Genomic DNA, 57,671 nt, shown 5'->3' on the forward strand with positions numbered 1-57,671 from the left:
CGCATGGGGGCCCCGGGGGGGCCCCCCGGCCCACGGGGGGGGGGGGGGCCCCCCCGGGGGGGGGGGGGCCCCCCGGGGGGGGGGGGCCCGGGGGCCGCGGGCCCCGGGGCCTCCCGTCCGTCAGGGGGTCGCGACTAGATCGCGAACCCGAGCGCGCGCATCATCTCGCGTCCGTCGTCGGTGATCCGCTCCGGACCCCACGGCGGCATCCAGACCCAGTTGATGCGGAAGGCGTCCACGATGCCGTCGAGGGCGTTCGCGGTGTCGCCCTCGATGACGTCGGTGAGCGGGCAGCCGGCGCTGGTCAGCGTCATGCTGATCACGAGCGCCGAGGCCTCGTCGTCCCAGGCGAGGTCGTAGATCAGACCGAGGTCGACGATGTTGACGCCGAGCTCCGGGTCCTGGACCTCCTTCAGCCCCTCGACGACCTCGTCGAACTTGTCCGGGGCGAGTGCCGCGATCATCAGGCCTGCGCCTCTGCGGCGGACGCCGCGGCGGCCTGCACGTAGCGGTCGTAGCCCTCGTTCTCGAGCCGGTCGGCGAGCTCCGGGCCACCCTGCTCGGCGACCTTGCCGGCCACGAACACGTGCACGAAGTCCGGCTTGATGTAGCGGAGGATGCGCGTGTAGTGCGTGATGAGCAGCACGCCCAGGCCGGTCGCGGCCTTGGCGCGGTTCACGCCCTCGGACACGATCTTCAGCGCGTCGACGTCGAGGCCGGAGTCGGTCTCGTCGAGGACGGCGAAGCGGGGCTTGAGGAGCTCGAGCTGCATGATCTCGTGGCGCTTCTTCTCGCCACCGGAGAAGCCCTCGTTGACGTTGCGCTCGGCGAACGACGAGTCCATCTTGAGGTCGGCCATCGACTGGCGGAGCTCCTTGATCCAGCCGCGCAGGGCCGGGGCCTCGCCGTCGATCGCCGTCTTGGCGGTGCGGAGGAAGTTCGACACCGTCACGCCGGGGATCTCGACCGGGTACTGCATCGCCAGGAACATGCCGGCACGGGCGCGCTCGTCGACGCTCATCGCGAGGACGTCCTCGCCGTCGAGGGTGATCGAGCCGCCGACGACGTTGTACCGGGGGTGCCCGGCGATCGTGTACGCCAGCGTGGACTTGCCGGAGCCGTTCGGCCCCATGATCGCGTGGATCTCGCCCTCGTTGATCGTGAGGTCGACACCCTTGAGGATCTCCTTGGTGCCCTGATCGGTGTCGATCGAGACCTGGAGGTCGCGGATTTCCAGAGTGGACATTGCGTGGGTTCCTTCGGTTTTCTGTCGTGTCGCGGACGGGCCGCGGAAAGTGTGGGGGCCGGGAGGCGGTGTCAGTCGACCGGGACGGGATCGTGCACGTCGACGTAGACGTCGCCCTCGCGCACCTCGACCCGGAACACCGGGACGGGCTCGTACGCCGGGAAGTTCTGCGGCTTCCCCGTGGCGAGCGAGAAGCGGGAGCCGTGCGCCCAGCACTCGAGCGTGTCGCCCTCGATGAACCCCTCGGCCAGCGAGATGTCCCCGTGGGTGCAGGTGTCGCCGATGGCGTGCACGGTGCCGGACGAGTCCTTCACGATGGCCACCGCGGTTCCGTCGACGACGGCACGCATCGGGCTGTCCACCGCGATCTCGGACTCCGCGCAGACCTTCGTGGGCATCAGGCGTCGGCCTCCGCCGGGGCGACGGTCACCGAACGCCCCTCGGCGAGCTCCTGCTCGACTGCGGCGATGAGTCGTTCCTCGAGCTCGGGCGCACCGATCTTCTGGATGACCTCGACCAGGAAGCCGAGCACGACGAGACGACGCGCTTCCTCTTCGGGGATGCCGCGGGCCTGCAGGTAGAACAGCTGCTCGTCGTCGAAGCGACCGGTCGCGCTCGCGTGGCCGGCGCCCTCGATGTTGCCCGTCTCGATCTCGAGGTTCGGGATGCTGTCGGCACGGGTGCCGTCGGTCAGCACGAGGTTGCGGTTCTGCTCGTACGAGTCGGTCCCGTCACCCGCGCGGCCGATGAGCACGTCACCGATCCACACGGTGTGCGCGCCCTTGCCCTGCAGCGCGCCCTTGTAGTTGACCCGACCGCGCGTGTTCGGCGCGTCGTGGTTCACGTAGACCTGCTGCTCGATGTACTGGCCGGCGTCGGCGAAGTACACGCCGTACATCTCGGTGTCGGCGCCCTGCGCACCGAGGTGCGTCGAGGGGTTGACCCGGATGACGTCGCCGCCGAGCGAGACCACGACGTGCTTCAGGAAGGCGTCGCGGCCGACCTCGGCGAAGTGCGTCGAGACGTGCACCGCGTCGTCGTCCCAGTCCTGCAGGCTGACGACCGTCAGGCGTGCGCCGTCCTGCACGACGATCTCGATGTTCTCGCTGAGCAGTGCGCTGCCGCGGTTGTCGAGCACGACGATGCCCTGGGCGTGCGGCTCAGCGGTGATGACCGTGTGCGCCGCGCGGGGCTGCGTCCCGAAGTCGGAGCGCGTGATGGTGATGAACTCGTGCGCCTCGGTCGCCTTCACGGTGACGGCGAGGACCGCGTCACGCGCGGTCCAGGCCGCGGCTGCCGCGCGGTCCTCCGGCAGACCGGCGGTGCCGACGCGGGGGTCGTCGCTGCGACCCCACTCGACGTCGGCACCGTCGGACTGCCGGGCGAGGAACCGGTAGGCGGATCCGTCGAGACCGCCGTCGAGCAGCGGCTGGAGCTTCGCCAGGGGCGCGAACTTCCAGTTCACCTCGCGCCCGGTGACGGTCGGGAACGCCCCGAGGTCGCCGGACTGGAACCGCTCGGAGCGGGTCTGGACCGGAATCTTCTTGTCGGGGGCGTCCCAGCCGCCGTCGGAATGGGCTCCGGCGCCGTGCTGGTCGGCACCCTGGGCGGCTGCCGCGGGCTCGATCGGCTGGTCGATGTGGGGAGGGGTGGTGCTGGACATCTAGCCGACGGATCCTTCCATGCTCATCTCGATGAGCTTGTTGAGTTCGAGCGCGTACTCCATCGGGAGCTCGCGGGCGATCGGCTCGATGAAGCCACGGACGATCATCGCCATCGCTTCGTCCTCGGCCATGCCGCGGGACATCAGGTAGAAGAGCTGCTCCTCGCTCACGCGCGAGACCGTGGCCTCGTGCCCGAGCTGGACGTCGTCGACGCGGATGTCGATCGCCGGGTACGTGTCGCTCCGGCTGATCGTGTCGACGAGCAACGCGTCGCAGCGGACGGTGTTCGCCGCGTGGTGCGCGGCCGGGTCGACCCGGACCTCGCCGCGGTAGCCCGCACGACCGCCACCGCGGGCGATCGACTTCGAGACGATCGACGACGTCGTGTACGGCGCCATGTGGATCATCTTCGCGCCGGCGTCCTGGTGCTGGCCGGGGCCGGCGAAGGCGACGGACAGGGTCTCGCCCTTGGCGTGCTCACCGGCGAGGTAGATCGACGGGTACTTCATCGTCACCTTGGAGCCGATGTTGCCGTCGATCCACTCCATCGTGGCGCCCTCGTGCGCGATCGCACGCTTGGTCACGAGGTTGTAGACGTTGTTCGACCAGTTCTGGATCGTCGTGTAGCGCACGCGGGCGTTCTTCTTCACGATGATCTCTACGACGGCCGAGTGCAGCGAGTCCGACTTGTAGATCGGGGCGGTGCAGCCCTCGATGTAGTGGACGTAGGAGTCCTCGTCCGCGATGATCAGCGTCCGCTCGAACTGGCCCATGTTCTCGGTGTTGATCCGGAAGTAGGCCTGCAGCGGGATCTCGACGTGGACGCCCTTGGGGACGTAGACGAACGAGCCGCCGGACCAGACGGCAGTGTTCAGCGCGGCGAACTTGTTGTCGCCGGCCGGGATCACGGTGCCGAAGTACTCCTGGAAGAGCTCGGGGTGCTCACGGAGCGCCGTGTCGGTGTCCATGAAGATGACGCCCTGCTGCTCCAGGTCCTCGCGGATCTGGTGGTACACGACCTCGGACTCGTACTGCGCGGCGACGCCGGCGACGAGGCGCTGGCGCTCTGCCTCGGGGATGCCGAGCTTCTCGTAGGTCGCGCGGATGTCCTCGGGGAGGTCCTCCCACGACTGCGCCTGCTTCTCGGTGGAGCGCACGAAGTACTTGATGTTGTCGAAGTCGATGCCCGTCAGGTCGGCACCCCACGTCGGCATCGGCTTGCGGCCGAAGAGCTGCAGGCCCTTGAGCCGGTTCTTGAGCATCCACTCGGGCTCGTGCTTGAGGTTCGAGATGTCGGTGACGACCTCGTCCGAGACCCCACGGCGGGCCGAGGCCCCGGCGGAGTCGGAGTCGGACCAGCCGAACTCGTATTGCCCGAGCCCTTCGAGCTCGGGACGGTCGATGAGCACGTCGGACATGGTCTCCTCGTTTCCTTCTCGCGGGACAGCGTCTTCAGGTGTGAACCCGTGGCGTCTGGACGCCATTCCACCGCAGACCGCTGACAAGCGGTCACGGTGCTGCTCCCTCGCAACGACAATGGTTCCACGCAGTCCGTGGAGTGATCGGCGATCTCGGCCCATTCGGAGCCGGCGCCTGCCTAGACTTGACTGCTGCTGAACCCTCGAATCCTACAGGTTCGCTGCACGGAACAACAGGAAGGCACCACCCTCGTGACTCGCGTCGGACCCCCCGTCGACCAGGATCTCCGGACCGCACGGTGGTGGTCGCTCCCCCGGGTCGTCGACCGCCGGGTCATCGCGCTGGCGTGGGCCTCGTTCGTGGTCGAGGTCGTGTTGATCGGGACCGGCGGCCTCGTCCGGCTGACCGCGTCGGGCCTCGGATGCCCCACCTGGCCCAAGTGCACGGCGGATTCGCTCGTGTCGACGCCCGAGATGGGCGTCCACGGGATCATCGAGTTCGGCAACCGACTGCTCACCTTCGTGCTCGTGATCGTGGCGATCGCGATGTTCCTGGCGGTCGTCCGGATGCTCCGCACGCGCCCCGAACTGTTCTGGCTCGCGTTCGCTCAGGGCGTCGCGATCCCCGTGCAGGCCGTCATCGGCGGGCTCAGCGTGCTCACGAACCTCAACCCCTTCGTCGTCGGGCTGCACTTCGTCGTGTCCGCCGCCCTGACCTCGGTCACCGCGGCCCTGGTCTACCGGACGATGCACGGCCCCCGCACCAGCCGTCGCGTGGTGCCCGGCTGGTACACCGGTGTCGTCCGCGGCACGGTCGCCGCGGTCGTGGTCACCGTCCTGGTCGGCATCCTCACCACCGGCAGCGGTCCGCACGCCGGCGCCGACGAGGCCGTGGACGGCGGCATGCTGCACCGAACGGGCTTCGATCCCGCGGTCATGGAACACCTGCACGCCTGGCCCGCCTACACGCTGTTCGCGCTGACGCTCGTCCTCGTGGTCGGTGCCGTCCGCCTCCGGATCTCGAGCAAGTGGGCGCTCCTGCTGCTCATCGTCGAGTTCCTGCAGATCGCCGTCGGCCTGACGCAGGCGCGCACGGGGCTGCCGGTCGGGCTGGTCGGTACGCACATGGTGCTCGCCGGGCTGCTCGTCGGCGCCACCACGGCGGTCGTGCTCGCGACCCGGGCCAGCGCCGGTCGCGCGGCCGTGCGCGAACCACTCGACGCCTGACGCCCGGGCGCGTCGCGCCCTCGCCGCCCGTCCGACACCCGTTCTGCGACACCCCACGAGTCGATCGACTCGTGGGGTGTCGTTCGTTGCAGACGCATCGCACCACGCGTGCGCCCTGCGCCCAGCGCACGCACACGGCCGACGGGAGGCCCGTGGCGGCCCCGCCCCGCGCCTCCCGGCCGTCCCGTGCGCACGTCGAGAGCCCCACCCGGTCGCGCGCGCAGCGGCCGACCCGGAACGACGAAGGCGACGTCGCACGACATCGAGTTCGTCGTACGACGTCGCCCAGTGGCGGCGCGCAGTGCCTAGAAGGTGAAGACCTGCGGCAGCAGCGGGTCGATGCCCACGGCGATGAAGAGCAGCGTCAGGTACGTGATCGAGCTGTGGAAGACGCGCATCGGTTGCACGTGCTCGACGTGCTGGATCGCCCGCGAGTACAGCCGGTGCGACTCGACGACGAACCAGATGCCGCCGGCCAGTGCGACCACCGTGTAGAGCGGTCCCATGTGCGCAACGGGGATGAGCAGGAGCGAGCAGACCAGGGTGGCCCACGCGTACAGCACGACCTGCAGGCCGACGACGGTGCGACCGCGGACCACGGCGAGCATCGGGACGTCGGCGGCGTCGTAGTCGTCGCGGTACTTCATCGACAGCGGCCAGTAGTGCGGCGGCGTCCAGAGGAAGATGACCATGAACAGGATGACCGGGGCCCAGGTGAGCGACCCGGTGACGCCCGCCCAGCCGATGAGCACGGGCATGCAGCCGGCCGAGCCGCCCCACACGATGTTCTGCGGGGTGCGGCGCTTGAGCCAGAGCGTGTAGACGAACACGTAGATGAGGATGGCGATGACGCTCAGGGCGGCCGCGAGCCAGTTCACCAGGAACCCGAGGACCGCCGTCGACAGGACGCCCAGGATCCACGAGAACACCAGGGCTTCGCGGTCGGAGAGCTCGCCGGTCACCAGCGGCCGCGTGCTGGTCCGCTTCATCAGGCGGTCGATGTCGCGGTCGATGTAGCAGTTGAACGCCGACGCCGAACCGGCGGACATCGCGCCGCCCAGCATCGTCCAGAACACGAGCCACAGGTCCGGCACGCCGCGCTCGGCCAGGAACATGGTCGGCGCCGTGGTCACGAGCAGCAGCTCCATGACCCGCGGCTTGGTCAACGAGACGTACGCACGGACCTTGCGGGACAGCGGCGATCGGGGTCGATCGGTGTCGGGCCTGGTCACGGTGGCAGTCGGCAAGGGAACCTCAGTCTGTTCGCATCAGCTCGCACACTCGGTGGACGACTGCGGCGGCGTCCGGGCATGCGCTGACCCGGAATGTCCACGGGTCTCGATCAGTTTACGGGATGGAAGCGCCGCGACGATGCCCCGCTCGCCCATCCCGCGCGGAACGACGGGCCACGGAGCACGACACGCCCGGCAGACGGGGCCTCGACCGACTCGAGTCATGAACATCGGGCGTCACCTGAACCCCTTCTGAGTGGCTGGTCACTATGCTGGACCTGCCCTCCCGCAGTGCGCGCCCCGATGACGTCGGCCGCGATGAGCCGGTCGGCCGCCGCTAGACGGCGACACGACTCGGCCCCGGGATGGCCACATGTCCGTGCGATGGCACGAGCCCTCGCACATGTCGCATCAAGAAGGGTCAACATCCAAGTGGCTGAATTCACCTGGGACGCCATCGACCGGAAGGCCGTCGACACGGCCCGCGTTCTCGCCGCCGACTCGGTCGAGGCCGCCGGCAACGGTCACCCCGGCACCGCGATGAGCCTCGCGCCGCTCGCACACCTGCTCTTCCAGAAGGTGATGCGTCGCGACCCGAGCGACTCCACCTGGATCGGCCGCGACCGCTTCATCCTCTCCGCCGGTCACGCCTCGATCCTGCAGTACGTGCAGTTCTACCTGCACGGCTACGGCCTCGAGCTCGAAGACCTCCAGCACCTGCGCAAGTGGGGCTCGAAGACCCCGGGTCACCCGGAGTACGGCCACACCGACGGTGTCGAGATCACCACCGGCCCGCTCGGCCAGGGCCTCGCGTCCTCGGTCGGCTTCGCCTACGCCCAGCGCTTCGAGCGCGGCCTGTTCGACCCGGAGACCCCGGCCGGCCAGTCGCCCTTCGACCACTTCACCTACGTGATCGCCGGTGACGGCGACATGCAGGAGGGCGTGACGAACGAGGCGGGCTCGCTCGCCGGTCGTCAGCAGCTCGGCAACCTGATCGCGTTCTACGACTCGAACCAGATCTCGATCGAGGACAACACCGACATCGCCTTCTCGGAGAGCGTCCCCGAGCGCTACGAGGCACTCGGCTGGCACGTCCAGATCGTCGACTGGAAGAAGACTGGCGAGTACTCCGAGGACGCCGTGGAGCTCCACGCCGCGATCGAGGCCGCCCAGCAGGTCACCGACAAGCCGTCGCTCATCGTCCTCAAGACGATCATCGGCTGGCCGTCGCCGACCAAGCAGAACTCCGGCAAGATCCACGGTTCGGCGCTCGGCGCCGACGAGATCAAGGGCCTCAAGGAGGTCCTCGGCTTCGACACCGCGAAGACCTTCGAGGTCGCCCCCGAGGTCCTCGAGTACACCCGCGGCGCCGTCGCCAAGGGCCAGGCGCAGCACGCCGAGTGGCAGAAGACCTTCGACGCGTGGGCTGCCGCCAACGCCGACAAGAAGGCGCTGTTCGACCGCGTCAACGCCAAGGAGCTCCCCGAGGGCCTCGAGGCAGCACTGCCGGTCTTCCCGACCGACAAGGCCGTCTCGACCCGTGCCGCCTCCGGCAAGGTCATCAACGCCATCGCGCCGCTGATGCCCGAGTTCTGGGGTGGCTCGGCCGACCTCGCCGAGTCGAACCTCACCACGATCGAGGGCGCCAAGTCCTTCGGTCCGACCGAGGCCTCGACGTCGACGTGGAGCACCGACCCGTACGGCCGCGTGCTGCACTTCGGCATCCGCGAGCACGCGATGGGCTCGATCCTCAACGGCATCGTCCTGCACGGGAACACCCGCCCCTTCGGTGGCACGTTCCTGATCTTCAGCGACTACATGCGTCCGGCGGTCCGTCTCGCCGCGCTCATGGGCGCACCGGCGATCTACGTCTGGACCCACGACTCCATCGCCCTCGGCGAGGACGGCCCGACGCACCAGCCGATCGAGCAGGTCTCGTCGCTCCGTGCGATCCCGGGTCTCGACGTGGTCCGCCCCGCCGACGCCAACGAGGTCGCGTACGCCTGGCTCGAGATGCTCAAGCACACCGACCGTCCGGCCGGCATCGCACTGAGCCGTCAGAACCTGCCGGTCTTCGAGCGTGGCGAGGGCGACGCCTCGGGTGAGGTCTTCGCCTCGGCGAAGAACGTCGCCAAGGGCGCGTACATCCTGGCCGAGGCGCCGAACGGCACCCCGGACGTGATCCTCATCGCGACCGGTTCCGAGGTCCAGATCGCCGTCGAGGCCCGCGAGCAGCTCAAGGGCGAGGGCATCAACGCCCGCGTCGTCAGCGCCCCGTCCATCGAGTGGTTCCGCGCCCAGTCCGAGAACTACCAGGACCAGGTGCTCCCGAAGGACGTCACCGCTCGCGTGTCGGTCGAGGCCGGCATCGCCATGAGCTGGCGCGACATCATCGGCGACAAGGGCCGCAGCGTCTCGATCGAGCACTTCGGTGCCTCGGCCGACTACCAGACGCTCTTCAAGGAGTTCGGCTTCACGACGGAGCACGTCGTGGCCGCCGCGAAGGAATCGATCGCGGCTTCCTGACCCGCAGGGGCCGGGTCCGGTTCGCCGGATCCGGCCCTTCTGCCGGGAGGCGCGGTTCGGCCCCGCCACGCGCCCCCGGTCCCCCAGACCCCGGCCACCAGGCCGATGAAGGAAAGAAGAGAAACACATGGCTGAGAACACCCCCACTGCCGCCCTCTCCGCGGTCGGCGTGAGCATCTGGCTCGACGACCTGTCCCGCGAGCTCCTCGAGACCGGCAAGCTCACCGAGCTCATCGAGCAGAAGAACGTCGTCGGCGTGACCACGAACCCGACCATCTTCGCCTCGGCCCTCGCCAAGGGCGAGCGCTACGACGCCCAGGTCAAGGAGCTGGCCGCTGCCGGCACCGAGCTCACCGACGCGATCTTCGAGATCACCACGCAGGACGTCGCCAACGCGTCCGACCTGTTCAAGCCGATCTACGACTCGACGAAGGGCTTCGACGGCCGCGTGTCGATCGAGGTCGAGCCGGGCCTCGCACACGAGACCGCGAAGACCATCGAGCAGGCCAAGTTCCTGTTCGAGAAGGTCGGTCGCGAGAACGTCCTCATCAAGATCCCGGCGACGGTCGAGGGCCTCGAGGCCATCACCGAGGTCATCGGCGCCGGCATCTCGGTGAACGTCACCCTGATCTTCTCGCTCGAGCGCTACCGCGCCGTCATCGACGCCTACCTCGGTGGGCTCGAGAAGGCCAAGGCCGCCGGGCACGACCTGTCGAAGATCCACTCGGTCGCCTCGTTCTTCGTGTCGCGCGTCGACTCCGAGATCGACAAGCGCCTGGACGCCGTCGGCACCGACGAGGCCAAGGCCCTGAAGTCGAAGGCCGGCATCGCCAACGCGCAGCTCGCCTACCAGGTCTGGACCGAGGCGTTCGCCTCCGAGCGCGCCCTCGGCCTGCTCGAGGCCGGCGCGAACACGCAGCGTCCGCTCTGGGCCTCGACCGGCGTCAAGGACCCGTCGCTGCCGGACACGCTCTACGTGACCGAGCTCGCCGCCCCGAACACCGTCAACACGATGCCGGGCAAGACGCTCGACGCCACGTTCGACCACGGTGAGATCCACGGCGACGCGATCGCCGGCACCTTCGACGCCGCACAGCAGGTCCTCGACCAGCTCGCAGCGCAGGGCATCGACTACGACGACGTCGTGGCGCTGCTCGAGAAGGAAGGCGTGGACAAGTTCAACGTCTCGTGGGGCGAGCTCGTCGACACCGTGAAGACCGCGCTCGAGGGCGCCAAGTAGTGACGGTTTCCATCGCTGCCAGCGGCGATGCCGCGCGGGCCATCGACTCGGTGGTCCCGCGGCTCGTCGCTGACCTGGTGGCCTCGGGCATCACCGCCCAGGACCCCGAGCTGTGGGGACCGGACGCCGAGGCCGAGGCGTCGAAGCGCCTCGGCTGGGTGGAGGCCGTCTCGGTCTCCCGCCCGCTCGTCGCCCAGATCACCGCGCTGCGCGAGTCGCTCCGTGCCGAAGGGGTCGACCACGTCGTCCTCGCCGGCATGGGCGGCTCGTCGCTCGCTCCCGAGGTGATCACGCGCACCGCCGGTGTGCCGCTGACGGTCCTCGACTCGACCGACCCCGCGCAGGTCCGCGCCGCCGTCTCGACCGACCTCGAGCGCACCGTGCTCGTCGTCTCGTCGAAGTCCGGTTCCACGCTCGAGACCGACTCGCAGCGTCGGGTCTACGAGCAGGCGTTCCGCGACGCCGGCATCGACCCCGCCCGCCGCATCGTCGTCGTCACCGACCCGGGCTCCGCGCTCGAGGCCGCCGCGACCGACGCCGGCTACCGTGTCTTCACCGCCGACCCGACCGTCGGCGGCCGCTACTCGGCCCTCACCGCGTTCGGGCTCGTCCCCTCCGGTCTCGCCGGGGCGGACATCGCCGAACTGCTGGACGAGGCCGACGCCATCTCCGCGCTGCTGTCGGTCGACCTCGACGAGAACCCCGGGCTCGTGCTCGGCGCGGTGCTCGCGGGGACCGACCCGCTGCGCGACAAGATCGCGATCGTCCCGGACGGCACCCACATCGTCGGGTTCGGCGACTGGGTGGAGCAGCTGATCGCGGAGTCGACGGGCAAGAGCGGACGTGGCCTGCTGCCCGTCGTGCTGCACGCCGACTCCCCCGAGGTCTCCGCCGCGCTGCCCGACGTCCAGGTCGTCCGCCTGGTCGGTTCGCGCGAGGACGAGCGCCACGTCGCCGAGGGCGAGGTCGAGATCACCGGGACGCTCGGTGGCCAGATCCTCGTCTGGGAGTACGCCGTCGCGGTCGCCGGGCGCCTGCTCGGCATCGACCCGTTCGACCAGCCCGACGTCGAGGCCGCCAAGGTCGCGACCCGTGCGCTGCTCGACGACCGTCCCACGGCTGCCGAGCCCGCGTTCACCGAGGACGGCATCGCCGTCTCCGCGACGCCGGGACTGCCGGTCGGGACGACGCTCGCAGAAGCCGTGACGGGCCTCCTGTCCGAACTGGGCGCCACCGGCTACGTGGCGGTGCAGGCGTACGTCGACCGCACCACGAACCGTGACCTCGAGACGCTCCGCGACGCCCTGGCGGCGCGCACGCGCCGTCCGGTCACCTTCGGGTACGGCCCGCGGTTCCTGCACTCGACCGGGCAGTACCACAAGGGCGGCCCCGCCACCGGAGTGTTCCTCCAGATCGTGGCCGACGAACCGGACGACCTGGCGATCCCGGGCCGGCCGTTCACGTTCGGGCAGCTCCTCCGGGCCCAGGCAGCCGGTGACGCGAGTGTCCTCGCGCAGCACGGCCGCCCGGTCCTCACCCTCACGACGTCGGACGTGCGCGCCGCCACCGCGGCCATCGCCTCCGCCGTCTCCCACTGACTCGTAAGGAGTTCACCGACTCATGTCACCGGTGGCAATCACCCCGGAGCACAACCCGCTCCGGCTGCCGACGGATCGTCGACTGAACCGGATCGCGGGACCGAGCACGCTCATCATCTTCGGCGTGACGGGCGACCTGTCACGCAAGAAGCTGATGCCGGCGGTCTACGACCTGGCCAACCGGGGGCTGCTGCCCCCGGGGTTCGCGCTCGTCGGCTTCGCCCGGCGCGACTGGGAGGACCAAGACTTCTCCCAGCTCGTGCACGACGCCGTCAAGGAACACTCCCGCACCCCGTTCGACGAGGACGTCTGGCGTCAGCTCGAACAGGGCATCCGCTTCGTCCAGGGCTCGTTCGACGACCCCGAGGCGTTCCTGCAGCTCAAGCAGACCGTCGACGAGCTGGACGCCGAGCGCGGGACGCTCGGCAACCACGCGTTCTACCTGTCCATCCCGCCGAAGATGTTCCCGGTGGTGACCGAGCAGCTGAAGCTGTCCGGGCTCACCGAGAAGCGTGAGGGCTCGTGGAGCCGCGTGGTCGTCGAGAAGCCGTTCGGTTCCGACCTCCGCACGGCACGCGAACTGAACGCGATCGTCGAGAGCGTCTTCGCGCCCGACGACGTGTTCCGCATCGACCACTACCTCGGCAAGGAGACCGTCCAGAACCTGCTGACGCTCCGGTTCGCGAACCAGATGTACGAACCCATCTGGAACTCGAACTACGTCGACCACGTACAGATCACGATGGCCGAGGACATCGGCGTCGCCGGACGTGCCGCGTACTACGACGGCATCGGCGCGGCGCGCGACGTCATCCAGAACCACCTGCTGCAGCTCCTCGCGCTCACCGCGATGGAGGAACCCGTCTCGTTCAAGGCCGCAGACCTGCGTGCCGAGAAGGAGAAGGTGCTCTCCGCCGTGCGCCTGCCCGAGGACCTGTCGACCGCCACCGCGCGCGGACAGTACGCCGGCGGCTGGCAGGGCGGCGAGAAGGTGCTCGGGTTCCTCGACGAGGCCGGGATGAACCCCGAGTCCGGCACCGAGACGTACGCGGCGATCAAGCTCGACATCGCGACCCGTCGCTGGCAGGGCGTCCCGTTCTACCTGCGTGCCGGCAAGCGGCTCGGCCGTCGCGTCACCGAGATCGCGATCGTCTTCAAGCGTGTCCCCGAGGACGTCTACGGCAACTCGCAGTCGCCCCTCGGCCAGAACGCGCTCGTCATCCGTGTGCAGCCGGACGAGGGCGTCACGCTCCGGTTCGGCTCGAAGGTCCCCGGCGTCGGCACCCAGGTGCGCGACGTGACGATGGACTTCGGATACGGCCACGCCTTCACCGAGGCGTCCCCCGAGGCGTACGAGCGACTCATCCTCGACGTGCTCCTCGGGGACCCGCCGCTGTTCCCGCGGCACCAGGAGGTCGAGCTGTCCTGGAAGATCCTCGACCCGATCGAGGAGTTCTGGGCCACGCAGGGCCAGCCCGAGCAGTACCGTCCCGGCACGTGGGGCCCGGCGTCCGCCGATGCCCTGCTCGCCCGCGACGGCCGGACCTGGAGGCGTCCATGAAGATCGACATGCCGAACACCACGGTCTCGAAGATCCAGAAGAAGCTCGTCCACATCCGAGAAGAGGGCGGTGCCGTCGCCCTCGGACGCGTCCTGACGCTGATCATCTCGACGGCCCTCGGCCACGAGGAAGAAGCGATCGAGGCGGCGAACGAGGCGTCCCGCGAGCACCCGATGCGCGTGATCATCGTGTCGAAGAACGACGGTGACACGAAGTCGCCGGGTCGTCTCGACGCGCAGATCCGCGTGGGCAGCGACGCGGGCGCGAGCGAGGTCATCGTCCTCCGCGCCTACGGCGAGACCGCGACCGACGAGGAGAGCCTGGTCACGGGCCTGCTCCTGCCGGACGCCCCCGTCGTGGCCTGGTGGCCGCAGACCGCGCCGTCGCAGCCGTCGGCCTCCGCACTGGGCCGCATCGCCCAGCGCCGGATCACCGACGCCGCCGCGCAGAAGGACCCGAACGGCGCGATCGAGGCCCTCGGTGCCTCGTACGTGCCGGGCGACACCGACTTCGCGTGGACGCGCCTGACCCTGTGGCGGAACCAGCTCGCCGCGGCACTCGACCAGCCGCCGTACGAGCCCATCACGAGCGTCGAGGTGACGGGCGCGTCGGACAGCCCGTCGACGATCCTGCTCGCCGCCTGGCTGCAGCTCCAGCTCGAGGTGCCGGTCACGGTCACCACGTCGCCGCGTGCGACCGGGTCGAGCGGCATCCACGGCGTCAAGCTCGTGCGCGAGTCGGGCACCATCGACCTCGAGCGTTCCCTGGTGGACGTCGCGACGCTCTCGATGCCCGGTCAGCCCACGCACGACCTGTCGCTGCCACGCCGCAACCTGCGTGACTGCCTGGCCGAGGAACTCCGTAGACTCGACCCGGACGTCCTCTTCGGAGACGTCGTCAAGCACGGGGTACCCCAGCTGCGCGAGACCATCGCCCGCTGAGCACCCCACAACGGTCGGGCCGCCTGTCTGGTGCAGGCGGCCCGACCGGACCGAAGGCGGTCGTACGACCGGTCGGCCGCCACGAACACGGGAGTCACGTGACCAACGAACGGCGGGTGCTCGTGCACCCGGACAAGCAGGCCCTCGGCGCTTCGGTCGCCGCACGCTTCATCACGAAGATCATCGACGTGCTCGACGAGCAGGAGCGTGCCGACATCGCGATCAGCGGTGGCTCGGTGTCGTCCCTCGTCCTCGCCGCGATCGGCCAGTCCCCGGCGCGCGAGAGCGTCGACTGGTCGAAGGTCCACGTCTGGTGGGTCGACGAGCGTTGGGTGCCGGCCGGTGACGCCGACCGCAACACCACGGGGACGCAGACCGACTTCTTCGACCACGTCGACATCCCGGAGTCGAACATCCACCCGATGCCCGCGTCCGACGCCGGCATCGACATCGAGGAAGCCGCGCTGCAGTACGAGCGCGAGCTGCAGGACGCCGCGTACGAAGGCGCCGTCGCTCCCCGCTTCGACATCACGCTGCTCGGTGTCGGCCCCGACGGGCACACCGCCTCGCTCTTCCCGGAGTTCCCGCAGCTCACGGTCACCGACCGCGCCGTCGTGTCGGTCGACGACTCCCCCAAGCCGCCGCCGCAGCGTCTGACGGTCACCTACCCGGTGATCAACGCCTCGCAGCGCGTGTGGGTCATCCTGTCCGGTGCGGAGAAGGCGTCGGTCCTCGGGCTCGCCCTGGCCGGCGCCTCCGTCGAGGACGTCCCGGTCGGTGGCGTGCAGGGCCGCAAGCGCACCGTGTTCTTCGTGGACCAGGACGCCGCGCGCGACGTCCCCGAGAACCTCATCGCGTCGACGTACTAGACGCGCGTCCTGACGGGAGGCCCGGTGCCGGTTGGCACCGGGCCTCCCGTCTGTCTGCCCCCTCGCCCACCGCCGCTCCCCGCCCCGCTCCAGGTTCCGAAATCTCGGCATCTGGGCGCGCGCGTCGGCCGTCCGTGGAACCTCGGCGAACCGTACGCGGCATGTCGTGGAACCTCGCCGAACCCCACGTGGCGTGTCGTAGAACCTCGGCGGGACGCACGCCCTCCGCGACACACGAAGGCCCCCACACCATCTCGGTGCGGGGGCCTTCGTCAGTGTGCGTGCGTTACGCCTTCTTGGCGGCGGTTCCGCGACGCTCGCGAAGCTGCTGGAGCGCGTCCTCGAGGAGCTGCGCTGCCTCTTCCTCGGTGCGACGTTCCTTCACGTACGCGAGGTGCGTCTTGTAGGGCTCCGTCTTGGAGACCACGGGCGGGTTCTCCTTGTCGCGCCCGGCGGGGAGCCCGCTCGACGGCGAATCGACCGTCTCAGGGATCTCTTCGTCCGGGAGGTTCGCGGCGAAGTACCGCACGACCTCGTTGCCGAGGGCGTCCCAGTAGGAGATCGCCACACGCTCGGCCTGGACCCCACGGTCCTGTTCGCCCATTGGTCCCGCGCCGACGCGAGACCCTCGGATTGCACTGCCTCCGCTAGCCATGGATCAGACCCCCGCCGTGAACTTGTTGATGAGACCGAGCACGATGATGGAGACGATCCAGACCAGACCGAGGATCACCGTGATGCGGTTGAGGTTGCGCTCGGCGACGCCGGACGCCCCGAGGTTGCTCGTCACGCCGCCACCGAACATGTCGGAGAGGCCGCCACCGCGGCCCTTGTGCAGGAGGATGAGGAGCGTGAGCAGGAGGCTCGTGATTGCGAGCAGGACCTGCAGCACGACGGAGAGTATCGCCACGACGTACCTTTCGTGTCAGTCAGCCGTACCAGTGTACCGGCCGCGCGGAGCACGGCCGGTACCTGGACGGGAGTGGTGCGGACGAGAGCCCGCTTCGACGGCAGCGTGTGACGGCTACAGCCCGACGTGCTGGCGGAACCGGGCGATCGCCGCGAACTCCTGCACGTCGAGGGATGCGCCGCCGACGAGGGCGCCGTCGATGTCGGGCTCGCGGAGGAACCCGGCGATGTTGCCGGACTTGACCGAGCCGCCGTACAGGACATGGGTGTCGGCAGCGGCCTGATCGCCCCAGGCTGCGGCGATGCCACGTCGGATGGCCGCGCACTCGTCCTGCGCCTGCTCGGCCGTGGCTGCCTGGCCGGAGCCGATGGCCCAGACGGGCTCGTACGCCACGACGATGTCGGCGGGCTTGACCGCGTCGAGCACGACGCGGAGCTGCTCGACCGGCACGACGCCGGCACCGCGCTCCTCGCGCTGCGCACCGGTCTCGCCGACGCAGACCACGGGAACGAGACCGTGCTTGACGGCCGCTGCGGTCTTCGCGGCGACGACCTCGTCGGTCTCACCGTGCAGCGTGCGCCGCTCGGAGTGGCCGACGATGACGTACTGCGCGTCGAGCGCGGACAGGAACGCGCCGGAGACGTCGCCGGTGTAGGCACCGGAGTCGTACTGCGACAGGTCCTGCGCGCCGAAGTGGATCGGCAGCTTGTCGGCCGAGATGAGCGTCTGCACGCTCCGCAGGTCGGTGAAGGGCGGGAACACCGCGACCTCGACGTCGTCGAAGTCGTGGCGGGCGTCCTTCAGGGTCCACGCGAGCTTCTGCACGGTGGCGATGGCCTGGAGGTGGTCCAGGTTCATCTTCCAGTTACCGGCGATCAACGGCGTGCGGGTCATGCGGACCACCCCAGTGCTTCGAGACCGGGGAGCGACTTGCCCTCGAGGAACTCGAGGCTCGCACCACCGCCGGTCGAGATGTGCCCGAACTGGTCGTCCGAGAACCCGAGCGACCGGACCGCAGCAGCAGAGTCGCCACCGCCGACCACACCGAGGCCGTCGACCTCGGTCAGGGCCTTCGCGACGGTCTTCGTGCCGGCAGCGAACGCCGGGAACTCGAACACGCCCATCGGGCCGTTCCAGAACACCGTCTTCGAGGCGGAGACCGCCGACGCGAACCGCGCAGCCGTCTCCGGGCCGATGTCGAGGCCGATGCCGTCCGTGCCGAACGACGACGACTCGATCGCGTCGGCCGCGACCGTCTCGTGCGCAGCGTCGGCGGAGAACCCGGCGGCCACCACGACGTCGGTCGGCAGGTCGATCGTCACGCCGAGCTCCTTCGCCCGCGAGAGGTACTCGCGGACGACGTCGAGCTGGTCGGCTTCGAGCAGGGACTTCGCGACCCCGTGGCCCTGGGCCGCGAGGAACGTGAAGAGCATGCCGCCACCGATGCAGAGGGTGTCGACCTTCGGCAGGATGTGGTCGATGACACCGAGCTTGTCGCTGACCTTGGACCCGCCGAGCACGACCGTGTACGGCCGTTCCGGCGAGGTGGTCAGACGCTCGAGCACACGCAGCTCGGTCTCGATCAGCGAACCGGCTGCACTGGGCAGCGCGGACGCGAGTTCGTAGACCGAGGCCTGCTTGCGGTGCACGACACCGAAGCCGTCGGAGACGAAGGCGTCGCCGAGTGCCGCGATGCGGTCCGCGAAGGCGCTGCGCGAGGCGGCGTCCTTCGAGGTCTCCTCCGGGTTGAACCGGAGGTTCTCGAGCAGCAGGACGTCGCCGTCCTCGAGGGCCTCAGCGGCTGCGGTCGCCTCGTCGCCGACGGTCTCGCCGACGAACGTGACCTCCTTGCCGAGCAGCTCGGAGAGCCGCTGGCCGACCGGCGCGAGCGAGAACTCCGGCTTGGGTTCCCCGTCGGGGCGGCCCAGGTGGGAGATCACGATGACGCGCGCGCCGGCGGTGATGAGGGTGTTCAGGGTCGTCAGCGACGCCCGCACGCGGCCGTCGTCCGTGATGGTGCCGTCCTTGAGCGGAACGTTCAGGTCACAACGGACGATGACGCGCTTGCCGGCGAGGTCGCCGAGGTCCTCGAGGGTGCGGAGAGCCATGTGCTACAGACGCTCGCCGACGTACTCGGTCAGGTCGACCAGACGGTTCGAGTAGCCCCACTCGTTGTCGTACCACGAGGTGATCTTCACGAGACCGCCGATGACCTTGGTCAGGCCGGAGTCGTAGATCGAGGAGTGCGGGTCCGTCGTGATGTCGGTCGACACCAGCGGGTCCTCGCTGTAGAGCAGGATGCCCTTGAGCGGGCCCTCTGCGGCCTCCTTGTAGGCGGCGTTGATCTCGTCGACGGTGACCTCGGACTTGGTCTCGAGGGTGAGGTCGGTGATCGAGCCGGTCGGCACCGGGACGCGGAGCGCGAAGCCGTCGAGCTTGCCGGCGAGCTCCGGCATGACCTGGCCGATGGCCTTGGCTGCACCGGTCGAGGTCGGGACGATGTTCAGCGCGGCCGCGCGGGCACGACGGGGGTCCTTGTGCGGGCCGTCCTGCAGGTTCTGGTCGGCGGTGTAGGCGTGGACCGTGGTCATGAGGCCACGCTCGATGCCGAACTTGTCGTGGAAGACCTTGGCGAGCGGCGCGAGGCTGTTCGTGGTGCACGACGCGTTCGAGATGATGTTGTGGTTCGCCGGGTCGTACTGGTCCTCGTTCACGCCGAGCACGATGGTGACGTCGTCACCGGTGGCCGGGGCGGAGATGATGACCTTCTTGGCGCCCGCGTCGATGTGCTTCTGCGCGTCGGCGGCCTTGGTGAAGAACCCGGTCGACTCGATGACGATGTCGACGCCCAGCTCGCCCCAGGGGAGGTTGGCGGGGTCGCGCTCCGCCAGGACCTTGATCGCCTTGCCGTCGACGACGATGTTGTCACCGTCGAGCTCGACGGAGACGCCGAGACGACCCGTGATGGAGTCGAACTTCAGCAGGTTCGCCAGTGCGGCGTTGTCGGTGAGGTCGTTCACCGCCACGATCTCGAGGTCCGAGCCCTTCGCGAGGGCGGCCCGGAAGAAGTTGCGGCCGATACGGCCGAAGCCGTTGATACCGATCTTGACGGTCAATGGATCTCCTGGTGAGTGTGGAGCGCCCAGGGGGCGCTGCTTTCGGGAGTCGCGCACCCTGGCGGGCCCGCGTGTGGTGGACGATACGCCCCGTAACGTCGCCGTAACGACCCTAGCAGTCGGACACTGCCAGACCGCGCGGGATGACGGTCCGTCCGGACGGTCACCAACCAGGCCGGGGACGGGTCCGAGAACGGGTCCGGAAACGGACGGGAGGCGGGGGGGCCGCGGGGCCCCCCCCCCCCCGCCGGGGGGGGGGGGGGGGCCGCGCCGTGCCCCCCCCGCGCCCCGGGGGGCCCGCCGGCCCGGCACCCACCCCGCCGGGGCCGGGGCCCGACACGGGGCCCGCACCGGGGGGGGGGGGGGGGGCCCCGCGGCCCCCCCGCCTCCCGTCAGGCAGGTCGGACGACCCGTCTCAGACGCCCTCGAGCTCCTCGGGGACACTCGCTTCCGTCCCGGGGATCCCGAGGTCCGACGCCCGCTTGTCGGCCATCGCGAGCAGTCGGCGGATGCGACCGGCGATGGCGTCCTTCGTCATGGGCGGGTCCGCGTGCTGGCCGAGCTCGTCGAGGGACGCGTCGCGGTGCTGCAGGCGCAGCGCGCCGGCGTACTGCAGGTGGTCGGGGACCTCGTCGCCGAGGATCTCGAGAGCGCGCTCGACCCGGGCGCAGGCGGCGACGGCGGCCTGCGCCGAACGGCGGAGGTTGGCGTCGTCGAAGTTGACGAGGCGGTTCGCGGTCGCACGGACCTCGCGACGCTGCCGCATCTCCTCCCAGTCGGCGGTGGTGCGGGCGGCACCCATCACCGTGAGCATCTGGCCGATGGCCTCGCCGTCGCGGATGACGACGCGGTGCACGCCACGGACCTCGCGGCCCTTCGCGGCGACGCCGAGGCGGGACGCGGCCCCGACGAGCGCCATGGCGGCCTCGTTGCCGGGGCAGGTGACCTCGAGCGCGGCGGCCCGGCCCGGGTCGGTCAGGGTGCCGGAGGCGAGGAACGCACCGCGCCAGATCGCGGCGAGGTCCTCGCGGTTGCCCGTGGTGAGCCGGTTCGGCAGGCCGCGGACGGGGCGACGACGGGCGTCCATCAGACCGGTCTGGCGCGCGAGGGTCTCCCCCGCCTCGAGCACGCGGACCAGGTAGCGGGTGCCGCGACGGGACGACGCGGACGACCCGACCGACGCCTCGCTGCGGACGCCGTACAGCTCCGCGAGGTCCTTGCGGACCCGGTGCACGATGATCCGGGTGTCGAGCTCCACCTCGACCGCGATGCGGCCCGAGATGACGTGCAGGCCACCAGCGAACCGGAGGATCGTGGCCAGTTCGGCGGCGCGGACCGTGTTGCGGTTCACGGCGACCCTGGCCAGTTCGTCCTTGACCTCGGCAGTCAACGGCACAGCATCATTCCTAACGTTCATCTGGTGGTCCCGCGATTCCGGCGGCACGTGCGTGGGGAGCGGCCGGAGGGACGGTCACTCCCGGCCGAGATCTCGGTTCTTCACACGCACGGCGACGCCAGGCATCCCGCGGAGGAGGTTCGCCAACTCGGCGACGATGGCGACCGAGCGGTGCTTCCCGCCGGTACAGCCGATGGCGATCGTAGCGTGTCTTTTGTTCTCGCGCTGGTACCCCTCGAGCACCGGCTCCAGCACGGAGACGTACCGGTCGACGAACGGACGGGCTCCGGCCTGGGCCAGGACGTAGTCCGAGACGGGCTGGTCGAGGCCCGTGTGGGCCCGGAGTTCCGGGACCCAGTAGGGGTTCGGGAGGAACCGGACGTCGGCGACCATGTCGGCGTCGGCGGGCAGTCCGTACTTGAACCCGAAGCTCATGAGCGTCACCTGAACACCCACGAAGTGATCGTCGGCGAACTGTTCGGTGACGGTGTTGGCGAGCTGGTGGATGTTGAGGTCCGAGGTGTCGATCACCATGTCGGACGCCTCGCGCAGTCCTGCCAGCCGGGTCCGCTCGCGCGCGATGCCGTCGAGCAGGGTGTCCTCGCCCTGCAGCGGGTGGGGTCGCCGGACCTGTTCGAAGCGCCGGACCAGGACGGCGTCGGTGGCCTCGAGGAACAGCACCCGGACCCGCGCGGACGTGGTCGACCGCACCTGTTCGACCGCGTGCTCCGGGTCGGTGAAGAACCGTCCGCCGCGGACGTCGACGACCGTGGCGATCTTCGGGATCTTCTCGCCGGCGCGGTCGGCCAGCTCGGTGAGCGGGGCCAGCATCTGCGTCGGCAGGTTGTCGACGACGTACCAGCCGAGGTCCTCGAGGGCCTTGCCGACCGTCGAGCGCCCGGCCCCGGACATGCCGGTGACGATGAGGATGTCGTGCTGCGACCCGTGCGGGGTCGCCGTGGCGCTGTCGGTCATCTGGGAGTGGGCTCCGTCGTGGCGGCCCGGGCGCGTCGCCCGGGGAGGTCTCGGCTGCGGGTCCAGGGTATCGCCCGACACGTGTCGGGAGGCACGGGATGCGTCACGACGGCAGCTGCGGACCGTCGTGGGTCACTTCCGGGACCCGCACCGGGCCTCCCGGGACCGGCTCGGCGTCCGCAGCGTCCGTCTCGGCGTCCGGCGCGCTGGTCGGGGTCTGCTGGAGCTTCGTGACGACCGCCGCAGCGGTCGCCGGCCCGACGCCGTTGACCTCGCTGATCTCCTCGGCGGTGGCCTCACGCAGACGCGCGACGGAACCGAAGTGCTTCAGCAGCGCGTTCACACGGCTCGGCCCGAGCCCGGGGATCTCGGACAGCCGGGACCGCACGTCGCGCTTGCGACGCGTGCGCTGGTGCGTGATCGCGAAGCGGTGTGCCTCGTCGCGGATCCGCTGGATCAGGAAGAGTGCCTCGGAGTTGCGCGGCATGATCACCGGGAAGTCGTCGTCGGGCAGCCAGAGCTCCTCGAGCCGCTTCGCGATGCCGACCAACGCGATGTCCCGCACGCCGGCTTCGTCCAACGCGCGCTTCGCCGCCTGCACCTGCGGCTGTCCACCGTCGACGATGAGCAGCTGCGGGCGGTACGCGAACCGCTTCGAGGGTTTCGAGCCCTCGACCACCTCGTCGCTCGTGACGTCGGGGACGTCCGGCAGGTCGGCGTCCTCGTCGAGGCGCGCCAGACGCCGGGTGAGGACCTGGTACATGCTGTCGGTGTCGTCCGTGGTCTCGGCGATCGTGTAGCGGCGGTACTGGTCCTTGCGGGGCAGACCGTCCTCGAACACCACCATCGACGCCACGACGTTCGTGCCCTGCAGGTGCGAGATGTCGTAGCACTCCATGCGGAGCGGGGCCTCGGTCATGCCGAGGGCGTCCTGGATGTCGGCCAGGGCCGCCGAGCGCGTCGTGTAGTCGGCGGAGCGCTTCGTCTTGTAGAGCATCAGCGCCTGGGCCGCGTTCTGCGCCGCCGTCCGGGCCAGACCGGCCCGGTCGCCGCGCTGCGCGGTGCTGAGCTTCGTGCCGCGGCCACCCCGCCGTTCGCTGAGCCACTGCTGCAGCGCCTCGGCGTCCTCGGGCAGGGTCGGCACGACCACCTCGCGCGGGGGCTCCTCGGCGACGGCGGCCGGGGTGAGCTCGTTGTCGGCGTACACGCCCTGCACGATCTGCTCGACCAGGTCACCCGTCGAGATGTCGAGCTCCTTGTCGACCACCCACCCGCGGACACCGCGGATGCGTCCGCCACGCACCGAGAACAGCTGCACGGCGGCGGCGAGCTCGTCCTCGGCGATGCCGAACAGGTCGAGGTCCACCGAGTCGCGGAGCACCACGGCGGACTTCTCGAGCACGGCCTCGAGCGCCTCGACCTGGTCGCGGAACTTCGCGGCCTGTTCGTACTGCATGGCGTCAGCTGAGGCCCCCATGCGCTGGCGCAGCTCGGTGATCACCCGGCGGTCGTAGCTGTTCATGAACCGCACGAACTCCTCGACGAGCGCCCGGTGCTCCTCGATGGTGACGCGCTGCGAGCACGGCCCGCCGCACTTCCCGATCTGCCCCGGGAAGCAGGGCTTGCCCGTCTGCATCGCGCGTTTGTACGACGAGTCCGAACAGGTGCGGATCGGGAACACCTTGATCATCAGGTCGATGGTGTCGTGCACCGCCCAGATCTTCGGGTACGGCCCGAAGTACTTCGCGCCCTTGATCTTCCGGTTCCGCGTGACCATCACCCGAGGCGCTTCGTCGGCCATGGTGATCGCCATGTACGGGTACGACTTGTCGTCGCGGAACTTGACGTTGAACGGCGGGTCGAACTCCTTGATCCAGGTGTACTCGAGCTGCAGTGCCTCGATCTCGGAGCCGACCGTCGTCCACTCGACGCTGCGGGCCGTCAGCACCATCCGACGGGTGCGTTCGTGCAGCGTCGGCAGCGGCGCGAAGTAGTTGCTCAGCCGGGCGCGGAGGTTCTTCGCCTTGCCGACGTAGAGCACCCGCCCGGATTCGTCACGCCATCGGTAGACGCCCGGGTCGGTCGGGATCTCCCCCGCCTTCGGACGCCACGGAACGGTGTCCGCCACCTACCGTGCACCCGCCTTCTGCTTGGCCGACTTCTTCGGCCGGCTCGCCGTGCGGGCCTCCACAGCCTGCTGCTTGCCGACGCGGGCGTCCTGGGCGTCGAAGATCTCGCGCAGGAAGACACCGGTGTGGCTCTCCGGGACGTCGGCGACGTGCTCCGGGGTGCCGGTGGCGAGGACCGTCCCGCCGCCGGCGCCGCCCTCTGGCCCCATGTCGATGACCCAGTCGGCCGACTTGATCACGTCGAGGTTGTGCTCGATCGTGATGACGGTGTTGCCCTTGTCGACCAGGCTCTGCAGCACCAGGAGCAGCTTGCGGACGTCCTCGAAGTGCAGACCCGTCGTCGGCTCGTCGAGCACGTACACGGTCCGGCCGTTCGAGCGTCGCTGCAGCTCGGTCGCGAGCTTGACGCGCTGCGCTTCGCCGCCGGAGAGCGTGGTCGCGCTCTGGCCGAGACGGACGTAGCCGAGGCCCACGTCGACGAGCGTCGCCATGTAGCGGTGGATCGCGGAGATCGGCTCGAAGAACTCGGCCGCCTCGCTGATCGGCATGTCCAGGACCTCGGAGATGCTCTTGCCCTTGTAGTGGACCTGCAGGGTCTCGCGGTTGTAGCGCGCACCGCCGCAGACCTCGCACGCGACGTAGACGTCGGGCAGGAAGTTCATCTCGATCTTGATCGTGCCGTCGCCGGAGCAGTTCTCGCACCGACCGCCCTTGACGTTGAAGCTGAACCGACCGGGCTGGTAGCCGCGGGTCTTCGCCTCGGGCGTCTCGGCGAACAGCTGACGGATCCGGTCGAACACGCCCGTGTAGGTCGCCGGGTTGGACCGCGGCGTGCGGCCGATCGGCGCCTGGTCGACGTGCACGACCTTGTCCAGTTGGTCGAGGCCCTTGACGCGGGTGTGCTTGCCGGCGATGTGCCGGGCACCGTTGAGCTGGTTGGCGAGCACCTTGTACAGGATGTCGTTGACCAGGGTCGACTTGCCCGACCCGCTCACGCCCGTGACCGCGGTGAACACCCCGAGCGGGAAGTCGGCGTCGATCGTCTTGAGGTTGTTCGCCCGAGCGCCCTGCACGCTGATGGCGCGCTTCAGGTTCACCTTGCGTCGCTCGGCGGGGACCTCGATCGCACGACGGCCGGCGAGGTAGTCCCCCGTCACCGACTCGCGGTTCGCGATGATGCCCTCGTACGAACCCGAGTGCACGACGTTGCCGCCGTTCACGCCGGCTCCGGGGCCGATGTCGACGACCCAGTCGGCGGTGCGGATGGTGTCCTCGTCGTGCTCCACGACGATCAGCGTGTTGCCGAGGTCCTTGAGCTTGACCAGGGTGTCGATGAGGCGGCGGTTGTCCCGCTGGTGCAGACCGATGCTCGGCTCGTCCAGCACGTACAGCACGCCGGTCAGACCGGAGCCGATCTGGGTCGCCAGACGGATGCGCTGTGCCTCGCCGCCGGAGAGCCCGCCGGCACCGCGCGCGAGCGTCAGGTAGTTCAGGCCGACCTCGAGCAGGAACTCGAGGCGCGCCCGGATCTCACGCAGGACCGCTGCGGCGATGTGCGCTTCGCGGTCGGTGAGCGTCAGGGTGTCCATGAACGAGTACGCGTTGTCGAGCGACATGTCGGTCACGTCGGCGATGCTGCGGCCGTCGACCGTGACCGCCAGGACCTCGGGCTTGAGGCGCGTGCCCTCGCACACCGGGCACGGGACCTCGCGCAGGTAGCCCTGGAACCGCTGGCGCTGCGAGTCCGACTCGGCCTCGGCGAACTTCCGCTCGATGTACGGCATGACGCCCTCGAACCCGCTGGTGTAGCGCATCTCGCGGCCGAACCGGTTGCGCCAGGACACCGACACCTGGAAGTCCTTGCCCGTCAGGATCGCGGCCTGCACCGAGGCGTCGAGCTGGCTCCACGGGGTGTCGAGCGTGAACCCGAGGTCCTTGCCGAGGCCGGCGAGGAGCTTCTCGAAGTACGAGTACAGCCCGCTCGCTCCGGTCCAGGGCAGCAGGACGCCGTCGCGCAGCGAGGCGTCGGGGTCGCCGAGCACGAGGTCGGGGTCGACCGACATGCGCGTACCGAGGCCGGAGCACTCCGGGCAGGCACCGAACGGCGCGTTGAACGAGAACGTGCGGGGCTCGATCTCGGTCAGTGCGAGCGGGTGGTTGTTCGGGCACGACAGGTTCTCGGAGTAGGTGCGGACGGCGCCGGGGCCGTCGTGGTCGACCAGGTCGATGCCGACGGTGCCACCGGTCAGGCGCAGCGCCGTCTCGAGCGAGTCGGTGAGCCGGCCGAGGATGTCGTCGTTCGACACCAGACGGTCGACGATCACCGAGATGTCGTGCTTGACCTGCTTCTTGAGCTTCGGCGGGTCGCTGAGCTGGATCCGCTCCCCGTCGACGATCGCGCGGGCGTAGCCGGACGCCGCGAGTTCCTGGAAGAGGTCGACGAACTCGCCCTTCTTCTTGGAGATGACGGGGGCGAGCACCTGGAACCGCGTGCCGGACTCGAACTCCATGAGCTGGTCGGCGATCTGCTGCACGGTCTGCTTGCTGATGACCTCGCCGCACGTCGGGCAGTGCGGCACCCCGATGCGCGCCCAGAGCAGACGCATGTAGTCGTAGACCTCGGTGATCGTGCCCACCGTCGACCGCGGGTTGCGGTTGGTCGACTTCTGGTCGATCGACACCGCGGGCGACAGCCCCTCGATGAAGTCGACGTCGGGGCGGTCGACCTGGCCGAGGAACTGTCGCGCGTACGCGGACAGGGACTCGACGTAGCGTCGTTGCCCCTCGGCGAAGATCGTGTCGAAGGCCAGCGACGACTTGCCGGATCCGGACAGGCCGGTGAACACCACGAGGGAGTCACGGGGGATCTCGAGGTCGACGTTCCGGAGGTTGTGCACCCTGGCCCCGCGGACGCTGAGCGTCGAGGAGCCGGTCGGGACGGTCACGCCGGGGAGGTGGGGGTCGGTCGGCTCGCCGAAGGCGTTCCGGCCCGAGGTCGCGGTGCCGCGGTCAGAGGTGATTGTCATCGCCGTCGATTCTACGAAAGGGGTCCGACATCCGCCCGCGAGTCGGTGGTCAGACGAGTGCGTCGAGAGCGAACGCGACCCCGGAACGACGCTCGCTGGCCGTCCAGAGCCGCGCTGCAGCGGTCCGGTCGTGCGCGCGCGGCTCGGCACGGACCACGGCTGCGGATCCGCGCAGCTGCATCCACCCGGCCGGGCCCCGGTACTCCCCCGAGCGCACACCCGCGGCGACCGCGGCGTGCACGAGGGGCTCGGCGCCGGCGTCCTTCCCCTGCGCGTACAGCCGCTGTGCCGGCCGGGTCCACGCGGGTTCCGAACGGGACGGCGCGATGTCCGGTCGCTCCGGCGAGAGCGCGTCGAGCGACAGCCCGGGGTGTGCCACGACGCTGGCGACGGACGAGCCGGCGTCCGCCAGCCGCTGGCCGAGTTCGAAGCCGAACAGCATCACGGCGAGCTTGCTGCGGCCGTACTGCCGGTAGCTGGAGTACCGGCCGACGCGGAACGGGTCGGCCGGGTCGAGCCGGGCCCACCGGTGCGCGATGGACCCGAGGTGCACGACGCGACCGGCACGCCGTTCGAGCAGCGGCATCGTCAGCGCCGTCCAGGCGAAGTGCCCGAGGTGGTTCGTGCCGATCTGCAGCTCGGTGCCCTGTGCGGTCGTGCTCGCGGTCGAGGCACCCACGACTCCGGCGTTGTTCACGACTGCGTCGACGCCGCCCGGTTCGAGGGCCGCGAGCTCGGCGGCGGCGGCACGGACGGAGTCGAGGTCGGCGAGGTCGAGGTGCACGTGCGCCAACGACGCACCGTCCACGTGGCGGCGGATGCTCTGCTCCGCCGCTGCCGCCCGAGCACGGTCGCGGGTGGCGAGCACGACCCGGTGCCCGGACGCGGCGAGCTGCTCGGCCGCGTGGTACCCGAGGCCCGCGCTCGCCCCCGTGACGACGACCGTGCGGCGACCGTCAGCTGACATGCCCGGCCGACTCCATCTGCCGCAGCGCCTTCTTGAGGTCCTGCACCTCGTCACGGAGGCGCGCGGCGAGCTCGAACTTCAGCTCGGCCGCGGCCTGCAGCATCTGGTCGTTGAGGTCGCCGATCGTCGCCTCGAGCTGGGTCGCGCCCTCGCCCGCGATGCCGCCGCGCTTCAGGTTCGGCGTGGGCGAACGGCGACCGTCGGCACCGGGACGGCCCTGCAGCAGCGCCTTGGTGTCGTCGTTCTCGCGCTGCAGCACCTCGGTGATGTCGGCGATCTTCTTGCGGAGCGGCTGCGGATCGATACCGCGCTCCAGGTTGTACGCGACCTGCTTCTCGCGACGACGATCGGTCTCCTCGATCGCGGTCTTCATCGAGTCGGTCATCTTGTCGGCGTACATGAGGACCTGGCCCGACACGTTGCGGGCCGCGCGACCGATCGTCTGGATGAGTGACGTCGAGGACCGCAGGAAGCCCTCCTTGTCGGCGTCGAGGATGGCCACCAGGGACACCTCGGGCAGGTCGAGGCCCTCTCGCAGCAGGTTGATGCCGACGAGCACGTCGTAGACGCCCTGTCGCAGTTCGGTCAGCAGCTCGACGCGCTTCAGGGTGTCGACGTCGGAGTGCAGGTAGCGCACCCGTACGCCGGCGTTGCCGAGGAAGTCGGTCAGCTCTTCCGCCATGCGCTTCGTCAGGGTGGTGACGAGCACACGCTCGTCCTTGTCGACGCGCTGCTTGATCTCCTCGAGCAGGTCGTCGATCTGGCCGTCACTCGGCTTCACCACGATCTCGGGGTCGACCAGGCCGGTCGGACGGATGATCTGCTCGACGACGCTGTCCGTGATGCCGAGCTCGTACCGACCGGGCGTCGCCGACAGGAAGACCTTCTGCCCGACGCGGTCGAGGAACTCCTCCCACCGCAGCGGACGGTTGTCGAGCGCGCTCGGCAGCCGGAACCCGTGGTCGACCAGGGTGCGCTTGCGCGAGGCGTCGCCTTCGTACATCGCGCCGATCTGCGGCACGGTGACGTGCGACTCGTCGATGACGATCAGGAAGTCGTCGGGGAAGTAGTCGATGAGGCAGTGCGGCGCCTCGCCCGCGACGCGGCCGTCCATGTGGCGCGAGTAGTTCTCGATGCCCGAGCAGAAGCCGATCTGCTCCATCATCTCGATGTCGAACGTGGTGCGCATGCGGAGCCGCTGGGCCTCGAGCAGCTTGCCCTGTCCCTCGAGCTCGGCCAGGCGCTCGGCGAGTTCGACCTTGATGTCGGCGATCGCGCGGTGCATGACGTCGGTGTCCGCGACGTAGTGCGACGCCGGGAAGATCGACACGGCCGGCAGGTCGTCGATCACGTTGCCGGTCAGGGGGTGCAGCGAGGAGAGCGCTTCGATCTCGTCGCCGAACATCTCGATCCGGATGGCGTGCTCTTCGTACATCGGGATGATCTCGATGGTGTCGCCGCGCACGCGGAAGGTGCCGCGGGCGAAGTCGACGTCGTTGCGCTGGTACTGCATCGAGACGAACTTGCGCACGAGCTGGTCGCGCGAGATCGTCTGCCCCACGTGCAGCGCCACCGAGGCGTTCATGTACTGCTCGGGCGTGCCGAGGCCGTAGATGCAGGACACGGTCGACACCACGACGACGTCGCGCCGGCTGAGCAGCGAGTTCGTCGTCGAGTGCCGGAGCCGCTCCACCTCGGCGTTGACCGAGGAGTCCTTCTCGATGAAGGTGTCCGTCTGCGGGACGTACGCCTCGGGCTGGTAGTAGTCGTAGTACGACACGAAGTACTCGACCGCGTTGTTCGGCATCAGACTGCGGAACTCGTTCGCCAACTGCGCGGCGAGGGTCTTGTTGTGCGCGAGCACGAGCGTCGGCCGCTGCACCTGCTCGATGAGCCACGCGGTCGTCGCCGACTTGCCCGTACCGGTCGCACCGAGCAGCACGACGTCGGTCTCACCGGCGTTGATCCGCCCGGCGAGTTCCGCGATGGCCGCGGGCTGGTCGCCACTCGGCGTGTACTCGCTGATGACCTCGAACGGACGTACCGCTCGGGTCGGTTCGATCGCAACACCCATGTCCGCAACGGTAGTCGGCACCCCTGACACCGGCGCCCCTGCTCGCCCTCGGCGTATCGTCCTCGCCAAGCAGCCTCCAAGTCCGCTGATAACCAGCGGGCATAGCGTCCGGTCCGTTCAGCAACCCGATCGCTCCGCACGTCCCCGACGAGCCAGCACGAGCCACACCCGAAGAGGCCCCATGACGACGGCGACCCCCGCCGCACCGACGAAGGGCACCCCGTTCCGCGGTCGCATCCGCGGACGAGTGCTCATCCTCCTCTGCTGCATGTACGCGATCTCGTACATCGACCGCACGAACATCTCGACCGCGCTGCCGCACATCACCGAGGAGTTCGGCTTCAACGAGGCCACCGCCGGCCTGATCGTGTCCGCGTTCTCGCTGCCCTACGCCCTGTTGCAGGTCTTCGGCGGCACGATCAGCGAGAAGTTCGGGCCGCGCAAGGCCCTCTTCGTCATCACCGTGGTCTGGGGCGTCGCGACGCTGTGGACCGGCTTCGCCGTCGGGTTCTGGACGCTGTTCGCCGCCCGTGCGCTCCTCGGGCTCAGCGAGGCCGCGGCGTTCCCGACCGCGACCCAGGCCATGACCCGCTGGATCCCCCGCGACCGCAACGGCTTCGCGCAGGGCGTCGTGCACTCCGCGGCCCGGCTCGGCAACGCACTGGCTCCGCTGCTCGTCGCCTGGGTCATCGGCTCGACGGGCAGCTGGCGGTGGGCGTTCTTCGCCACGGCGGTCCTGTCCTTCGCCTGGGGCATCGTCTGGTTCGTCTGGTTCCGCGACCGGCCCGAGTCGACGAAGGGCATCACGCAGGTCGAGATCGACGAGCTCCCGCCCGTCGAGACCCGTGCCACCCGCCCGCCGGTGCCGTGGCGCCAGATGGCACGGCAGATCCTGCCGGTGACGTTCGTCGACTTCGGCTACGGCTGGACCCTCTGGGTGTTCCTCACCTGGCTGCCGACCTTCCTCAGCTCGACGTACGGGCTCGAGATCGGCGACTTCGCACTGTTCACCACCCTCATCCTGCTCGCCGGCGTCGTCGGGGACACGGTCGGCGGCATGCTGAGCGACCGGATCATCCACCGCGGCGGCAACACCCGGAACGCCCGCCGGACCGTCCTGGTGATCGGACTCGGCGGCTCGCTGGTCTGCCTCATCCCCCTCGTGATCGGGCAGGGCCTGCTCGTCGCGACGATCTCGCTGGCGCTGTCGTTCTTCTTCCTGGAGCTCTGCAACGCGAACCTCTGGGCGATCCCGATGGACGTCGCCCCACAGTGGTCCGGCACCGCGTCCGGCTTCATGAACACCGGCTTCGGCATCGCCGGCGTGGTCTCCCCGATCGTCTTCGGCCTGCTCATCGACGCGTCGGGGTGGCAGCTGCCCTTCGCCCTGTCGTGCGTGCTGCTCGGCGCCGCGGCGGTCGTCGCGTGGTGCATGAAGCCGCAGCGGCTCACGTCGACGAACGGCGTCCTCGAGGTCGGCACCCCCGCCGCGGAGCAGCGCGCCGCCTGACGCACGCGGTCCGGACCCACCGGACGCGCGTGGTCCGGACCCCCGGACGCGCGCGGGGCCCTGCTGGTCCCCACCCACCGGACGGGAGGCCCGGGTCCAGCCCGCCCCGCGCCTCCCGTCCGCCGCGCCACGCGTCCACCGCCGCGCACAGCAAGCAGGAACGGGCGTACCTGGTCGGAAGAAGCGACCAGGTACGCCCGGAACACACGGGTCAGCGCTGCGGGCTGCGCGCCTGACGACTCGCGCGCGACGCGAGCGACGGCCGGCCCGTGAGCGGCACGCTCAGCGGGGTCCACCGGAAGGCCTCGGTCACCGCCACGGACAGCACCACCACGAGCAGGTACGTCACGAGCGTCAGCCACGGCCGCGGCACCACGGCCTCGAGCCAGCTGTCGCCGTACAGCAGGATCCAGATCAGGAACGGGTGGCTCAGGAAGATCCCGAACGACCGGTCCGAGGCGTAGTCGACGAACCGTGCGACCGGGCTGCCGGGTCGCCGTCGGTCCGCCCAGCGCGCACCGATCGCCAGGAAGCCGACGAACACCGCGGTGCTCCACACGGCCTCGATCGGCTGCAGCGGCGTCCCCGCGGCGTAGAGCGACTGGCCGAGGGCGACCTGCAGCGCCCAGACGCCGAGCGTGAGCCCGCCGACACCGGCGAAGGCCCAGAGCACGGCGCGGCGGTGCACGCGGATGAACCGGAGGAACGCGTCGGCGTGGTCGGCGGCGATCGCCCCGGAGACGATGAAGAACACGTACGAGAAGAAGAACTGCTTCTGGTAGCCGTGCAACCAGGCGTCGCTCGCCGGGAAGTACTTGTAGCCGGCGAACACCACGAGCTGCACCACCAGCGCCACGACGAGCGTCGTCAGGTGGTGCCCACGGGTCTTCCGGACGAGCCACACGATGACGGGCAGCAGCAGGTAGACCTGCATGGTCACGAGCAGGAAGTACAGGTGGTACCAGGACGTGCCGGTGACGATGCCCTCCGCGAGGGTGCGCACCAGGTCGGGCACGTCACCCCGACGGGTGCTGCTGAGGAGCCAGCTGGACCCGACGTACACGAACGACCACGCCAGGTACGGCACCCCCACGAGCAGGAACCGCTTGGGCCAGAACTGCGCCATCGGCCGCGGACGCAGCGTGTAGCTGTAGACGAGCACGAAGGCGGTCAACGAGAAGAAGACGAGCCGGGTGAAGTGCAGCAGGGCGAGGAGCGCGTTCAGGCCGACGTCGTCGGACGCGGCCGTGTGGCTCGTGGTGTGCACGCCGATGACGCAGGCGAAGGTCAGGATGCGGAGGACGTCGACCTCGTACAGGTGGCGCGGCTTGCCAGCCGCCGTACGGGTCGGGGTCTGGGCCTGCGGCTGCCGCTGCGGCTGCGGCTGCGCGGGTGCCTGTGTGTCCGTCACGACGGCTGCGCCATCGTCCGGACCTTCGCCCGCTGCACCTTGCCGGTGGGAGCCCGCGGCAGGTCGGGGACGACGATGATCTCGACGGGTCGGCGGAAGCGGGTCAGGTGGGCCTCGGCGCGCGCGGTGAGGTCGACGACGACGCGGGCGTCAGGGTCGGCGTCTGCGGCGCGGTCACCGTCCGGCTGCAGGATCACGTACGCCACCGGGACGGCCCCGAGCACGTCGTCCGGCCGCCCGACGACGACGGCTTCGAGCACCCGGGGGTCACCGAGCAGGACGTCCTCGACCTCGGCAGGGTAGACCTTCTCGCCGCCCCGGTTGATGACGTCGTCGGAGCGTCCGGCGAGCGAGACCCACCCGTTCGCCGCGACGGACCCCACGTCGCCGGTGCTGAGCCACCCGTCGGCGTCGAAGCGGTCCGCCGCACGCCCGAACAGGTAGCGCCCGACGATCCCCGGCCCGCGCACCCACAGCGCACCGACCTCGTCGGCGGGTAACGGGGTGCCGTCCTCGTCGCGCACCTGCACCTCGGCCCCGACCAGCACGCCGACGGTCCCGGGGCGGGCAGGCGCGTCCAACGGCGTCGCGGTGATCTGGGACGCCCCCTCGGTCATCCCCCAGCTCACGACGAGTGGGACGTCCCCGAGCGCCGCGCGTACCGGGTCCGGCAGCGGCGCCGAGGCGCTCCGGACGAACCGGAGGCCCTCCGGGAAGTCCGGTGGGCCGGTCTTCGCGAGCACGGCCAGGATCGCCGGCACGGCGTTCAGCCAGGTGATGCGCCGTTCGGCGAGCAGTTCCCAGAACCCGGTCCGCCGGAAGCGCGGGTCGAGCACGAGTGTCGCCCCGGCGACGAGCGTCGCCAGCAGGCCGACGACCTCGGCGTTGACGTGGAACAGCGGCAGCGAGTTGAAGCCGCGGTCGCGGTCGGTCAACCCGTTGTGCCGTGCGACGGCACGCGCGACGAACAGCAGCTGCGACTCCGGCAGTTCGACGCCCTTCGGCGCGCCGGTCGACCCGGACGTGAACAGCACCACGGATCCCTCGCCCGGTGCGTCCGGGCTCTGCGTGGGCACGTCACCGTCGCGGACGGCGGCCGGGAGGAACGTGGCCGCGTCGATCCCGCTCGCGGGCGCCCCGGGGACGGCCCGGTCCACGGCACGGTCCGACACCACGATCGACGCCCCGCCGATCAGGTCGGCGAGCCGGGCCGGCTCGGTCGCCGGCTGTCCGGTGTCCACCGGGACCGCCCGCCGCCCGGTCGCCACGGCGGTCAGGTGCACCACGGCGAAGCAGAGGGGGTCGCCCACGTCGACGAGGACGGCTCCGGAAGCCGGGACGCCGATCGCGTCGAACGTCGCGGACCAGGCGGTCACCGCGTCCTCGAGGGCGCGGTAGCTCAGGACGCGCGCGGAGCGGGCGTCCTCCAGGTACGGGCGCTCGGGGTTCTCCGCTGCACGATCGCGGATGAGCGAGCGCAGGTCGGGTTCTCCGTCGACGGGCTGCACCAGCAGAGGCTATTGCGGGAGCCTATGAACCGTCGGAGGGAGCAGCGCCGTCGGAGGGAGCAGCGCCCCCGGCCGTCGTCGGGAAGCGGTGCAGCATCCACTGCCAGAGCGCCGACATCCGGGGTTCGCCGTCCGGTCCGAGCGGCGTGGAGTCCTTGATGATGAGCGAGTGCGCCTTCCCCCGGCCCCGGACGTCGGTCAGGATCGCGTGCGGGTCCGCGCCGGCGAGTGGTGGGGCGGTGTCCGTCCGGAAGGGTCCGTCGACGCCGTCGAGCCCGAGCACCTTCCACGAGCCGGTGATCCGCGGCCCGAAGGCGTCGCGGACGTCGTCGACGGCGTACAACCGGGCGACGGGGGTCTTGCCGGGGCGGTCCATCCACGCCGCGTGCGACGGACCCCGGGACTCGACGGGTGACGAGAACATCAGCGCCCCGCGGACGGACCGGATGTGCGCGATGTACGCCGCTTCGCCGCCGCCCTGGGAGTGGCCCGCCACGACGATGTCCTGCCAGGCGATGTCGTCGTCGCCCTGCACGAAGCGGCCCCATCCGCCGTCGGGGTCGTGGTCGTCGAGGTACGCGACGGCGTCGCGGAAGCGCGACACGATCGACCCGGCGGGCGTCACGGAGCTGAACTCGGACGGACGGGTGCCGTCGAACCGGTTGCGCTGCACCATGCCGTAGCAGCGGGCGTCGGCCTCGCAGGTACCGGACAGCGTGCGACCGAGGTTCCAGTAGTCGAGCCCCAGCACGTGGTAGCCGTCGGCGAGGGCCTGTCCGAGGAACCGCTGGTACTCGGCCGGGCGGGACCGTGTCGCGGGCAGGAACAGCAGCAGGGGGCCGTCGACCGAGGTGCGGGCGGCGAAGTCGTCGCGGTTGGGGGTGAGCCGCTCGCCGTTCACGGTGCCGAGTCGGAACCGGTGGAACTCCCCCTCGGGGCCGCGCTCGTCGCCCGACGGGGCCTCGTCGGCGTGCGAACGGTCGATCGTCGGTGCCCGCCCCTCGTCCTCGATGCGCTGGGCGCCGAGCAGGTTCGCGGCGACCAGTGCTCCGCCGCCGATCGCGATGAGCACGATCGCGGCGAGGACCAGCAGCAGACGATGCTTCACGAGGTGATCCGCGACCACACCTCGTCGGCCGATCGAACGGTCTGGTCGAGCGAACCCGTCGCGTCGACGACGTGGTCGGCGAGGGCCAGCCGGTCGGCGTCGTTCGCCTGTGCGGCCACGCGGCGCTCGGCTTCGTCCCGGGGCATGTTCCGGTGGGCCACGAGCCGCTCGATGCGCTGTGCGGCCGGGGCGTCGACCACCACGACGGCGTCGAACCGGAGCGGGCGGGATCCGCGGGCCTCGGCGAGGAGCGGCACGTCGTACACGACGACGGCGTCGGGATCGGCGGCCTCGGCCGCGTCGAAGGCACGCTGGGCGAGCCGCCAGACCTCGGGGTGGGTGATCGCCTCGAGGTCCTTCCGGGCCGCCGGGTCCGAGAACACGATCGCCGCGAGCGCCGGACGGTCGAGCGAACCGTCGGCCGCGATCACCGTCGGGCCGAACCGCTCGGCGACCTGCGCGAGACCGGGGCTGCCCGGCGCGACGGCGTCCCGCGCGAGCCGGTCGGCGTCGACGACGATCCCGCCGTGTTCCGCCCAACGCCTGGAGACCGTCGACTTGCCCGCGGCGATGCCGCCCGTGAGACCGATGATGCGCACGCGGACAGGCTAACGACCCGCGGCGTGGAAACGCCGGAAGCCCGGCACCCCCTGGGGGATGCCGGGCTTCCGGTCAGTGCGACTCGCTCGATCAGTTGGTCGAGCTGAGCTTCTCGCGGAGCGCCGCCAGCGAAGCGTCGTCGGCGAGGGGGCTCGCGCCACCGGTCTCGCTCGAGAACGACGACGAAGAGGAAGCGGACGACGACGATGCGCCGGCCGGGAGGTCGAAACCGCCCTTTTCCTCGTCGGCGATGGTCTTCGCGACCTGCGCCTTGTGGGCTTCCCAACGACCCTGGGCGGCCGCGTACTGGCCCTCCCACTCGGTGCGCTGGGTGTCGTAGCCCTCGAGCCACTCGTTCGTCTCCGGGTCGAAGCCGTCCGGGTACTTGTAGTCACCCTTGTCGTCGTACTCGGTCGGCATGCCGTAGAGCGCCGGGTCGAACTCGGTGCCCTCGGGGTCCACGCCCTCGTTCGCCTGCTTGAGGCTGAGCGAGATGCGGCGACGGTCGAGGTCGATGTCGATGATCTTGACGAAGACCTCGTCGTTGACCGAGACGACCTGCTCGGCGAGCTCGACGTGCTTGTTCGAGAGCTCGGAGATGTGCACCAGGCCCTCGATGCCGTCGGCAACGCGGACGAAGGCACCGAACGGGACGAGCTTCGTGACCTTGCCCGGTGCGATCTGGCCGATCGCGTGGGTGCGGGCGAAGACCTGCCACGGGTCCTCCTGCGTCGCCTTGAGCGAGAGCGACACGCGCTCGCGGTCCAGGTCGACCTCGAGGATCTCGACGGTGACTTCCTGACCGACCTCGACGACCTCGCTGGCGTGCTCGATGTGCTTCCAGCTGAGCTCGGAGACGTGGACGAGACCGTCGACGCCACCGAGGTCCACGAACGCACCGAAGTTGACGATCGAGGAGACGATGCCCTTGCGGACCTGGCCCTTGTGCAGGTTGTTGAGGAACGTGGTCCGGGACTCGGACTGCGTCTGCTCGAGGAGCGCACGGCGCGACAGGACCACGTTGTTGCGGTTCTTGTCGAGCTCGAGGATCTTCGCCTCAATCTCCTGGCCGAGGTACGGCGTGAGGTCGCGGACGCGACGGAGCTCGATGAGCGACGCGGGGAGGAAGCCGCGGAGACCGATGTCGACGATCAGGCCGCCCTTGACGACCTCGATGACCGTGCCGGTCACGACGCCGTCGGACTCCTTGATCTTCTCGACGTCGCCCCATGCGCGCTCGTACTGCGCACGCTTCTTCGACAGGATGAGGCGGCCTTCCTTGTCCTCCTTCTGGAGAACCAGGGCCTCGACCTCGTCGCCGACCTTGACGACCTCGTTGGGGTCGACGTCGTGCTTGATCGAGAGCTCGCGCGAGGGGATGACGCCCTCGGTCTTGTAACCGACGTCGAGGAGGACCTCGTCGCGGTCGATCTTCACGACGGTGCCGGAGATGAGATCACCGTCGTTGAAGAACTTCAGGGTCTTCTCGACCTCGGCCAGGAAGTCATCAGCCGAACCGATGTCGTTGATGGCGACCTGCTTAGGAGCCTTGGTCGTAGTGGTTGTCATGTAGAGATTGCTCCGAACGGACATGAGTCGGGCCGTGGCGTGCGGGGAGTCGAGACCCCCGTGGTGCTCCGCCGTGGCGATTGATTGAGTGGCGCGGATTGCGCCGCACAAGTCTAACCGCACCGGCCGAGCGCCCACAACCGGGCGTGTCGGCGGCGCGTCAGCGGAGCAGGGCGCTGCGCAGGGTGTCGAGACCGATGCTGCCGAGCGCGAGCGCACGACGGTGGAACGCCTTCAGGTCGAAGTCGGCGCCTTCGCGGGCGGCGACCTCATCGCGGATCGACTCCCACACGCGCTGGCCCACCTTGTAGGACGGCGCCTGGCCGGGCCACCCGAAGTAGCGCGCGACCTCGAACTGCACGAACGCGTCGTCCATGTTCACGTTCTCGCGCATGAAGTCGAGGGCGTACTCCCACGTCCAGCCGCCGCCGTCCGGGTTGGTCTTCTGCAGGTGCACACCGATGTCGAGCACCACGCGGGCGGCACGCATGCGCTGCCCGTCGAGCATGCCGAGCCGGTCGCCGTCGTCGTCGAGGAACCCGAGCTGCTCCATCAGGCGCTCGGCGTAGAGCGCCCAGCCCTCGACGTGGCCCGACGAGCCGGACAGCTGGCGGCGCCACGTGTTGAGCTCGCCGCGGTTGTAGACGCCCTGGCTGATCTGCAGGTGGTGACCGGGGACGCCCTCGTGGTAGACCGTGGTCTTCTCACGCCAGGTGCCGAACTCGGTGACACCCTCGGGCACCGACCACCACATCCGGCCGGCGCGCGAGAAGTCGTCCGACGGACCGCTGTAGTAGATCCCGCCCTCCTGCGTGGGGGCGATCCGGCACTCGAGGCGGCGGATCGGTTCCGGGATGTCGAAGTAGGTGCCGGCCATCGCCGCGATCGAAGCGTCGCTCGTCTCCTGCATCCACCGCTGCAGGGCGTCCGTCCCGTGCAGGATCCGGGAGGGGTCGGTGTCCAGCACCTCGATCGCCCGGGCCACGCTCGCGCCCGACTCGATCCGGTCGGCGATGCGTTCCTGCTCGTCGCGCATGCGGGCGAGTTCCTCGAGGCCCCACTCGTACGTCTCGTCGAGGTCGACGACGGCGCCGAGGAACCGGCGGGAGTGCAGCTCGTACGCCTCGCGTCCGACGGCGTCGACCGGGGTGGCGAGCGGCAGCAGTTCGTGCTCGAGGAACTGCCCGAGGCTCCGGTACGCAGCCGATGCGACCTCGGCGCCGCGGGTCAGCTCGGCGCGGAGCGAGTCCGGCACGGCGGAGCCGTCGTCGAACGCCGCGCCCTCGGCCAGGCGGCGGAAGAACCCGTCCTCCGCGCCGTTGCGGGCGGCCTGCTCCGCGACCAGGGCGACCTGCCGCTTCGCCGGGGTGACGTCCTCGCGCGTGCCCTCGAGCAGGGTCTCGCGGATGCCCTCGAGCGCGTCCGGCAGCGCGTGCAGCCGGCTGGCGACGTCCTGCCAGTCCGCCTCCGTCGCCGTCGGCATCAGGTCGATGATCTCGCGGACGGACTGCGCCGGGCTCGCGATCACGTTGAGGTCGCGCAGGTGGAGCTTCCGCTCGTACGACTCCTGCACGAGGTCGAGTTCGGCGCCGAGGTCGGCCTTCGTGACCTCGTCGACCGGGTCGACCGCCGTAGCGGCGTCGAGGGCGCGCTTCGTCGCCCGCGCCGCATCGGCCAGGGCGGCTGCTCCGGCGGGCGAGGTGTCGCCGTACTCCCCCGTTCGACCCGGCACACCGATGTACGTCGCCGTCGTCGGGTCGAGGTCGACCAGGGTGGCGACCCATCCCTCGGCCACGTGGTCGACGGCGGTCTGCTGACGGACGGGACGCGCTTCGCTCATGCTCCGACCCTATCCACCAGCGCCGTCCGGCACGCGGTCAGTGCGCTGCGCTCTCCCAGTTCGCGCCGACACCGACCGAGACGTCGAGCGGCACGGTGAGCTCGGCGGCGTTGCCCATCCGGGTGCGCAGGATCTCCTCGACGCGCTCCTGCTCGCCGGGCGCGACCTCGAGGATGAGCTCGTCGTGCACCTGGAGCAGCAGGTGCGACTCGAGGCCGCCGTCGCGCAGGTCCTCGTCGACGCCGAGCATCGCGATCTTCATGATGTCGGCAGCCGAGCCCTGGATCGGCGCGTTCAGCGCCGCGCGCTCGGCGTTCTCGCGCAGGACGCGGTTCGGGCTCTTCAGGTCCGGGAACGGGCGGCGACGGCCGAAGATCGTCTCGGTGTAGCCGTCCTCGCGCGCCTGCTCGACGACGTTGCGCAGGTAGTCGCGCACCGCGCCGAACCGGGCGAAGTACTCGGTCATGAGCGTCCGGGCCTCGGACTGCTCGATCCGCAGCTGCTTCGACAACCCGAACGCGCTCAGCCCGTAGGCCAGGCCGTACGACATCGCCTTGACCTTGGTGCGCATCTCGGCGGACACCTCGGCCGGCTCGACGCCGAACACCCGGGCGCCGACGAACCGGTGCAGGTCCTCGCCCTCGTTGAACGCCTGGATGAGCCCGGGGTCGCCCGACAGGTGCGCCATGATCCGCATCTCGATCTGCGAGTAGTCGGCCGTGATGAGCGTCGTGTAGGGCTCGGCGACGGCGAACGCCGACCGGACCCGGCGCCCCACGGCGGTCTTCACCGGGATGTTCTGCAGGTTCGGGTCGGTCGACGAGATGCGGCCGGTGCTGCTGCCCGTCTGCTCGTACCGGGTGTGGATGCGCCCGTCGACGATCGCCGCGTCGAGCGTGTCGACGATCTGGCGGAGCTTGGTGGCGTCACGGTGCTGCAGCAGCAAGCCGAGGAACGGGTGCGGGTGCTGCTCCTGCAGGTCCGCCAGACTGGCGGCATCGGTCGAGAACCCGGTCTTCGTCTTGCGGGTCTTCGGCATCGCGAGCTCGGTGAACAGGACTTCCTGCAGCTGCTTCGGGGAACCGAGGTTGACCTCGTGCCCGATCTCGGCGAACGCCTGCTGCGCCAGTTCGGCGGCACGCTCCCCCAGTTCCTTCGACAGCCCCGTGAGCACCGGACGGTCGATCCCGACGCCGATGGTCTCCATGCTCGCGAGCACCGACACCAGCGGGAGCTCGATGTCGTCGAGGACCGTGAGCGACGACTCGTCGAGCCGGGCACGGAGCGCCGTGGTGACCCGCAGGACGAACCACGCGTGCACGCCGACGTTCACCGGGTCGGTCTCCGGCACGAGCTGGTTCGGGTCGGCGGTGGGGAGCTCTTCGCCGAGCTCCTGGTAGACGAGGTCGGCCAGCGGCTGCCCCTGCTTGCCGGGCTGGGCGAGCCACCCCGTGATGCGGGCGTCACCGGCGACGCCGTTCACCACGAAGCCGGCGGTCGCGAGTGCCTTGATCGCCGCCTTGGCGTCGTGGAAGTGCTTCGGGGCGTCGGAGGCGAACCACGCCGACAGCTGCTCGTAGTCCTTCGCGCCGCTGCCGCCCGGGACCTGGACGGCGTCGTCGTGGGTCGCGATGCCGATGGTGCTGAGCCGGCCGTCGATGACCTCGACGGCGACGCCGTAGCCGTTCGCCGCCTCGGACGCGTTGCGCCGCTCGAGCCAGTAGCCGAGTTCCTCGTCGATCAGGGTCTTGACCGACGGCGGGCTCGCGGCCCCGTCCGTCACCCCGCCCTCGGCCGGCTGCTCGGACGGCTCGCCCGAGCCGGCGACCTTGAAGACGCGGTCGAGCAGCGTGCGGAACTGCAGCTTGGCGAACAGCTCACGCACGGCGGTCTCGTCGAGGGGCCGGAGCGCGACGTCGGCCGGGCCCACCGGCAGCTCGACGTCCGTGACCAGGCGGTTCAGCCGGCGGTTCCGGACGGCCCGGTCCTGCTGCTCGCGCAGGTTGTTGCCGACGACGCCCTTGATCTCGTCGGCGTGCTCGAGGACGCCCTCGAGCGAGCCGTACTGGGTGACCCACTTGACCGCGGTCTTCTCGCCGACCTTGTCGATGCCGATCAGGTTGTCGCTGGTCTCGCCCACGAGGGCGGCGATGTCGGGGTACTGGTGCGGCTCGATGCCGTAGCGCTCGTACACCTTGTCGCGGTCGTACCGGGTCAGTTCGGACACGCCACGGACCGACGGGTAGAGCAGCGTGACGTCGTCGTTGACGAGCTGGATGGCGTCGCGGTCGCCGGAGACCACGTAGACCTGGTACCCCTGCGCAGCACCCTGGGACGACAGGGTCGCGAGGATGTCGTCGGCCTCGTAGTCCTCCTTCGTCACCGTGGTGATGCCCATCGCCTCGAGCGCCTGCTGCAGCAGCGGGATCTGGCCCTTGAACTCGGCCGGGGTCTCGGAGCGGGTGCCCTTGTACGCCTCGTACTCACGGGTGCGGAACGAGAACCGGGAGATGTCGAACGCCACCGCCAGGTGGGTCGGCTTCTCGCGCTGCAGGAGCATGAGCAGCATCGAGATGAAGCCGTGGATGGCGTTCGTGTGCTGCCCGTCGCGGTTCACGAAACTGTCGACCGGCAGTGCGTAGAAGGCCCGGAAGGCGAGCGAGTGGCCGTCGATGACCATGAGGGTAGGCTTTGCGGAGTCCGACACCCGGACAGCCTACCGACGCCATCCGACACGGGAGTTCGAGCGCGTGACCGACGAAGCCACCATCACCGGGAACGTCGACGAGCGCCTCGCGGCCCGTGGGATGGGTGAGCTCGCCGACAAGATGGGCATGGTCATCACCGAGATGACGGCCGACCGTGCCGTCGGCAGCATCCCGGTCGAGGGCAACCGCCAGCCGGTCGGCCTGCTGCACGGGGGCGCCTACGTCGTCCTCGCCGAGAGCCTCGGTTCGATGGCCGCCAACGTGCACGCCGGCGAGGGCCGCTACGCCGTCGGCATCGAGCTGAACGCCTCGCACACCCGCAGCGCCACGTCCGGCACCGTCACCGGCGTCTGCACCGCGATCCACCTCGGCAGCACGCTCACCACGCACGAGATCGTGATCACGGACGACCAGGGGCGGCGCTGCTCCACCGTCCGCATCACCAACCTCATCCGCGAGGCACGCTGAACCGTCGTCAGTCCTCGGGCGGACGCTGCAGCAACAGGCGCGCATCGCCGAAGCCGAGGCGCCGGTAGAGCCGCTCGCCGTCGACGCTCGAGTGCACCGAGGTCCGCTCGACGCCGAGGTCGTCGGCGATGTCGAGCAGTGCCGTGACGAGCCGTCCGGCGACACCGAGCCCGCGCAGGTCGGGGTGCACGTACACGGTCTGCACGTCGGCGGTCAGGCGTCGCCCCGGCCGGTCCGGGGTCGGCGGCCGGGCGACGAGTCCGAGCCACGCCATGCCGAGCACCGCGCCGTCGCGCTCCGCGACCACGCACCGGTGCGTGTCCGGGTGCTCCAGGGCGAAGGCCGTCATCGCCGCGCGGTAGTCGTCCGGCGTCGCGGCCGGCTCGGCGCCGCCCTCGCCGACGCTCCACCGCCACCGCAGGTCGGCCACCGCAGGCATGTCGTCAGGCCGGGAGGCCCGGATCACCACGTCGTCCACGGCTCCAGCCTGCCAGGTGGTCGCCTCCACCGCCCCACGCGTCCGGGAACGCAGCAGCGCCGCCGGACCGGGGTCCGACGGCGCTGGTGTGAGCGACGGGTGGTGCTACTTCTTGGCGCTGAGCTGCTCGATGATCGCCTTGGCGACGTCGTGCATGGTCAGGCGGCGGTCCATCGAGGCCTTCTGGATCCAGCGGAACGCCTCGGGCTCGGTGAGGCCCATCTTCTCGTTGAGCAGGCCCTTGGCGCGGTCGACGAGCTTGCGCGTCTCGAAGCGCTCGACCAGGTCGGCGACCTCGGCCTCGAGCGTGATGATCTGCTGGTGCCGCGAGAGGGCGATCTCGATCGCGGGGAGCAGGTCGTTCGGCGTGAACGGCTTGACCACGTAGGCCAGCGCGCCGGCCTCGGTGGCACGCTCGACGAGGTCCTTCTGGCTGAACGCCGTGAGGAGGACCACCGGAGCGATGTGGTTCTTGGACAGCTTCTCGGCTGCGGAGATGCCGTCGAGCTGGGGCATCTTGACGTCCATCACGACGAGGTCGGGACGGAGGTCGGTGGCGAGCTGCACGGCGGTCTCGCCGTCGCCGGCCTCACCGACCACGTCGAACCCGTTGTCGCGGAGGATCTCGACGATGTCGAGGCGGATGAGCGACTCGTCCTCGGCGACGACGACGCGACGGGGTGCTGTTGCAGTTGCTTCTGTGTCACTCACAGCCGCAAGCCTACTAGACGTCAGAAGTGCTTCATGTCAGCACACGGCTCAGGTTGCCAATAAGCGTTGTACGAGTGGCGGGACTTGAACCCGCACGCCGTGAGGCAGAGCATTTTGAGTGCCCCGTGTCTGCCGATTCCACCACACTCGCGAGGCCTCCAGGCTAGCAGGACCCCCGCCCCTCGACCGCCGCCGGCAGCCGCAGCTCGAACACCGCACCGCCGAGCAGGCCGACCTCGTGGCCTTCGCCGTCCTCGGCGTGCTGCAGGGACCCGCCGTGCGCCTCGGCGATGCCCCGTGCGATCGGCAGTCCCAGTCCGGCCCCGCCGGAACGGGCGTCGCGAGCGGCCTCGAGCCGGACGAGTCGGTCGAAGACCCGCACGCGGTCCTGCACCGGGATGCCCGGACCGTCGTCCTCCACCCGGACCACGGGGCCCGTTCCTCGGTCGTCGAGCGTGACGACGATCCTGCCCGCGGGTCCGGCAGCGCGGGCGGCGTTGTCGACGAGGTTGGCGACGACCTGGGCGAGCCGCTCGGCGTCGACGTCGGCGCACACGGCCCGCTCGGGCACCACGACCTCGAGCGCGACGGACGGCAGCCGCAACCGCAGCCGGTCGCCCTCCGCCACGAGGACGGCGCCGAGGTCCACCGGTCGTCGGTCGAGTTCGATCCCCCGGTCGAGCCGGGCCATCGTGAGCATGTCCTCGATGAGCCGCGCGGCGCGGTCTGCCTGGCGGACGACGTGCACGGCGAGCACCTCGCGCGTGGCGACGTCGCCGCCGCCGCGCACGAGCGTGTCGGCCGCCGCACGGACCCCGGCGACCGGGGTGCGCAGCTCGTGCGCGGCGTCGGAGAGGAACGAGCGGACCCGTGCCTCCGCGGCGACGGCCTCGCGCTCCGCGCCCTCGACGGCGTCGAGCATCTCGTCCATGGCGACGGCGACGCGACCGATCTCGGTGTCCTGCCGCGAGGGTCGGAGTCGCCGGCCGCGGTCGCCGCCCGCGATCGACCGCGCGGTCGTCGCCATCTCGTCGAGCGGCCGCAGGGACCGACGGACGACGAGCACCACACCGAGGACGGCGACCCCGAGGAACGCCGCGGAGGCACCGCCCATCACCCAGCCGAGCTGCACCAGGGTGTCCTGCACGTCGCGGGTGCCGACGGTCAGCGTGATGCGGGTGCCGTCGTCGAGCCGGCTCACGAGGGTGAGCACCCCGTCGCCCTCGCGCACGGTCGACGACGAGATCGTGGCGCCGTCCGCGGTGGTCGTCGGCGTGGCCGCGGCCGTGGGCGCGGTCCCACCGACGAGTCCGCTGCCGCGCGGTACGGTCGCCGGCAGGCCGCCTGGATCCGGCGGGCCCGTCCGCAGCTGGTCCGGCGTCGGACCGGCCTCGACGGCCCCGCCGTCCGGCCCGACGATGCGCACCGACAGCCCCTGCGCGGAGAGCCGGTCGGCGAGGTCCTCGGCGTCGACGGTCCCGACGAGTGCGGCGGCGGCCGATGCCCGGTCGCGGAGCCGGTCCTCGGCCTGGGCGCGCAGCCGGATGCCGAGCAGCACCTCGACGGCGACCGCCAGTCCGGCCAGCAGGACCGCGAGCAGGACCACGATCGCGACGACCGTGCGCAGCCGCAACGAGGTCGTCCGGAGCGGGCCGCTCTCGCCCGTCACGCCGCCGTCCGCTCGTCGCTCAGCCGGTACCCGATGCCGCGGACGGTGTGCACGAGCCGCGGCCCGTGCGCCTCCATCTTCCGTCGGAGGGCGCTGAGGTGGACCTCGACGACGTTCGCCGCGACGTCGTCGTAGCCCCACACCTGCGTCGTGATCTGCCCCTTCGACACGGTGCGACCCCGGCTCTCGGCGAGGAACCGCAGCAGGCGGAACTCCGTCGCGGTGAGGTCGAGCAGGACCCCGGCACGCCGGGCGGTGGCGGCGTCCGGGTCGAGGACGAGGTCGCCGACCTCGACGACCGACGGGATCCGCCCGCGCCGCCGGAGCACCGCCGTCACCCGCGCCACCAGCTCGGCCATCGCGAACGGCTTCACCACGTAGTCGTCGGCGCCCTCGGCGAAGCCGCGCAACCGCTCGTCGAGCTCGTCCCGCGCGGTCATCATCACGACGGCGGCGTCCGAGGTGGAGCGCACCCGCCCGGCGAGCACGATGCCGCTCGGCCCGGGCAGCATCCAGTCCAGCAGGACGAGGTCGGGTGCGGCGCGGCGGAGGTCCTCGACGAGGTCGCGTCCGTCGGAGGCCTCGGCGACGGTGAAGCCCTCGGCACGCAGGGTCGTCGCGACGGAGGTCCGGATGGAGTCGTCGTCGTCGACGACCAGGATTCGAGCGGGAACGGGCACGGCGGACACCGTAGGGCGCTCCGGCAGCCACCGAGCATGGAGGACGCTGGAGAACCCCTGTGCTTCAGGCATGCTTCAGATTCGGACTCGAGCGTCGTCTCCAGCGGCGGATCACCCGGATCTGCCCGGTCACGGAACGGAACCACCATGTTCGACGAACGAGACGACTCGACCACCACCACCCCGCGACGCGGCGCGCTCCTGCGACGGGTCGGGATCGGCACGGCCGCGGCCGCGGTCCTGGTGCTCGGCGGGTTCGGCATCGCCACGGCGAACGCCGCGACGACCACCCCGGCGCCGAGCGCCCCGACTGGTGCGCCGACCAGCGCGACCACACCGGCCCCGGTTCCGTCGGACGGCGACACCGCGACGGTGCCCGCACCGCTCGAGGGCGGCCCCGCGACGGCGCCCGGCTGCCCGGCACTGCCGACGGCCGGCGATCCCGCGACCGTGCCCGCGCCGCCGAAGGGCCACGAGGGGAAGGCCCCGACCCCGCCGGAGGACGGCGCGAAGGCCACGGCGCCCACCCCGCCGGAGGACGGTGCGAAGGGCACGGGCACGACGCCCACCCCACCGGCTCCCGACGCGACCACCGCGCCGGCGCCGACCTCCGGTTCCTGATCACCAGGCCGGGAGGCGCGCGCCGTCGGCGATCTCGACCGCGCGGGGCGCGCCTCCAGGCCGGGTCGTCCCGACCGACTCAGGGACCCTCGAGCGCCTCGATCGCCGCCACGAGACCAGCCCGCCGCGGCGACCGCCGCGGCAGGACCGCGAGCAGCGCGCGGAGCACGCGGCCGTCCGCTGCCCCGTCGGGCGTCCGCGCCCACGCGAGCAGCGCCTCGACACTGCCGTCCGCGACGACCGACTCGCGGAACCGACCGCGCACCAGGTCGCGCACGGCGTCCACCCCCGGCGCAGCCGACCCCGGCAGGACCGGCCCGGTGTACCGGTCGACGGCCTGGAGGCGCGCCCCGCGGTCGAGCGCGGACAGCACGGTGTCGACGTCGGTCGCCATCCCGGTCACCCGGTACGGACGCGACGTCACGGTCACGCCCGACGCGTGCTCCGCGAGGACCCGTCGGAGCCGCACCACCTCGGCGCGCAGCGTCACGACGGCACCGGCGTCGCCGTACACGGCCTGCGCGAGGTCGGCTGCCGCCAACCCGTCGGGGTGGGCGGCGAGGACGACCAGGAGCTCGGAGTGCCGCGCGGACAGCTGCACCCGGCGGTCGCGGATGCGCAGGACGGCGGTGTCGGTGCCGAGGACCGTCAGTTCCGCGCCGGGCGCGGCCGGCGTCGGCACGGCGGGTCCGGGGACCCTGCTCGCGGCGAGGGCGAGCCGCGCCTCGGCGGCGGCGACCGTCGCGGCGAGGAGCGAGAGGGTGTGCCGTTCGACCGCCCGGTCGTCGCCCGTCAGGTCGAGCACACCGACGGTGGTCCCGTGGGCGTCGTGCACGGGGACGGCGGTGCACGACCACGGCTTCACGGCGTTGGCGTAGTGCTCGTCGGACCGGATCTGCACCGGCCGGTCGAGCCGCAGGGCGGTGCCGGGTGCGCTCGTGCCGACGCGGTCCTCGGCCCAGTCGGCCCCGGGGACGAAGCCCATGTCCTCTGCCGCTCGTCGGGCCGTCCGCGCGCCGTCGACCCACACGAGCCGGCCGGAGGCGTCCCCGACCGCCAGGACGCAGCCGGCGGAGCGGGTGTCGTCGAGCAGGAGGTGCCGGACGACGGGCAGCAGGGTGGCCAGGGGGCCGTCACGGCGGGCGGCGTCGAGCTCGTCGTCGCCGAGGGCAAGTGCGGGGACCGCGTCCGGGTCGACCGCCGCGGACCGCCGCCAGGACGCGGCCACGAGCGGGCGGAGCCGGTCGGGTGCGCGCATGCGTCCTCCGATCGACCCCACCCGCCGCACCGTCGCGACGAGTTCGGCCAGCCTACGTCCGGTGTGCGACCGGGACCAGGCCGAGATCCGCCAACTCGGCGTCGTCGAACATCCGCGACCGGGTCAGGAACCGCTTGCCCTCGGGGCTCTCCACCGAGAACCCGCCGCCGCGCCCGTCGACGACGTCGATGGTGAGGTGCGTGTACTTCCAGTACTCGAACTGCGACACCGACATGTAGACCTCGACGGGGTCGATGCCGTCCACCTGGAGCGCCCCCAACAACACGTCGCCGGAACCGGTCTGGAACATGCCGACCGGGTAGCACATCGGGCTCGATCCGTCGCAGCAGCCGCCCGACTGGTGGAACATCAGGGGGCCGTGCCGGGCGGCGAGGGTGCGCAGCAACTCCCCCGCCGCCGGCGTGACCGCCACGCGTGCGGTGTCGGACATCAGAAGAAGCCCATCGGACCGTCCGCGTAGGACACGAGCAGGTTCTTCGTCTGCTGGTAGTGGTCGAGCATCATCTTGTGGTTCTCCCGCCCGATGCCGGACTGCTTGTACCCGCCGAACGCCGCACCCGCGGGGTACTGGTGGTACGTGTTCGACCACACCCGTCCGGCCTGGATGTCCCGACCGGCCCGGTACAGGGTCGTGGCCTCGCGACTCCACACCCCGGCGCCGAGTCCGTACAGGGTGTCGTTGGCCATGGCGATCGCGTCGTCGTACCCGCTGAAGGAGGTCAGCGCGAGGACCGGACCGAAGATCTCCTCCTGGAAGATCCGCATCGAGTTGACGCCCTCGAACACCGTCGGCGTGACGTAGTACCCGCCGGACAGCTCACCGCCGAGGTCCGCGCGTTCCCCGCCGGTGAGCAGCTTCGCGCCCTCCTGCTTGCCGATGTCGATGTAGCTCAGGATCTTCTCGAGCTGGTCGTTCGACGCCTGCGCGCCGATCATCGTGGAGAGGTCGAGCGGGTGCCCCTGCTTGACGGCGCGCACCCGGTCGAGGCCGTCGGCGACGAACCCGTCGTAGATCTCCTTCGCCACGAGCGCCCGGGACGGGCAGGTGCAGACCTCGCCCTGGTTGAGGTTGAAGAAGGTGAAGCCCTCGAGCGCCTTGTCGTAGAACGAGTCCTTCTCGGCGGCGACGTCCGGGAAGAACACGTTCGGGCTCTTGCCGCCGAGCTCGAGCGTCACCGGGATGAGGCTCTGCGAGGCGTACTGCATGATCAAGCGGCCGGTGGTGGTCTCGCCGGTGAACGCGATCTTCCGGATGTCCGGGTGCTGGGCGAGCGGCGCACCGACCTCGATGCCGAACCCGTTCACGACGTTGAGGACGCCGGCGGGCAGCAGATCGCGGATGAGCTCGACGAGCACGTGGATCGAGGCCGGGGTCTGCTCGGCGGGCTTCAGCACGACGCAGTTGCCCGCTGCCAGGGCGGGTGCGAGCTTCCACACGGCCATCAGGATCGGGAAGTTCCAGGGGATGATCTGCCCGACCACGCCGAGGGGCTCGTGGAAGTGGTACGCCACGGTGTCGTGGTCGATCTCGCCGGCCGAGCCCTCCTGCGCGCGGATCGCCCCGGCGAAGTAGCGGAAGTGGTCGATCGCGAGCGGGATGTCGGCACCGAGCGTCTCGCGGATCGGCTTGCCGTTCTCCCACGTCTCGGCGACGGCGAGCATCTCGAGGTGCTCCTCCATCCGGTCGGCGATCTTGTTGAGGATGACCGCGCGCTCGGCGGCGCTCGTCCTCCCCCAGCTCGGGAACGCCTTCCAGCCCGCTGCCACCGCGCGGTCCACGTCGGTGGAGTCCCCGCGGGCGACCTCGGTGAAGACCTTGCCGGTGACGGGGGTCGGGTTCTCGAAGTACTGCCCACTCGCCGAGGGGACGTACTCGCCGCCGATGAAGTGGTCGTACCGCGACCGGTACTGGACGAGGGAGCCCGGTTCACCGGGTGCCGCGTAGGTGGTGGGCGATGGTGCGATGGTCATGGTGGTGGCCTTTCGACGACGCTGTCGGGGCACGTTCGGATCGCGTGCCTGCCCGCACGGTACGTCGGCGGGGGTTGCATCCGGTTGCACCGGCTCGCCGTCGGCCGGGTAGCGTTCGGGACTCCAGCGGTCCGATCAGGAGGAGTGTCCGTGGATTCTCGTGCCGTCCGCACGTTCCGGGTGTTCGTCGTCGTCACCGCGGTCGTCGCGATCGCCCTGGGGATCGTCGCCATCGCGTGGCCGCGGCCGTCGCTCGTCGTCGTCGCACTGCTGTTCGGCGTCTACCTCGTCGTCGCTGGCGCCCTGCGGGTCGTGGCGTCGGTGCGGGGACACGGGACGCCGACGGTCTGGCGGTGGACGTCCGGCGTGGTGGGTGCGCTCGTCGCGGTCGCCGGCCTGGTGGCGCTGCTCGATCCCGCGATCCCCCTCGTCGTGTACGCCGTGCTCGCCGGGGTCGGCTTCGTCATCGAGGGCATCGTCTCGATCGTCGGCGGCTTCGTCGGCCACCCGGGGTCGTCCCGGGTGCCGACCCTGGTGAGCGGGGTGCTCTCGATCCTCGGCGGTGTGGTCGTGCTCGTCGCGCCGGGCCTCGCGCTCACGGTCTTCATGGTGTTCGCGGGCATCGCACTCATCGTCGTCGGCGCCGCGGCCCTGCTGCTGCTGCCCCCACGCGCCGCCCTCCGCCGCTAGGCGGCACCCGTCCCGAACAACAGTCCGAGCGCGTAGGTCACCACCGCGGCACCGAACCCGATCGCGAGCTGCCGGAACGCCCGCTTGCCCGGCGACGCCCCGCTGAGGACCCCGACGACCGCTCCGGTGCCGAGCAGCGCGAGCCCGACGAGCGTGCCGGCCACCGCGATGGCCGCCCACCCCTGCATGCCGAACAGGAACGGCAGCACCGGGATGATCGCGCCCGAGGCGAAGAACAGGAAGCTCGACACCGCGGCGCTCAGGCCGTTCCCGACCGCCTCGTGGTCGTCGGCGACGGGCACCGGGCCGGTCGCCGGACGACGCTCGCCGATGCCGGACAGCACATGGGCAGCGTGCTCGGTCGCCTCGGCCTCGGACATGCCACGGGCCCGGTACACCAGGGCCAGCTCGTTCGCGTCGACATCGAGGTCCGCCACGGCACGTCCGGCCTCGGGGTGCGGTGCGGACGCCTCGAGCAGTTCGCGCTGCGACCGGACCGAGACGTACTCCCCCGCTCCCATCGAGAGGGCGCCGGCGAGCAGACCGGCGATGCCGCTCAGCAGGACGAAGTGCCGGTCCGCACCCGAGGCGCTGATGCCGATGATGAGCGCCAGGTTCGACACGAGTCCGTCGTTGGCGCCGAAGACCGCCGCGCGGAACGTGCCCGACAGCCGCATGCGGCCGCGGTTCGCCAGCCCGCGGACGACCTCGCCGTGGATGCGCTCGTCGGCCGCCATGCTCGCGGTCGCGTCGTCGTCGTCGGCGTACGGCGAGCGGTCCTCGGCGTGCTGCATCAACGCGAGGACGAAGACCGACCCGAACCGCTTCGCCAGCGTCGCGAGGACGCGGGTGCGCAGGCTGCCGCGCTGCGGACGCCCGACGTCGTCGCCGAGCAGGTCGAGCCAGTGCTGCTCGTGCCGTCCCTCGGCCTCGGCCAGCGCCGCGAGGATCTCGCGTTCCTCGCCGGACCGCCGCGCGGCGAGGTTGCGGTAGACCGCCGCCTCCGCACGCTCGTCGGCCAGGTAGCGGCGCCAGCGGCGGACGTCGGCGCGCGGCGCCGTGGATGCGGAGGCGGTGTCGTCCTGGAGGCTCACCCCGCCCATCCTGCCCGCACGGCGGTCCGGTCGCGCCCCGGCTCCACCCCACCGAGCGCGCCCCGAGCGTCGACGCGTCGGGAGCCCCACAGCCGCGCCCCGCAGACGCCGTCGCGCCCCGGTGTGCGGGGGCGCGACGACCACGACGGGGCGCACCACGGGTACGTCGGCGGCGGGACGCGCGGGAACCGGGTGTCGGGCCGGGCTGTCGCGCCCCGCGGACGCCGTCGCGCCCCGGTGTGCGGGGGCGCGACGACCACGGCGGGGCGCAGCCGCGGCGCGTCCAGCGCCCAGCGTCCGGCGTCCGAGCGGGACGCGACAGGGCGCGGACCGGAGGCGACGCGTGTTCGTGCGCCGGGCCTCCCGTGCGCGCCCTATCGGCGTCGGGATCCTGCGGATCAGTCCCGCACGTAGGCCGGAGCGGCCTCGGCGTGGGCGTCGCCCACCCGGTGCACGCGCAGGTCGTTCGTCGAGCCCTCGATCCCGGGAGGGGAACCGGCCGTCACGATGACGCGGTCGCCGGGGGCGGCCAGGCCGTTCTCGAGCAGGACGTCGTCCACCTGCGAGAAGAGCTCGTCGGTGTGGGTCTTGCGCTCGACGAGGAACGACCGGACACCCCAGGTGAGCGCCATGCGGCGACGCGTGGCCTCGTTCGGGGTGAAGGCGATGATCGGCAGGCCGTGGCGCAGACGCGACATGCGTCGCGCGGAGTCGCCGGACTCGGTGAACACGCAGAGGTACGAGGCCTCGGTGAACTCCGCGATCTCGACCGCGGCGAGCGTGATCGCACCGCCGAGGGTGCGCGGCTTGGTGCCGAGCGGCGCGATGCGCTCGAGGCCGTGGTCCTCGGTCGACTCGACGATGCGGGCCATCGTGCGGACCGTCTGCACCGGGTACTCACCGACGCTCGTCTCGCCCGAGAGCATGACGGCGTCCGCGCCGTCGAGCACGGCGTTCGCGACGTCGGAGGTCTCCGCGCGCGTCGGGATCGGCGACGAGATCATCGACTCGAGCATCTGCGTCGCGACGATGACCGGCTTCGCCATGCGGCGGGACAGCTCCACGGCGCGCTTCTGCACGATCGGGACGGCCTCGAGCGGCAGCTCGACGCCGAGGTCACCGCGGGCGACCATGATGCTGTCGAAGGCGTCGATGATCTCCTCAAGCGCGTCGACGGCCTGCGGCTTCTCGACCTTGGCGATGACGGGCAGGCGCTTGCCCTCCTCGTCCATGATCTCGTGGGCACGGTCGACGTCGGCGGCGTTGCGCACGAACGACAGCGCGATGAGGTCGGCGCCCTGACGGATCGCCCACCGGAGGTCGGCCTCGTCCTTCTCGCTCAGTGCGGGGACGTTGACGGCGACGCCGGGCAGGTTGATGCCCTTGTTGTTCGACACCGTGCCGCCGACGACGACCTCGGTGCGGACGCGGACGCCGTCGGTGTCGAGCACGCGCAGGCGGACGCGACCGTCGTCGATGAGCAGCGGGTCGCCGGGCTTGACGTCCTGGGGCAGGCCCTTGAACGTCGTGCCGCAGATCTCCTTGGAGCCGGGGACGTCCTCGGTCGTGATGGTGAACACGTCGCCGACCGCGAGGTCGTGCGGGCCGTCGGCGAACTTGGCCAGACGGATCTTCGGACCCTGCAGGTCGACGAGGATCGCGACGGGCTTGCCGAGTTCCTCGGCCGCGCGACGGACGTTCACGTAGTTGGCCTCGTGGACGCTGTAGTCACCGTGGCTGAGGTTGAGTCGGGCGACGTCGACGCCCGCTTCGATGATCTCCTTGACGGTCTCGTAGTCCGACGTTGCCGGTCCGAGCGTCGAAACGATCTTTGCGCGTCTCAATGGATTCCTTCGTGGTGGTGGATGGTGCTTGGGTTTCCGCGCTGTGGGGCCGCGCGGAACGAAGCGAGGCCACCAGCACCTTATCGAGTGCGGGTGGCCCCTCGGTCACGAGATCGAGATCGCGCGGTCCGTCGCCTTCACCGGCGCGGGCAGGATCGTCGAGCCCTCGAGGTACTCGTCCACCTTCGCCGCCGCAGCTCGCCCCTCGGCGATCGCCCAGACGATCAGGGACTGCCCGCGGCCGGCGTCGCCGGCGACGAACACGCCCGCCTCGTTCGTCGTGTAGTCAGCGCGGCGGTCGAGCGCACCGGACACCGTGGTCGGCAGCCCGAGCTGCGGTTCGATCGTGTCCGCCTCGGGACCGGTGAAGCCCATCGCGACGAGGACGAGGTCTGCGGGGATCTCGCGCTCGGAGCCGGCCTTCGGCACGCGACGGCCGTCGAGGTACTCGGTCTCGGCGACACGGAGAGCACGGACCTCGCCGGCCTCGTTCGCCAGGAACTCGACGGTCGAGGCGAGGAAGTGCCGCTCGCCGCCCTCCTCGTGGGCGCTCGTGACCTCGAACACGGTCGGGAACATCGGCCACGGCTGCTCGGACGGACGCTCCAGCGGCGGCTGCTTGCCGATCGCCAGGTTCGTCACGCTCAGCGCGCCCTGCCGGTGTGCGGTGCCGATGCAGTCCGCCCCGGTGTCGCCGCCGCCGATGACGACGACGTGCCTGCCCTCGGCGGTCAGCTGGTTGTCGACCCGGGTGCCGGCGTTGGCCTTGTTCTGCTGGACGAGGTAGTCCATCGCGAAGTGCACGCCCTCGAGGTCGCGCCCCGGGATCGGCAGGTCACGCGGCACCGTGGCGCCGGTGGCCACCACGACCGCGTCGTAGCGCGACTTCAGGTCGTCCCAGGTGATGTCACGGCCGATCTCGACGCCCGCACGGAAGCGGGTGCCCTCGGCCTGCATCTGGGAGAGGCGCGCGTCGATCTGGCGCTTCTCCATCTTGAAGTCGGGGATCCCGTAACGGAGCAGCCCGCCGATGCGGTCGTCGCGCTCGTACACGGCGACGGTGTGCCCGGCGCGCGTGAGCTGCTGCGCGGCGGCGAGCCCGGCGGGGCCGGACCCCACGACGGCGACGGTCTTGCCCGTCAGACGCTCCGGCGGGTGGGGGGTGACCCAACCGTTCTGGAACGCGTCGTCGATGATCGAGACCTCGACCTGCTTGATCGTCACCGGCGGCTGGTTGATGCCGAGCACGCACGAGGACTCGCACGGGGCGGGGCAGAGCCGGCCCGTGAACTCCGGGAAGTTGTTCGTCGCGTGCAGCCGCTCGATGGCCTGCCGGCCCTCACCGCGCCAGGTGAGGTCGTTCCACTCCGGGATCAGGTTGCCGAGGGGGCAGCCCTGGTGGCAGAACGGCACGCCGCAGTCCATGCAGCGGCCGGCCTGGCGCTTGAGGGCGCCGGACTCTTGCTGCTCGTAGACCTCTTTCCAGTCCATGAGCCGGACGGGCACGGGTCGCCGTGCCGGGAGTTCGCGTTCCTGGACCTTGAGGAATCCCTTGGGGTCAGCCACCGGTCACCTCCGAGGTCGTGTTGGGCGCTGCCGGTTCCAGACGTGCGTGACGGTCAGCCACCGGTCACCTCCATGATTCGGTTCCACACGATGTCGCCGTCGGGGTCGAGCCCCTCGTCGACGGCGCGTTGGCGGGTCTCGAGCACCGCTGCGTAGTCCCGCGGCAGCACCTTGACGAAGTCGCTCAGGTCGCCGGACTCGAGCAGGTCGGATGCCAGCGTCGAACCGGTCTCCTCGGCGTGCCGGGTGAGCAGGTCGGTGACGATCTCGACGTCGGCGCTGTCCAGTGCCTCGAGTCGCAGCTCGCCGGTCGCGAGCGCGTCGGTGTTGACGTGCTCCTCGCGCAGACCACGGACGTACGCGGTGCCGCCGGACATGCCGGCGCCGAGGTTGCGGCCGGTCTCGCCCAGGATGAGGGCGAGGCCGCCGGTCATGTACTCGAGCGCGTGGTCGCCCACACCCTCGACCACGGCGGTCGCACCCGAGTTGCGCACCAGGAACCGCTCGCCCACGATGCCGCGGATGAACATGCTCCCCTGGGTCGCGCCGTAGCCGATCACGTTGCCGGCGATGACGTTCTGCGCCGGGTCGAAGCCGGAACCGGCGTCGGGGCGCACGATGATCTCACCGCCGGACAGGCCCTTGCCGACGTAGTCGTTGCTGTCGCCGACGAGTCGCAGCGTGATGCCGGCCGGCATGAACGCGCCGAGCGACTGTCCGGCCGAACCACGCAGCGTGACGTCGATCGAGCCGCTGGGCAGCCCGTGCTCGCCGTAGCGCTTCGTGACCTCGTGGCCGAGCATCGTGCCGACCGCGCGTTCGGTGTTGCGGATGGGCAGGTCGAGGGCGATCGAGCCGCCGTGGTCGAGCACGTCGGCGGTCTGCTGGATCAGGCCCACGTCGAAGTGGTGCTCGAGCTCGTGGTCCTGCTCGCGCTGGTGGCGACGCGGCTCGGCGGCATCGAAGTGCGGGCCCGCGAGCACCGGGGCGAGGTCCAGCCCGGACGCCTTCCAGTGTTCGAGGGCACGGTCGACGTCGAGCGCGTCGGACTGGCCGATCGCCTCGTCGAGCGTGCGGAACCCGAGCTCGGCGAGGAGCTCCCGCACTTCCTGCGCGATGAACTCGAAGAAGTTCACGACGAACTCGGGCTTGCCGGAGAAACGCTTGCGGAGCTCGGGGTTCTGCGTCGCGACGCCCACCGGGCAGGTGTCGAGGTGGCAGACCCGCATCAGGATGCAGCCCTCGACGACGAGCGGAGCGGTGGCGAAGCCGTACTCCTCGGCGCCGAGGAGCGCCGCCACGACGACGTCGCGCCCGGTCTTCATCTGACCGTCGACCTGCACGACGACGCGGTCGCGCATGCCGTTGAGCATGAGCGTCTGCTGCGTCTCGGCGAGACCGATCTCCCACGGGGTGCCGGCGTGCTTGAGCGAGTTGAGCGGGGACGCGCCCGTTCCACCGTCGTGGCCGGACACGAGCACGACGTCGGCCAGGGCCTTCGTCACGCCGGCCGCGACCGCACCGATGCCGGACTGGCTCACGAGCTTGACGTGCACACGAGCGGCCGGGTTGGCGCGCTTCACGTCGAAGATCAGCTGCTTGAGGTCCTCGATCGAGTAGATGTCGTGGTGCGGCGGCGGCGAGATGAGGCCGACGCCGGCCGTGGCGTGCCGGGTGCGGGCGACCCACGGGTACACCTTCTGCGGGGGCAGCTGGCCGCCCTCGCCCGGCTTCGCACCCTGCGCCATCTTCAGCTGGATGTCGGTGGCGTGGGTGAGGTACATGCTCGTCACGCCGAACCGTCCGGAGGCGACCTGCTTGATCGCGCTGCGGCGCTCGGGGTCGAGCAGCCGGTCGACGTCCTCGCCGCCCTCGCCCGTGTTCGAGCGACCACCGAGACGGTTCATCGCGATGGCGAGGGTCTCGTGGGCTTCCTTCGAGATGGAGCCGTACGACATCGCGCCGGTGTTGAAGCGCTTGACGATGGACTCGATCGACTCGACCTCGTCGAGCGCGACGGGCTTGCGGAGCCCGTGCTTGAACCGGAACAGCCCACGGAGCGTCATGAGCTCCTCGGACTGGTCGTCCACGGCGCTCGAGTACTCGCGGAAGATGTCGTAGCGGCGCGCACGGGTGGCGTGCTGCAGCCGGAAGACGGTGTCCGGGTTGAACAGGTGCGGGGGTCCCTCACGACGCCACTGGTACTCGCCGCCGGTCTGCAGCCGCTCGTG

The 57,671-nt window shown here is 70.6% G+C and carries 46 protein-coding genes and 1 tRNA gene (1 of these 47 running past the window's edge); 11 read left to right on the forward strand and 36 right to left on the reverse strand.

Features of this window, described 5'->3' with window-relative positions; genetic code table 11:
- Positions 1 to 134 precede the first annotated feature (134 nt).
- The 5 genes from ACVKXF_RS09415 to sufB form a co-directional block, all read right to left on the reverse strand.
- Positions 135 to 464, reverse strand: coding sequence for a metal-sulfur cluster assembly factor (locus tag ACVKXF_RS09415; protein ID WP_123312556.1), 330 nt, complete (start codon positions 462 to 464; stop codon positions 135 to 137).
- Positions 464 to 1,246, reverse strand: coding sequence for a Fe-S cluster assembly ATPase SufC (gene sufC, locus ACVKXF_RS09420; RefSeq protein WP_111083971.1), 783 nt, complete (start codon positions 1,244 to 1,246; stop codon positions 464 to 466). The genes ACVKXF_RS09415 and sufC overlap by 1 nt, the downstream gene beginning before the upstream one ends.
- Positions 1,247 to 1,317: 71 nt before the next feature.
- Complete coding sequence (locus tag ACVKXF_RS09425) at positions 1,318 to 1,644, reverse strand: non-heme iron oxygenase ferredoxin subunit (protein WP_111083970.1); 327 nt, start codon at positions 1,642 to 1,644, stop codon at positions 1,318 to 1,320.
- Complete coding sequence (sufD, locus tag ACVKXF_RS09430; protein WP_123312552.1) at positions 1,644 to 2,909, reverse strand: Fe-S cluster assembly protein SufD; 1,266 nt, start codon at positions 2,907 to 2,909, stop codon at positions 1,644 to 1,646. The genes ACVKXF_RS09425 and sufD overlap by 1 nt, the downstream gene beginning before the upstream one ends.
- Positions 2,910 to 4,328: a Fe-S cluster assembly protein SufB gene (gene sufB, locus ACVKXF_RS09435; protein WP_111083968.1), complete on the reverse strand. Its 1,419-nt coding sequence runs from the start codon at positions 4,326 to 4,328 to the stop codon at positions 2,910 to 2,912. It abuts the gene before it with no gap.
- Between the two features lie 252 nt (positions 4,329 to 4,580).
- Here sufB and ACVKXF_RS09440 point away from each other — a divergent pair, with 252 nt between their 5' ends.
- Entirely contained in the window at positions 4,581 to 5,555 is a 975-nt protein-coding gene (locus ACVKXF_RS09440) for a COX15/CtaA family protein (RefSeq protein WP_456795556.1), read from the forward strand.
- Positions 5,556 to 5,860: 305 nt separating this feature from the next.
- Here ACVKXF_RS09440 and ACVKXF_RS09445 read toward each other — a convergent pair whose 3' ends face one another.
- Positions 5,861 to 6,787, reverse strand: coding sequence for a heme o synthase (locus ACVKXF_RS09445; RefSeq protein ID WP_123312549.1), 927 nt, complete (start codon positions 6,785 to 6,787; stop codon positions 5,861 to 5,863).
- A gap of 432 nt (positions 6,788 to 7,219) precedes the next feature.
- Here ACVKXF_RS09445 and tkt point away from each other — a divergent pair, with 432 nt between their 5' ends.
- The 6 genes from tkt (at position 7,220) to pgl (ending at position 15,522) form a co-directional block, all read left to right on the forward strand.
- The gene (gene tkt / locus ACVKXF_RS09450) at positions 7,220 to 9,313 is read left to right on the forward strand and encodes a transketolase (RefSeq protein WP_456795557.1); all 2,094 of its coding nucleotides are present in this window, start codon (positions 7,220 to 7,222) and stop codon (positions 9,311 to 9,313) included.
- A 127-nt stretch (positions 9,314 to 9,440) separates the two neighbouring features.
- Entirely contained in the window at positions 9,441 to 10,553 is a 1,113-nt protein-coding gene (tal, locus tag ACVKXF_RS09455; RefSeq protein WP_123312546.1) for a transaldolase, read from the forward strand.
- Positions 10,553 to 12,151, forward strand: a complete 1,599-nt coding sequence (locus tag ACVKXF_RS09460; protein ID WP_456795558.1) for a glucose-6-phosphate isomerase — start codon at positions 10,553 to 10,555, stop codon at positions 12,149 to 12,151. Before tal ends, ACVKXF_RS09460 begins: the two co-directional genes overlap by 1 nt.
- 22 nt (positions 12,152 to 12,173) lie before the next feature.
- Complete coding sequence (gene zwf, locus ACVKXF_RS09465) at positions 12,174 to 13,712, forward strand: glucose-6-phosphate dehydrogenase (RefSeq protein ID WP_123312542.1); 1,539 nt, start codon at positions 12,174 to 12,176, stop codon at positions 13,710 to 13,712.
- Positions 13,709 to 14,653, forward strand: coding sequence for a glucose-6-phosphate dehydrogenase assembly protein OpcA (locus ACVKXF_RS09470; RefSeq protein ID WP_123312539.1), 945 nt, complete (start codon positions 13,709 to 13,711; stop codon positions 14,651 to 14,653). The genes zwf and ACVKXF_RS09470 overlap by 4 nt, the downstream gene beginning before the upstream one ends.
- 98 nt (positions 14,654 to 14,751) lie before the next feature.
- A complete protein-coding gene (gene pgl / locus ACVKXF_RS09475) occupies positions 14,752 to 15,522 on the forward strand; it encodes a 6-phosphogluconolactonase (protein ID WP_396288511.1) in 771 nt (256 codons plus the stop codon).
- 286 nt (positions 15,523 to 15,808) lie between these two features.
- Here the strand turns inward: pgl and ACVKXF_RS09480 are convergent, their stop codons facing one another.
- From ACVKXF_RS09480 to uvrB, 11 genes are all read right to left on the reverse strand, one after another.
- Positions 15,809 to 16,177 (reverse strand): RNA polymerase-binding protein RbpA, encoded by a 369-nt coding sequence (locus ACVKXF_RS09480; RefSeq protein ID WP_027465686.1) that lies wholly within the window; start codon positions 16,175 to 16,177, stop codon positions 15,809 to 15,811.
- Positions 16,178 to 16,180: 3 nt separating this feature from the next.
- Positions 16,181 to 16,432, reverse strand: a complete 252-nt coding sequence (gene secG, locus ACVKXF_RS09485) for a preprotein translocase subunit SecG (RefSeq protein ID WP_017887256.1) — start codon at positions 16,430 to 16,432, stop codon at positions 16,181 to 16,183.
- A 114-nt stretch (positions 16,433 to 16,546) separates the two neighbouring features.
- A complete protein-coding gene (gene tpiA, locus ACVKXF_RS09490) occupies positions 16,547 to 17,326 on the reverse strand; it encodes a triose-phosphate isomerase (RefSeq protein WP_456795559.1) in 780 nt (259 codons plus the stop codon).
- On the reverse strand, positions 17,323 to 18,540 hold the full coding sequence (locus ACVKXF_RS09495) for a phosphoglycerate kinase (RefSeq protein ID WP_456795560.1): 1,218 nt from the start codon (positions 18,538 to 18,540) through the stop codon (positions 17,323 to 17,325). The genes tpiA and ACVKXF_RS09495 overlap by 4 nt, the downstream gene beginning before the upstream one ends.
- A 3-nt stretch (positions 18,541 to 18,543) precedes the next feature.
- Positions 18,544 to 19,548, reverse strand: coding sequence for a type I glyceraldehyde-3-phosphate dehydrogenase (gene gap, locus ACVKXF_RS09500; protein WP_123312532.1), 1,005 nt, complete (start codon positions 19,546 to 19,548; stop codon positions 18,544 to 18,546).
- A gap of 415 nt (positions 19,549 to 19,963) precedes the next feature.
- Positions 19,964 to 20,944 (reverse strand): DNA-binding protein WhiA, encoded by a 981-nt coding sequence (gene whiA, locus ACVKXF_RS09505; protein WP_111083957.1) that lies wholly within the window; start codon positions 20,942 to 20,944, stop codon positions 19,964 to 19,966.
- 75 nt (positions 20,945 to 21,019) lie between these two features.
- Complete coding sequence (gene rapZ, locus ACVKXF_RS09510) at positions 21,020 to 21,919, reverse strand: RNase adapter RapZ (RefSeq protein WP_123312530.1); 900 nt, start codon at positions 21,917 to 21,919, stop codon at positions 21,020 to 21,022.
- A 103-nt stretch (positions 21,920 to 22,022) separates the two neighbouring features.
- Entirely contained in the window at positions 22,023 to 24,047 is a 2,025-nt protein-coding gene (uvrC, locus tag ACVKXF_RS09515; protein ID WP_222657780.1) for an excinuclease ABC subunit UvrC, read from the reverse strand.
- Entirely contained in the window at positions 24,048 to 27,074 is a 3,027-nt protein-coding gene (uvrA, locus tag ACVKXF_RS09520; RefSeq protein WP_456795561.1) for an excinuclease ABC subunit UvrA, read from the reverse strand.
- A gap of 49 nt (positions 27,075 to 27,123) precedes the next feature.
- The gene (locus tag ACVKXF_RS09525; protein WP_456795562.1) at positions 27,124 to 28,041 is read right to left on the reverse strand and encodes an SDR family NAD(P)-dependent oxidoreductase; all 918 of its coding nucleotides are present in this window, start codon (positions 28,039 to 28,041) and stop codon (positions 27,124 to 27,126) included.
- A complete protein-coding gene (uvrB, locus tag ACVKXF_RS09530) occupies positions 28,031 to 30,103 on the reverse strand; it encodes an excinuclease ABC subunit UvrB (RefSeq protein WP_123313097.1) in 2,073 nt (690 codons plus the stop codon). The genes ACVKXF_RS09525 and uvrB overlap by 11 nt, the downstream gene beginning before the upstream one ends.
- Before the next feature lie 193 nt (positions 30,104 to 30,296).
- Between uvrB and ACVKXF_RS09535 the strand changes: the two genes are divergently transcribed.
- Complete coding sequence (locus ACVKXF_RS09535) at positions 30,297 to 31,625, forward strand: MFS transporter (RefSeq protein ID WP_396288523.1); 1,329 nt, start codon at positions 30,297 to 30,299, stop codon at positions 31,623 to 31,625.
- Between the two features lie 211 nt (positions 31,626 to 31,836).
- Here ACVKXF_RS09535 and ACVKXF_RS09540 read toward each other — a convergent pair whose 3' ends face one another.
- The 7 genes from ACVKXF_RS09540 to polA all read right to left on the reverse strand — a co-directional run bounded on the left by ACVKXF_RS09540 (position 31,837) and on the right by polA (position 42,341).
- Complete coding sequence (locus tag ACVKXF_RS09540) at positions 31,837 to 33,036, reverse strand: acyltransferase (RefSeq protein WP_456795563.1); 1,200 nt, start codon at positions 33,034 to 33,036, stop codon at positions 31,837 to 31,839.
- On the reverse strand, positions 33,033 to 34,544 hold the full coding sequence (locus tag ACVKXF_RS09545; RefSeq protein ID WP_456795564.1) for a class I adenylate-forming enzyme family protein: 1,512 nt from the start codon (positions 34,542 to 34,544) through the stop codon (positions 33,033 to 33,035). Before ACVKXF_RS09545 ends, ACVKXF_RS09540 begins: the two co-directional genes overlap by 4 nt.
- Before the next feature lie 22 nt (positions 34,545 to 34,566).
- Entirely contained in the window at positions 34,567 to 35,652 is a 1,086-nt protein-coding gene (locus ACVKXF_RS09550) for a BPSS1187 family protein (protein ID WP_456795565.1), read from the reverse strand.
- Positions 35,649 to 36,251, reverse strand: coding sequence for a dephospho-CoA kinase (gene coaE, locus ACVKXF_RS09555; protein ID WP_456795566.1), 603 nt, complete (start codon positions 36,249 to 36,251; stop codon positions 35,649 to 35,651). The genes ACVKXF_RS09550 and coaE overlap by 4 nt, the downstream gene beginning before the upstream one ends.
- A gap of 91 nt (positions 36,252 to 36,342) precedes the next feature.
- A complete protein-coding gene (gene rpsA / locus ACVKXF_RS09560) occupies positions 36,343 to 37,821 on the reverse strand; it encodes a 30S ribosomal protein S1 (RefSeq protein WP_123312516.1) in 1,479 nt (492 codons plus the stop codon).
- A 160-nt stretch (positions 37,822 to 37,981) separates the two neighbouring features.
- Positions 37,982 to 39,661: a DUF885 domain-containing protein gene (locus ACVKXF_RS09565; RefSeq protein WP_456795567.1), complete on the reverse strand. Its 1,680-nt coding sequence runs from the start codon at positions 39,659 to 39,661 to the stop codon at positions 37,982 to 37,984.
- A gap of 37 nt (positions 39,662 to 39,698) precedes the next feature.
- Complete coding sequence (gene polA / locus ACVKXF_RS09570; RefSeq protein ID WP_456795568.1) at positions 39,699 to 42,341, reverse strand: DNA polymerase I; 2,643 nt, start codon at positions 42,339 to 42,341, stop codon at positions 39,699 to 39,701.
- A gap of 127 nt (positions 42,342 to 42,468) precedes the next feature.
- Here polA and ACVKXF_RS09575 point away from each other — a divergent pair, with 127 nt between their 5' ends.
- Positions 42,469 to 42,837 (forward strand): PaaI family thioesterase, encoded by a 369-nt coding sequence (locus ACVKXF_RS09575; RefSeq protein WP_340197692.1) that lies wholly within the window; start codon positions 42,469 to 42,471, stop codon positions 42,835 to 42,837.
- Between the two features lie 7 nt (positions 42,838 to 42,844).
- Here the strand turns inward: ACVKXF_RS09575 and ACVKXF_RS09580 are convergent, their stop codons facing one another.
- The 5 genes from ACVKXF_RS09580 to ACVKXF_RS09600 form a co-directional block, all read right to left on the reverse strand.
- Positions 42,845 to 43,315, reverse strand: a complete 471-nt coding sequence (locus ACVKXF_RS09580) for a GNAT family N-acetyltransferase (protein WP_214546945.1) — start codon at positions 43,313 to 43,315, stop codon at positions 42,845 to 42,847.
- A gap of 105 nt (positions 43,316 to 43,420) precedes the next feature.
- Complete coding sequence (locus ACVKXF_RS09585) at positions 43,421 to 44,026, reverse strand: ANTAR domain-containing response regulator (RefSeq protein ID WP_022905562.1); 606 nt, start codon at positions 44,024 to 44,026, stop codon at positions 43,421 to 43,423.
- A 69-nt stretch (positions 44,027 to 44,095) separates the two neighbouring features.
- A tRNA-Leu gene (locus ACVKXF_RS09590) sits at positions 44,096 to 44,177 on the reverse strand.
- 12 nt (positions 44,178 to 44,189) lie between these two features.
- Positions 44,190 to 45,695, reverse strand: a complete 1,506-nt coding sequence (locus tag ACVKXF_RS09595) for a HAMP domain-containing sensor histidine kinase (RefSeq protein WP_456795569.1) — start codon at positions 45,693 to 45,695, stop codon at positions 44,190 to 44,192.
- Positions 45,692 to 46,375, reverse strand: a complete 684-nt coding sequence (locus ACVKXF_RS09600) for a response regulator transcription factor (protein ID WP_340197646.1) — start codon at positions 46,373 to 46,375, stop codon at positions 45,692 to 45,694. Before ACVKXF_RS09600 ends, ACVKXF_RS09595 begins: the two co-directional genes overlap by 4 nt.
- A 147-nt stretch (positions 46,376 to 46,522) precedes the next feature.
- Between ACVKXF_RS09600 and ACVKXF_RS09605 the strand changes: the two genes are divergently transcribed.
- Complete coding sequence (locus ACVKXF_RS09605; RefSeq protein WP_456795570.1) at positions 46,523 to 46,996, forward strand: hypothetical protein; 474 nt, start codon at positions 46,523 to 46,525, stop codon at positions 46,994 to 46,996.
- A 79-nt stretch (positions 46,997 to 47,075) separates the two neighbouring features.
- Here the strand turns inward: ACVKXF_RS09605 and ACVKXF_RS09610 are convergent, their stop codons facing one another.
- The 3 genes from ACVKXF_RS09610 to exaC are packed head-to-tail and all read right to left on the reverse strand — an operon-like array spanning position 47,076 to position 50,246.
- Positions 47,076 to 48,254 carry a GAF domain-containing protein gene (locus tag ACVKXF_RS09610; protein WP_456795571.1) on the reverse strand — a complete coding sequence of 393 codons (1,179 nt, stop codon included), beginning with the start codon at positions 48,252 to 48,254 and terminating at the stop codon, positions 47,076 to 47,078.
- A gap of 52 nt (positions 48,255 to 48,306) precedes the next feature.
- The gene (locus tag ACVKXF_RS09615) at positions 48,307 to 48,705 is read right to left on the reverse strand and encodes a DUF779 domain-containing protein (protein ID WP_456795572.1); all 399 of its coding nucleotides are present in this window, start codon (positions 48,703 to 48,705) and stop codon (positions 48,307 to 48,309) included.
- Positions 48,705 to 50,246 (reverse strand): acetaldehyde dehydrogenase ExaC, encoded by a 1,542-nt coding sequence (exaC, locus tag ACVKXF_RS09620; RefSeq protein ID WP_456795573.1) that lies wholly within the window; start codon positions 50,244 to 50,246, stop codon positions 48,705 to 48,707. Before exaC ends, ACVKXF_RS09615 begins: the two co-directional genes overlap by 1 nt.
- A gap of 150 nt (positions 50,247 to 50,396) precedes the next feature.
- Between exaC and ACVKXF_RS09625 the strand changes: the two genes are divergently transcribed.
- Positions 50,397 to 50,936 carry an HdeD family acid-resistance protein gene (locus tag ACVKXF_RS09625; RefSeq protein ID WP_456795574.1) on the forward strand — a complete coding sequence of 180 codons (540 nt, stop codon included), beginning with the start codon at positions 50,397 to 50,399 and terminating at the stop codon, positions 50,934 to 50,936.
- Here the strand turns inward: ACVKXF_RS09625 and ACVKXF_RS09630 are convergent.
- From ACVKXF_RS09630 to gltB, 4 genes are all read right to left on the reverse strand, one after another.
- The gene (locus tag ACVKXF_RS09630; RefSeq protein ID WP_456795575.1) at positions 50,933 to 52,039 is read right to left on the reverse strand and encodes a VIT1/CCC1 transporter family protein; all 1,107 of its coding nucleotides are present in this window, start codon (positions 52,037 to 52,039) and stop codon (positions 50,933 to 50,935) included. The two genes, ACVKXF_RS09625 and ACVKXF_RS09630, sit on opposite strands and share 4 nt — an antisense overlap.
- 389 nt (positions 52,040 to 52,428) lie before the next feature.
- Positions 52,429 to 53,874, reverse strand: coding sequence for a pyruvate kinase (gene pyk, locus ACVKXF_RS09635; RefSeq protein WP_111083936.1), 1,446 nt, complete (start codon positions 53,872 to 53,874; stop codon positions 52,429 to 52,431).
- Between the two features lie 105 nt (positions 53,875 to 53,979).
- Positions 53,980 to 55,440 (reverse strand): glutamate synthase subunit beta, encoded by a 1,461-nt coding sequence (locus ACVKXF_RS09640; RefSeq protein WP_456795576.1) that lies wholly within the window; start codon positions 55,438 to 55,440, stop codon positions 53,980 to 53,982.
- Positions 55,441 to 55,493: 53 nt separating this feature from the next.
- A protein-coding gene (gene gltB, locus ACVKXF_RS09645; protein ID WP_456795577.1) for a glutamate synthase large subunit crosses the window boundary here: on the reverse strand, positions 55,494 to 57,671 show its final stretch. Its footprint extends 2,427 nt past the window's final position; 2,178 of the gene's 4,605 nt are visible here — the last part of the coding sequence; its start codon lies beyond the right edge, outside the window; it ends in the stop codon at positions 55,494 to 55,496.

This window comes from Curtobacterium sp. PvP017, from assembly GCF_054060195.1.

Bases quoted from the DNA above. Each gene is read 5' to 3' on its own strand.
- exaC (WP_456795573.1), bottom strand. From the start codon at position 50,246: ATGACCATCGCACCATCGCCCACCACCTACGCGGCACCCGGTGAACCG.
- ACVKXF_RS09495 (WP_456795560.1), bottom strand. From the start codon at position 18,540: ATGGCTCTCCGCACCCTCGAGGACCTCGGCGACCTCGCCGGCAAGCGC.
- rpsA (WP_123312516.1), bottom strand. From the start codon at position 37,821: ATGACAACCACTACGACCAAGGCTCCTAAGCAGGTCGCCATCAACGAC.
- sufC (WP_111083971.1), bottom strand. From the start codon at position 1,246: ATGTCCACTCTGGAAATCCGCGACCTCCAGGTCTCGATCGACACCGAT.
- tpiA (WP_456795559.1), bottom strand. From the start codon at position 17,326: ATGACCCGCACGCCGTTGATCGCCGGTAACTGGAAGATGAACCTGGAC.
- ACVKXF_RS09425 (WP_111083970.1), bottom strand. From the start codon at position 1,644: ATGCCCACGAAGGTCTGCGCGGAGTCCGAGATCGCGGTGGACAGCCCG.
- zwf (WP_123312542.1), top strand. From the start codon at position 12,174: ATGTCACCGGTGGCAATCACCCCGGAGCACAACCCGCTCCGGCTGCCG.
- tal (WP_123312546.1), top strand. From the start codon at position 9,441: ATGGCTGAGAACACCCCCACTGCCGCCCTCTCCGCGGTCGGCGTGAGC.
- ACVKXF_RS09535 (WP_396288523.1), top strand. From the start codon at position 30,297: ATGACGACGGCGACCCCCGCCGCACCGACGAAGGGCACCCCGTTCCGC.
- ACVKXF_RS09610 (WP_456795571.1), bottom strand. From the start codon at position 48,254: ATGCGCGCACCCGACCGGCTCCGCCCGCTCGTGGCCGCGTCCTGGCGG.
- rapZ (WP_123312530.1), bottom strand. From the start codon at position 21,919: ATGACCGACAGCGCCACGGCGACCCCGCACGGGTCGCAGCACGACATC.
- ACVKXF_RS09575 (WP_340197692.1), top strand. From the start codon at position 42,469: ATGGGTGAGCTCGCCGACAAGATGGGCATGGTCATCACCGAGATGACG.
- uvrA (WP_456795561.1), bottom strand. From the start codon at position 27,074: ATGACAATCACCTCTGACCGCGGCACCGCGACCTCGGGCCGGAACGCC.
- ACVKXF_RS09415 (WP_123312556.1), bottom strand. From the start codon at position 464: ATGATCGCGGCACTCGCCCCGGACAAGTTCGACGAGGTCGTCGAGGGG.
- ACVKXF_RS09565 (WP_456795567.1), bottom strand. From the start codon at position 39,661: ATGAGCGAAGCGCGTCCCGTCCGTCAGCAGACCGCCGTCGACCACGTG.
- ACVKXF_RS09480 (WP_027465686.1), bottom strand. From the start codon at position 16,177: ATGGCTAGCGGAGGCAGTGCAATCCGAGGGTCTCGCGTCGGCGCGGGA.
- ACVKXF_RS09605 (WP_456795570.1), top strand. From the start codon at position 46,523: ATGTTCGACGAACGAGACGACTCGACCACCACCACCCCGCGACGCGGC.
- sufB (WP_111083968.1), bottom strand. From the start codon at position 4,328: ATGTCCGACGTGCTCATCGACCGTCCCGAGCTCGAAGGGCTCGGGCAA.
- ACVKXF_RS09525 (WP_456795562.1), bottom strand. From the start codon at position 28,041: ATGTCAGCTGACGGTCGCCGCACGGTCGTCGTCACGGGGGCGAGCGCG.
- ACVKXF_RS09470 (WP_123312539.1), top strand. From the start codon at position 13,709: ATGAAGATCGACATGCCGAACACCACGGTCTCGAAGATCCAGAAGAAG.
- sufD (WP_123312552.1), bottom strand. From the start codon at position 2,909: ATGTCCAGCACCACCCCTCCCCACATCGACCAGCCGATCGAGCCCGCG.
- ACVKXF_RS09615 (WP_456795572.1), bottom strand. From the start codon at position 48,705: ATGTCCGACACCGCACGCGTGGCGGTCACGCCGGCGGCGGGGGAGTTG.
- ACVKXF_RS09630 (WP_456795575.1), bottom strand. From the start codon at position 52,039: ATGGGCGGGGTGAGCCTCCAGGACGACACCGCCTCCGCATCCACGGCG.
- polA (WP_456795568.1), bottom strand. From the start codon at position 42,341: ATGGTCATCGACGGCCACTCGCTCGCCTTCCGGGCCTTCTACGCACTG.